The sequence below is a fragment of the Enterobacter sp. K510 genome, from assembly GCF_055804875.1.
In genome coordinates this window covers 1-56,525 of record NZ_JBNRLQ010000003.1, presented here as the reverse complement: position 1 = coordinate 56,525, position 56,525 = coordinate 1, and the positions used below count along the sequence as shown (strand labels likewise).

Here is a 56,525-nt window from a genome sequence, read left to right as displayed (position 1 = left end):
GATATTCAGCCATGGCGTTTCCGCAAGGAAAATCTTCCCGGCGGGCAGGGCGTGCAGATCGTCGATGCGGTGGGTGAGGTGCTGCTCCAGCCACTGCTGGCTGGCCTCGTCACTCATCTGTTGTGGATAACCGGGACGGCGGCAGACCAGCAAATGACAGTGATCAAGAATGGTTTCATAGCGGTGCCAGGTGGGGAAGGAGAGCAAAGAGTCCTGGCCGATAATAAAGGCCAGCGGCCGGGTCGGGCCTTGCTCTTCCCGCCATGCCTGAATAGTTTGCGATGACCATGAGGGCGTATCGCGTTGCAGTTCCCGCTCATCCAGCCTGAACAGCGGTTTATCGGCAATTGCCCGCTGGATCATGGTTTTACGTTGTAGCGAACTGGCTTCCGGCTGCGGACGATGCGGCGGCACGTTATTGGGCATGATGATCACCTGCGACAGGCCGATCAGATTCGCCAGCGCTTCCACGGGTTTAAGGTGCCCGTAATGAACCGGATCGAAAGTGCCGCCAAACAGTGCCTGTAACTGATTCATCTCATCCATCAATAAAAATATCTGCCAGTGCCTTATGACAGAGTAGCAGAGAAAGCCCTTCCAGCTCCGCCCATACCGATTGCCCGTAGTCCTGCTTTACCGTTAATTCAGTGCGGGAGAGCAGGTGTACCGCATGACGTAACTGTTCGTTACTGAGCCGGTTCAGCGCCTCGCTGGTCACCGCGCGGCGGTTCTGCCAGACGCGATGCTTATCAAACAGCGTGCGCAGCGGCGTGCTGGCGGACTGACGTTTTAAGGTCACCAGCAGCAGCAGTTCCCGCTGCAGGGTGCGCAGCAGGATCACCGGCTCGCAGCCTTCAAGACGCAGCTGTTGCAGGATATGCAGCGCGCGTTTGCTTTTCCCGGCGAGCAGCGTATCCACCCAGTGAAAAGGGGTAAAGTGCGCCGCGTCGTTAACGGCCTGCTCCACGCGGGGGAGCGTCAGCTTGCCGTCCGGCCACAGCAGCGCCAGCCGATCCAGCGCCTGCGCCAGCGCCAGCAGGTTGCCTTCATAGCAATAGCACAGCAACTGGCTGGCCGCTTCATCAAGCTGAAGGTTGTTCTGTTTTGCGCGGTTCGCCACCCAGCGGGGCAGCTGCGCCTGTTCCGGCGTCTGACAGGTGACCATCACGGAGCGCTCTGCCAGCGCGGTAAACCAGGCGGCATTTTCCTGCGCTTTGGTGAGTTTGTTACCCCGTACCATCAGCAGCAGATCGTCGTGCAGCAGGCTGACCAGCGTGGCGAGCTGTTCATTGATGGCGGCATTCGGGCCGTTGTCAGGGAGCTGTAATAACAGCGTCTGACGGCTGGCAAACAGGCTCATGGCCTGACACAGTGAAAAGAGGGCGGACCAGTCGATGCTGGCATCAATGGTCACGCTGTGATGCTCATCAAAACCCTGCGCGATCGCCGCGGCGCGCACCAGATCCTGACTTTCCTGCAATAACAGCGGATCATTACCCAGTAGCAGATACGCCGCGCGCAGCTCTTCATTGAGTTGCGCGCGGAGTTGTTCAGGGTACAGCTTCAGCATCAGTTACCTAATGATGTTGGGGCGCTGGGCGCAACATCAGGCGTGGCCACTGGCACATCGGCATCCTTACTTGCGGTTTGCACGCTTGGCAGCAGACGGATCAGCTGTTCCGCCGCTTTGTCATACATTTCCTGGATGATCATCGTCTGTTCTGCATCTTTTGCCAGCGCGTTTTGCGGGTTATCGAAGAAGGAACGATAAACTTTGGTATCCAGAGGATAAATGCCCTGGCCAGGTATCAGGACTGCAGCCGACACGTTCATGACCATCTGATATTCCGCAGTACGTCCGTTCTGGAAAATGGACGCAGTATCTTTTGTAAGCGTGGCATTTCCCAGACGTAGCGATGGTATATCCTGACGAGTGGTGTCTTTATCGACCACCTGTACACCGTTCAGGCGCAACTGGGTGCGTACCGCACGGCTTAACGGGCCATTTGGATCCCGGGAATCGAAAATGATGGTTTTCATTTCGGCAGGAACCTGGGTGGTATTCCGTAAATGCCAGCCGCACCCGGCGGTGACCAGCACCGCCAGTGATAGTAAAACTGTTGCCAGATATCGCACGCTTCCTCCCGCGCTTAGCCAACGACCAGATTGAGCAGTTTGCCCGGGACATAAATCACTTTACGCACGGTAACGCCCTCAAGATATTTCGCGACCAGATGTTCCTGACCCGCACGTTCGCGAACCTGTTGTTCGGTAGCATCGACAGGCACGGTAATTTTACCGCGTACTTTGCCGTTCACCTGCACAACCACTAAGGTGGAATCTTCCACCATCGCGTTTTCGTCAGCCTGCGGCCATGGCGCGTTGTCGATATCGCCTTCGCCATGCAGTTCCTGCCACAGCGTGAAGCAGGCGTGCGGCGTGAACGGGTTGAGCATACGCACTACCGCCAGCAGCGCTTCCTGCATCAGCGCGCGATCCTGCTCGCCGTCCTGCGGCGCTTTCGCCAGCTTATTCATCAGTTCCATAATAGCCGCAATCGCGGTGTTAAAGGTCTGACGACGACCGATATCATCGGTCACTTTGGCGATGGTTTTATGCACATCACGGCGCAGCGCTTTCTGATCTTCGCTCAGGCTCGCCACGTTCAGCGCGGCAACCTCGCCCTGAGAGGTATGTTCATACACCAGTTTCCAGACGCGTTTCAGGAAGCGGTTCGCGCCTTCCACGCCGGATTCCTGCCATTCCAGCGTCATGTCTGCCGGTGAGGCGAACATCATAAACAGACGCACAGTGTCCGCGCCGTAACGTTCAACCATTTCCTGCGGGTCGATACCGTTGTTTTTCGACTTGGACATTTTGCTCATGCCGGTATACACCAGCTCATGGCCGTCGGCGTCTTTCGCTTTCACGATGCGGCCTTTCTCGTCGCGCTCAACGATGGCGTCTTTGGGGGACACCCAGTTACGCTCGCCGTTAGCACCCACATAGTAGAAGGCGTCTGCCAGCACCATGCCCTGGCACAGCAGCTGCTTCGCCGGTTCGCTGGAGGTAACCATGCCCGCGTCGCGCATCAGTTTATGGAAGAAGCGGAAATAGAGCAGGTGCATGATGGCGTGTTCAATACCGCCAATGTAAATGTCCACCGGCAGCCAGTAGTTGGCGGCTTTCGGATCCAGCATGCCGTCGGTGTGCTGTGGACAGGTGTAACGCGCGTAATACCAGGAGGACTCCATAAAGGTGTCGAAGGTATCGGTTTCACGCAGCGCAGGCTGACCGTTGACGGTAGTTTTCGCCCACTCCGGATCGGCCTTGATCGGGCTGGTAATGCCGTCCATGACGACATCTTCCGGCAGGATCACCGGCAGCTGATCGGCAGGGGTCGGGATCACCGTACCGTCTTCCAGGGTCACCATCGGGATCGGCGCGCCCCAGTAACGCTGACGGGAAACGCCCCAGTCGCGCAGGCGGTAGTTCACTTTACGCTCGCCGACGCCCAGCGCCGCCAGCTTGTCAGCAATGGCGTTAAAGCCCTCTTCAAAGCTCAGGCCGTTGAATTCGCCGGAGTTAAACAGGGTGCCTTTTTCCGTCAGCGCCTGTTCAGACAGATCCGGCTCCGCGCCATCTGCCGTCAGAATAACCGGCTTGATGGTCAGGCCGTATTTGCTGGCAAACTCATAGTCACGCTGATCGTGGCCCGGAACGGCCATCACTGCGCCCGTACCGTACTCCATCAGCACGAAGTTTGCTGCCCATACCGGGATCGCTTCGCCCGTCAGCGGATGAATGGCTTTAAAGCCGGTATCAACGCCTTTTTTCTCCATCGTCGCCATGTCAGCTTCCGCCACTTTGGTGTTGCGGCATTCGTCGATGAAGGTGGCCAGTTCTGGATTGCTTTCCGCCGCCGCCTGCGCCAGCGGATGACCCGCAGCTACCGCCAGGTAGGTCGCGCCCATAAAGGTATCCGGGCGGGTGGTGTAGACGGTCAGCTTGCTGTCATGGCCCTGCACGTCAAAGGTGATTTCCACGCCTTCGGAACGGCCAATCCAGTTACGCTGCATGGTTTTAACGGTGTCCGGCCAGTGGTCCAGCGTATCCAGATCGTTTAACAGCTCTTCAGCGTAGGCGGTGATTTTAATAAACCACTGCGGGATCTCTTTACGCTCAACTTTGGTATCGCAGCGCCAGCAGCAGCCGTCGATAACCTGCTCGTTCGCCAGCACGGTCTGGTCGTTCGGGCACCAGTTCACTGCGGAGGTTTTCTTGTACACCAGGCCTTTTTTATACAGTTCGGTGAAGAACAGCTGTTCCCAGCGATAGTATTCCGGCGTACAGGTCGCCAGCTCGCGGCTCCAGTCGTAACCGAAGCCCAGCATTTTGAGCTGGTTTTTCATGTAATTGATGTTGTCGTACGTCCACGGGGCCGGAGCGGTTTTGTTTTTCACCGCCGCGCCTTCAGCCGGCAGGCCGAACGCATCCCAGCCAATCGGCTGCAGAACGTTTTTGCCCAGCATACGCTGATAACGGGCAATAACGTCGCCGATGGTGTAGTTACGGACGTGGCCCATGTGTAGTCGTCCAGAAGGATAGGGAAGCATCGACAGGCAGTAATACTTCTCTTTGCTCTCGTCTTCGGTTACTTCAAATGTGCGCTTCTCGTCCCAGTGTTGCTGGACTTTTGATTCTATCTCTTCCGGGCGGTATTGCTCTTGCATGGCAGCCAGTGATCCTGTTTTCAATACAGCTACAAGCGTAGCATTAGATGTGATGTCTCAGATCCGCATAGCATAGCCCAAACGCCCGCCTCAAAACAGCCTTTCGCACAAAAGGAGGGATGCCGATCCTTGCAGGAATTTACACACTCTGTGGGGCGGCTGGCAAAGTACGCCGGAAATAACGTCTATTATTAGAAGGTGTTACTAAGCCCGGAGGCGAAAGGATGAACAAGGTTGCTCAATACTACCGTGAACTGGTCGGCACGCTGACCGAACGCCTGCAAAACGGCGAGCGCGACATCGACGCGCTTGTGGAACAGGCCAGACTGCGCGCCACCCAGACCGGGGAGTTAACGCGAACCGAAATTGATGAACTGCTGCGCGCCATTCGCCGCGATCTGGAGGAGTTTGCCCGCAGCTATGGGGAAAGCCAGGGCGAACTGACCGACAGCGTTTTTATGCGGGTGATCAAAGAGAGCGTCTGGCAGCAGCTGGCGGACATTACCGATAAAACTCAGCTGGAGTGGCGGGAAGTCTTTTCCGATCTCAATCACCACGGGGTCTATCACAGCGGGGAAGTGGTGGGGCTGGGTAACCTGGTCTGTGAAAAGTGCCATTTCCATCTTGCGGTTTACACGCCGGATGCGCTGCCGTTATGTCCGAAGTGCGGTCATGACCAGTTCCAGCGTCGTCCTTTCGAGCCGTAAATTTTAAGGCCGGAGCGCCTTCAGGCGTTTCCGGCCATCACGCTTTATTCTCCGTAGAACGCCAGTCGTTCGGCCAGTAAATCCACAAAAGCCCCGCGATCGACATCCATCATCACCGTCGTATTCGGCGTATTGCCGGTCAGGAAATAGTAATCCACCACCGTCATACCCTGGGTGTACTGCCCGCGGGTTTCCACGCCGACCCAGCGCTCCACCGTGGTGAAAATTTCCGGTTTCAGCAGCCAGGCGATGGTGCAGGGATCGTGCAGCGGCGCGCCCACAAAGCCCCATTTTTCCTGTTTGTGATACTCCATAAAGAAGTCGAGCAGTTCGGCCACAATCACAGCCACCGGATTGCCGATGGCGCGAAAACGCTCCACATCCGCGGCATGGATCTGTGCTTTGTGCGTCACATCCAGCCCCGCCATCACCATCGGAATGCCGGAGCGGAAGACGATTTCCGCCGCTTCCGGATCGACATAAATATTGAATTCGGCGGCGGGCGTCCAGTTACCCGGTGCCATTGCGCCGCCCATGATCACAATACGCGCGATTTTGTCATGCAGTTCCGGATGGCTGTTTAGCAGCAGCGCCACGTTGGTTTGTGGCCCGGTAGCCACCAGCGTGACTGGCTCCGCGCTCTCGCGCAGGGTTTTTGCCATCAGCTCAACGGCGGTGCAGGGCTGCGCTGCAAAGCCCGGCTCCGGTAATGCCGGGCCATCAAGCCCGCTTTCGCCGTGCACGTTATCGGCGATGATAAGCTCGCGCATCAGCGGTTTTACCGCGCCGCCCGCCACCGGAATGTCGCTGCGCTTAAGCAGCGTCAGCATCCGCAGCACGTTATTCAGGGTTTTGTCCGGCGTCTGGTTTCCGGCGGAAGAGGTGACGGCTTTGACGTCCAGTTCCGGGGAGGCAAGAGCGAGTACGAGGGCGATGGCGTCATCATGACCTGGATCGCAATCAATTATTACGGGCAGTGCCATTGGTATTCCTTATCCGTGTTGTTTTGTGACAAGGGTAACGCGTCACTGAAAGGCAGACGATAAAGGCGGGTAGAAAACGTGAAGCGGCGCGCAGATATGCCCTGCGCGCCGGGAAGATTAATGCAGGATTTTGGCGAGGAAATCTTTTGCGCGATCGGAGGCCGGATTCGCAAAGAACTCCTCTTTCGGCGAATCTTCAACGATTTTGCCTTCATCCATAAAGATCACGCGGCTGGCGACTTTACGCGCAAAGCCCATTTCGTGCGTCACCACCATCATGGTCATGCCTTCCTGCGCCAGCTCGACCATTACGTCCAGCACTTCGTTGATCATCTCCGGATCCAGCGCGGACGTGGGTTCGTCAAACAGCATCGCTACCGGATCCATGCAAAGCGCGCGGGCAATAGCCACACGCTGCTGCTGGCCGCCGGAGAGCTGAGCCGGGAATTTATTAGCATGCGCCGCAAGACCCACGCGCTCCAGCAGTTTGCTGGCTTTTTCACGGGCGGCGGCTTTGTCGCGCTTAAGCACTTTGATCTGCGCCAGCGTCAGGTTTTCGATAATCGACAGATGCGGGAACAGCTCGAAATGCTGGAACACCATGCCGACGTGTGAGCGCAGCTCCGCCAGGTTGGTTTTCTTGTCGGTCACGGTGGTGCCGTTCACAACGATCTCGCCTTTCTGCACCGGCTCAAGGCCGTTGACGGTTTTGATCAGCGTCGACTTTCCGGATCCGGACGGGCCGCACACCACCACCACTTCACCTTTTTTAACCGTGGTAGAGCAGTCGGTCAGCACCTGAAAGTGACCATACCATTTTGAAACGTTTTTCAGGGAAATCATTAAACTGTCCTTTTCTTCAGATAGCTGACCAACAGTGAAGCACTGAGACTGATAACAAAATAGACGAAGCCGGCAAAGAGGATCATCTCAACCTGGGTACCGTCGCGCTCGCCGATGGTGGAGGCGGTGCGGAAGAAGTCCGCCAGGCTTAACACGTACACCAGCGAGGTATCCTGGAACAGCACGATGCCCTGGGTTAACAGCAGCGGCACCATCGCCCGGAACGCCTGCGGCAGAATAATCAGCTTCATCGACTGCCAGTGGGTCATGCCCAGCGCCAGCGCAGCGCTTGACTGGCCGCGTGAAATACTCTGAATACCCGCGCGGATAATTTCCGAATAATAGGCGGCCTCAAACATCGAGAAGGCGACCATCGCGGAGATGAGGCGAATATCCGATTTGGGCGACAGCCCCAGCACATCCTGCAACAGACCCGGCACAATCAGATAGAACCACAGCAGCACCATCACCAGTGGGATGGAGCGGAAAACGTTCACATAGGCAGTAGCGAACCACGCCAGCGGCTTGAACGTCGACATGCGCAGCACCGCCAGAATGGTGCCCCAGACGATACCGACAATTACCGCCGTGACGGTAATTTTCAGCGTCACCCAGAGTCCGTCAAGCAGATAGGGCATCGCCGGAATAATGGAACTCCAGTCAAACTCGTACATTATTTGCCTCCCATATTGCCAGGCAGGCGGACTTTACGTTCTACCAGGTTCATTACCAGCATAATCACGGCGTTAATCAGGACGTAGGCGAGGGTGATGGCGGTAAAGGATTCCCACGCGTGAGCAGAGTAATCCAGCAGCTTACCGGCCTGTGCCGCCATATCTACCAGACCGATGGTCGAGGCGATGGCGGAGTTTTTTACCAGGTTCATCATCTCAGACGTCATTGGCGGCACGATCACCCGATAGGCGTTCGGCAGCAGCACGTAGCGGTAGGTTTGCGGCAGCGTCAGGCCCATCGCCAGCCCGGCGTTTTTCTGGCCGCGCGGCAGCGACTCGATTGCCGCACGCACCTGCTCGCACACACGGGCGGCGGTAAACAGCCCGAGACAGATCATCGATGACAGGAAGAACTGAATATTGGGATCGAGCTCGGACTTAAACCACATGCCAAGATCTTCCGGCAGCAGTTCAGGGACCACCAGATACCAGGTAAAGAACTGCACGATGAGCGGCACATTACGGAATAATTCGACGTAAAGGGTACCAATTCCCGACAAAAACCGGTTAGGCACGGTTCTGAGGATGCCAAACAGGGAGCCAACCAGGAAAGCGAGGATCCAGGCGGTGATCGACAGCGCGACCGTGACCTGAAAACCGCTCCACAGCCAGCCAAGATAGGTGGTGTTGCCGAACGGGGCTTGTTGCAGGAAAATTCCCCAGTTCCAGTCTATTGACATAATCTACCTCTGAAAAAAAAGGGTAGCAGCGCTACCCCCGAAGATTAATAAGAAGCTGTAATATTCGTGCTGAATGGGGAACGACCCTTCAACGTATAGTCTGTCCGTGCTTCATATCAATCGAGAGGGCAGGAGGACCCGCCCCTAATGGTTGTAATTAGTTAAGAGCTTTGTCGTTAGGTTCTTTGAACAGCGCTTTCATCTCATCCGAGAGTTCAAAGTTCATGTTCAGATTTTTTGGCGGGATCGGGTTTTTGAACCACTTATCAAACCACTTAGCCGCTTCGCCAGAGGTCTGCGCCTGGGCGATGGTGTCATCCATCAGCTTCTTGAACTCGGTATCGCCTTTACGCAGCATGCAGCCATAGGCTTCCTGCGACTGCGGCTTGCCGACGATTTCCCAGTTATCCGGTTTCTTCGCCTTCGCACGTTCGCCCGCCAGCAGGGCATCGTCCATCATAAAGGCCACGGCACGACCACTTTCCAGGGTGCGGAAGGAGTCGCCATGATCTTTCGCGCTGATGATGCGCATATCCATTTTCTGCTCTTCGTTCAGCTTGTGCAGCAGCACTTCAGAGGTGGTGCCTGACGTCACCACGACCGCTTTACCTTTCAGATCGGCGAAGTCTTTCACGTTGCCGCCTTTTTTCGCCAGCAGACGGGTGCCCACGACGAAAATGGTGTCAGAGAAAGCGGCCTGCTTCTGGCGCTCCAGGTTATTGGTGGTGGAGCCGCACTCAAAATCAAAGGTGCCGTTCTGCAACAGCGGAATACGGTTTTGCGAAGTGATAGGGATCAGTTTTACCTGCAGGTCCGGCTTGTTGAGCTTTTTCTTCACCGCTTCAACAATGGCGTTGGAGTAAGCCTGCGAATAACCCACCACTTTTTGCTGGTTATCGTAGTAGGAGAACGGTACGGAAGATTCACGGTGTCCGACCACGATCACGCCGTTTTTGGCGATTTTTTCCAGCGTGCTTTGCCCGGCCGCAGGGGCTGCATCTTCAGCCTGCGCTACGCCGGCGGACATTCCCATCACCAGCATTGCTGTGGCCAGTTTACGTAATTGCATATCCAACTCCTTCATCGTCAGCGCCAGAGACGCATTGATACCCAGTGTGAGTGATTGTGTTGTTATATCCTGCTGCTTAAGCGTGCAGTGTTATGCGTGTTTGTTAACATTTAGTCTGGCTTAATGTAAAGATTTTGCTGCGATATTGTTTATTTTTGCGAGGCGCACCGCACCGTTTAGAGGCATAAATCGCTGGTTGCACCAAATTAGTGCCGCCGCCGATCCGTGCTGGTGCATCAAGGTTGCAGAGCCGCAAAAAATCGCTGTTCCCTGCTAATGGGTAGCAAGAGGTGTGCCAGTTTTGAAGGAGTGCAGGCCCGGTGCACTGTGTGCGACCGGTCCTGGAGGAGAGGGATTAGTGACGACGCTGGCGCAGACTCATCACCAGCGCGCCGAAACCGGCGAGCGCGGTGAGGATCCACAGCGGCCAGTTGCCGGTGCGGGCATAAGGCGTAAGGCCACGTGCCGGCGTGACCTCTGCCGTCAGCACCTGACGGGTAAACTGCGGGATCATAGCCTGAATGTCGCCCTGCGGACCAATCACGGCGGTAATGCCATTGTTGGTGCTGCGCAGCAGCGGACGTGCCAGCTCCAGCGAACGCATACGCGCCATCTGGAAGTGCTGCCACGGGCCGATGGATTTACCGAACCAGGCATCGTTGGAAATGGTCAGCAGGAAGTCCGTATCCGGACGGAAGTTATCCCGTACCTGTTCGCCGAGAATGATTTCATAGCAGATGGCGGGCGTCAGATTAAACCCGTGCGCATGCAGCTGCGGCTGCACATAAGGCCCGCGGCTGAATGACGACATCGGCAGGTCAAAGAACGGCGCCAGCGGACGCAGGATCGACTCCAGCGGCACGAACTCGCCAAACGGCACCAGATGGTTTTTGTTGTAGCGATTGGTGGAGTCATAACGATACGGACTGTCTTTACCCAGCGTAATGATAGTGTTGTAGGTATCGTAGCGATTCTGCTGATTCAGACGCGCATCCACAATGCCGGTGATAAGCGTTGTGTCTCTGTCACGCAGCTGCGCGTCCAGCGAGCTCAAAAAGCGCTGCTGGTTGATTTCCAGATCCGGAATGGCGGACTCCGGCCAGATGATCAGCTGCGATTTGCCCATCTCCCGCTCGCTGTTGTTAAGGTAGATCTCCAGCGTATTCACCAGCTGATTTTCATCCCATTTCAGCGACTGCGGAATATCGCCCTGCACCAGCGACACCTGCGTGGCTTTTTCCGGCAGCAACGTATACCACTGAACATAGCGCAGCGGGAAGGGCAGCGCGAACAGCACCACGCCCGCCGCCAGCGGACGCCAGTTGCGCGTCACCAGCGCCAGTACCAGCAGACCGCTGACTATCATCAGCAGGGCGTTGATCGCTTCCACGCCCATCACCGGCGCCAGCCCTTTCAGCGGGCCGTCGATCTGGCTGTAGCCAAACTGCAACCACGGGAAGCCGGTCAGCACCCAGCCGCGCAGGAATTCCGTCAGTTGCCAGACGACAGGCGCGGCAATCGCCACGCGGAGCCAGTTTGTTTTCGGCCACAGGCGCGAGAGGATCCCGGCAAACAGACCGGTATAGAGCGACAGATAGGCGGCTAACAACACCACGAGGAAGATATTGATCGGGCCCGGCATGCCGCCGAATTGCGCGATGCTGACGTAAACCCAGTTGATGCCGGAACCAAACAGTCCCAGCCCCCAGAAATAACCTATCCAGGCGGCCTGCAGGGGGCGGCGGTTGAGGGTCAGCCCCTGCAGCCCCATCAGAGACAGCAGCGCGGCAGGCCAGATATCATAAGGGGAAAAAGCCAGCGTTCCGCTGGCTCCGAGTATCAGCGCCAGCAGCAGGCGATAGCGCTGGCGTTCCATCAATGGGGCAAAAACCATTTATTCATCCAGTAGTGGTTTTATTCGTCCAGTTTTGGCTGGGGAGAATCATCCGGTATTCTGACATGAACCTGAATAATACGGCGGCTGTCGGCCATCGCAACTTTAAACTGGTAACCATCAATGTCGATGGATTCGCCGCGTGCAGGCAGATGCCCGAACGCCTGCATCACCAGGCCGCCGATGGTATCCACTTCTTCATCGCTGAAGTTGGTACCGAAGGTTTCGTTGAAGTCTTCAATGGAGGCCAGCGCGCGCACCGTCCAGGTATGACGGCTGAGCTGGCGGAATTCGATATCCTCTTCTTCATCGTATTCGTCTTCAATTTCGCCGACGATCAACTCAAGAATATCTTCAATGGTCACCAGACCTGAAACGCCACCAAATTCATCAATGACGATCGCCATGTGGTAACGTTGTGAACGGAACTCTTTCAGCATGCGGTCCACCCGCTTGCTTTCCGGCACAACCACCACCTGGCGTAACACTTTCTCCATGCTAAAGGCTTCGGCATCGCTGCGCATAAACGGCAGCAGATCTTTGGCCATCAGAATCCCTTCAATGTGATCTCTGTCTTCGCTGATCACCGGAAAACGCGAGTGGGCAGACTCGATGATAACGTCGAGACATTCATCCAGCGTTTGATTGCGTTTGAGGGTGATCATTTGCGAGCGGGGGATCATGATGTCGCGGACGCGCTGGTCTGCAATATCCATTACCCCTTCGAGCATGTCACGCGTATCTTCATCGATAAGATCGTTCTGCCCGGAATCACGGATTAGCGCCAGTAATTCGTCGCGGTTTTTAGGTTCACCGTGGAAAAGCTGGCTCAGTAAGAGGGAAAAAAATCCCTTTTTGCTGTTAAGTGTATCGTTACTGTGGGAATTGTCGTCGCTCATGGCGTCGTGTGGGATCTCATGTTAATCAAAATGTCGCACGTCACGCGTAAACTCAGCGCCAGACGGCATGAAAAGCAGCCGCGCCGGTAAACCGGCGCACAGACTACTCCTTCTCGGCAATGTACGGATCCTCATAGCCCAGAGCAAGCATTATCTCTGTTTCGATGCCTTCCATTTCTTCTGCTTCGTCATCTTCAATATGATCATAACCCAGCAGGTGCAAACTGCCGTGAATAACCATGTGCGCCCAGTGCGCGTCCAGCGGTTTCCCCTGTTCGCGGGCTTCCTGTTCCACCACCTGACGGCAGATAATCAAATCCCCCAGCAGCGGCATTTCAATCCCCGGCGGCGCTTCAAACGGGAACGACAGCACGTTGGTGGATTTATCTTTACCGCGGTAGGTCAGATTCAGTTCATGACTTTCGGCGTCGTCCACCACGCGGATGGTAACTTCTGATTCTTCCTGAAACTGCGGGATCACCGCATTCAGCCAGTCCTGGAACTGGGCTTCAGTCGGCAGGCCTGCGGTATCCTCGCAGGCCAGTTGTAAATCGAGTATCACAGAACTCATTTTTGCTCCTGCTGCTGGGCTTCGCGTTTGCGCTCGGCGGCCAGTTCAGCTTTACGTTTTTGGTCGGCCTCTTCCCAGGCCTCGTAAGCGTTAACGATACGGGCAACCACCGGGTGGCGCACCACGTCTTCGCTGTGGAAGAAGTTAAAGCTAATCTCATCCACCTCAGCCAGCACCTCAATAGCGTGGCGCAGGCCGGATTTCAGGTTACGCGGCAGGTCAATCTGCGTCACGTCACCGGTGATCACCGCTTTCGAGTTAAAGCCGATACGCGTCAGGAACATTTTCATCTGTTCGATGGTGGTGTTCTGACTCTCATCCAGGATGATGAACGCATCGTTTAACGTACGGCCGCGCATATACGCCAGCGGTGCCACTTCGATCACGTTGCGCTCCATCAGCTTTTCAACTTTCTCAAAGCCGAGCATCTCGAACAGCGCGTCATACAGCGGGCGCAGATAAGGATCCACTTTCTGGCTTAAATCACCGGGCAGGAAGCCGAGTTTTTCACCGGCTTCCACCGCCGGGCGGGTCAGCAGAATGCGGCGCACGTCCTGGCGCTCTAAGGCGTCGACGGCGGCAGCCACCGCGAGATAGGTCTTACCGGTACCGGCAGGCCCTACGCCAAAGGTGATGTCGTGATCGAGAATATTAGCCACGTACTGCGCCTGATTCGGCGTACGGGGTTTGATCACCCCGCGCTTGGTTTTGATGTGGATCGCCTTGCCGTATTCCGGCACGCTTTCCGCACTCTGTTCCAGTACGCGGGCTTCTTTGATCGCCAGATGGATCTGTTCAGGCTCGATCTCCTGCGTCTGACCGCGCATCGGGGCGGTATCGACGTACAGGCTACGCAGAATATCGGCAGCCGCGTTCACGCTGATCGGGCGACCGGTCAGTTTGAAGTGGTTATCTCGGCGGTTAATTTCGATACCCAGACGGCGCTCAAGCTGTTTCACGTTGTCATCAAACGGGCCGCACAGGCTTAACAGACGTTCATTATCGGCGGGTTCAAGGCTGATTTCGCGGGTTTCTGTATTCAAATTAATCCTCTTATACCTTTAAGCCTGCCAGCAAAAGGCTGACGGGCGTGATGTCATCATTACCGAAAGTATTTACGGCATGGGGAAAAGGCGCAAGCATGGTACTGGATATGGGGGCTGGAGGGGGCAAAACAAGGCCTGCCAGCGACGGCAGGCCGCAATGATTATGGCTGGAAAAGACCGACGCCAAGCTCATTTTCTTTACGGGTGCGGGCGATCACCGACTCCGGCGTTTCGCTGATGCGCAGGCCCATCTCATCTTCCGTGCGTACCACTACGCCGCGCAGGGAGTTGGTCAGAACATCCGTGATTTCCACGTCGACGAATTTGCCGATCATCTCCGGCGTGCCCTCGAAGTTCACCACGCGGTTATTTTCAGTACGGCCGGAAAGCTCCATCACGCTCTTACGGGAGGTGCCTTCCACCAGAATACGCTGGGTGGTGCCCAGCATACGGCGGCTCCAGGCCATTGCCTGCTGGGTGATGCGCTCCTGCAAAATGTACAGCCGCTGCTTTTTGTCCTCTTCCGGCACATCGTCCACCATATCGGCAGCGGGCGTACCCGGGCGGGCGGAAAAGATAAAGCTATAGCTCATGTCGAAGTTTACATCGGCAATCAGCTTCATCGTCTGCTCGAAATCCTGGGTGGTTTCACCGGGGAAGCCGACGATAAAGTCAGAGCTTATCTGAATGTCCGGACGCGCCGCGCGCAGCTTACGGATAATCGCCTTGTACTCCAGCGCCGTATGGGTACGGCCCATCAGGTTAAGCACGCGATCGGAGCCGGTTTGTACCGGCAGGTGCAGGAAGCTCACCAGCTCCGGCGTATCGCGGTAGACTTCAATAATGTCATCGGTAAATTCGATGGGATGGCTGGTGGTAAAACGCACGCGGTCAATACCGTCGATGGCGGCCACCAGGCGCAGCAGCTCGGCAAAGGAGCCGGTGGTGCCGTCATAGTTTTCACCGCGCCAGGCGTTGACATTCTGCCCCAGCAGGTTCACTTCACGCACGCCCTGGGCGGCCAGCTGGGCGATTTCAAACAGAATATCATCGCACGGACGGCTGACTTCTTCGCCACGGGTATAAGGCACCACGCAGTAGGTGCAGTATTTATTGCAGCCTTCCATGATGGAGACAAAGGCGGTCGGACCATCGGCGCGGGGTTCCGGCAGACGGTCGAATTTTTCAATTTCCGGGAAGCTGATGTCCACCACCGGGCTGCGATTGCCGCGCACGGAATTGATCATCTCCGGCAGGCGGTGCAGGGTCTGTGGCCCGAAAACGATGTCGACATAGTGGGCGCGCTGACGAATAAGATCGCCTTCCTGGGACGCCACACAGCCGCCGACGCCAATGATCAGGTCAGGATTTTTCTCTTTTAATAATTTCCAGCGACCTAACTGATGGAAGACTTTTTCCTGCGCCTTTTCGCGAATCGAACAGGTGTTAAGCAGCAGCACATCGGCTTCTTCCGCCACCTCGGTGAGTTGATACCCGTGGGTGGCATCCAGCAGATCGGCCATCTTTGATGAATCGTATTCGTTCATCTGACAGCCCCAGGTTTTAATATGGAGTTTTTTTGTCATCGACTTGCTCTGTTAATCGCCAGGAATGCAGGCCGCGTATTGTAATGCTTTGACCCGGCGCTGACCATAGTTCATGTCCCGCCCCACGAAAATGAAAAATCCGGTAAACTTAAGGGAATTAAAAATAAGGAAAAAAGACCATGATGAATCAACCAACGGAAGTGGCCGTGGTCGGCGGCGGGATGGTCGGCAGCGCGCTGGCGCTGGGGCTGGCGCAGCACGGTTTTCAGGTAACGGTGATCGAGCAGACGACGCCGCCCGCCTTTGATAGCGCGGCCGCGCCGGATGTACGCATATCGGCCATCAGCGCCGCCTCTGTCTCTCTGCTGCGCAGTCTTGGCGTCTGGGAGACGATCGAGGGGATGCGCTGTCATCCTTACCGGCAGCTGGAAACCTGGGAATGGGAGAGCGCGCACGTTCTGTTCGACGCCGCTGAACTCAAACTGCCGCTGCTGGGTTACATGGTGGAAAACAACGTGCTGCAACGCGCGCTGTGGGAGGCGCTGGAGCGCCAGCCGAATATCACCCTGCGCGCGCCCGCCTGTCTGCGCGCCATGCACCGCGAAGGCGATCATCATGTGCTGGAGTTTGTCGATGGCGATACCCTGTGCGCCAGGCTGGTAACAGGCGCAGACGGGGCGAATTCACAGGTACGCCAGTGGGCCGGGATCGGTATCCACGCCTGGCAATATGAACAATCCTGCATGCTGATCACCGTTCAGTGCGAAAACCCGCCGGGCGACGCCACCTGGCAGCAGTTCACCCCTGACGGGCCGCATGCCTTTTTGCCGCTGTTTGATAACTGGGCGTCGCTGGTCTGGTACGACCGCCCGGCACGCATTCGCCAGCTGAAGTCCCTCAATATGATGCAGCTGCAGCGGGAGATTGAAAAAACCTTCCCGGCACGGCTGGGGAAAGTCATACCGGTGCAGGCGGGCGCTTTCCCGCTTACCCGCCGTCATGCGCGGCACTATGTGCAGCCGGGTCTGGCGCTGGTGGGCGATGCGGCGCATACCATTCATCCGCTGGCGGGGCAGGGCGTCAACCTGGGCTACCGCGATGTGGATGCGCTGCTGGACGTGCTGGCAGAGGCGCGCAGCGTCGGCGAGCCCTGGGCCAGCCACAGCGTTCTGCAACGCTACCAGCGCCGTCGCATGGCGGATAACTTCATTATGCAGAGCGGCATGGATCTGTTCTATGCCGGATTCAGCAATAATCTGGGGCCGCTACGGGTGGTGCGAAACCTGGGCCTGATGGCGGCGCAGCGCGCAGGCGTGCTGAAAACGAAGGCGCTGAAGTACGCGTTAGGCTTGTAAGTTTCAGCCCGGCGACAGGACGTTGCCGGGGACGTTTATGAAAGGACAAAAACAAAAAAGCCCGCCGAAGCGAGCTTTTTTGTTTTTTATGGCTGGGGTACGAGGATTCGAACCTCGGAATGCTGGTATCAGAAACCAGAGCCTTACCGCTTGGCGATACCCCAACAGGGTGTTGCTATAAATTGGCTGGGGTACGAGGATTCGAACCTCGGAATGGTGGAATCAGAATCCACTGCCTTACCGCTTGGCGATACCCCAACAATTTTTTACTGCTAAAGCCTCTTTATAAGACGCTTCCAGAATATGGTGGCTACTACGGGAATCGAACCTGTGACCCCAGCATTATGAGTGCTGTGCTCTAACCAGCTGAGCTAAGTAGCCAAATTTTACTGCTTTACCAGCCATCGACTGGCTGGGGTACCTGGATTCGAACCAGGGAATGCCGGTATCAAAAACCGGTGCCTTACCGCTTGGCGATACCCCAACGACTGACGTGTTAATACACAGGAGTCGAAGAAAAGTGGCTGGGGTACCTGGATTCGAACCAGGGAATGCCGGTATCAAAAACCGGTGCCTTACCGCTTGGCGATACCCCATCCGTGCAACGCTTACTGGGAATGGTGCGGGAGGCGAGACTTGAACTCGCACACCTTGCGGCGCCAGAACCTAAATCTGGTGCGTCTACCAATTTCGCCACTCCCGCAAAAAAAGATGGTGGCTACGACGGGATTCGAACCTGTGACCCCATCATTATGAGTGATGTGCTCTAACCAACTGAGCTACGTAGCCATCTTTTTTTCGCGTTACCTTATCGGCGTTGCGGGGCGCATTATGCGTATTGGGTCGATGATGGTCAACACCTTTTTCATCGAAAATTGCCGGATTGTGACTGTTTGGTTGGGTTGTGAACAGCCTGGCGCATTATTCAGCAACCAAAGCAAACAGGCCCCGCAGGGCCTGTAATAATAACACGGACTTATTTGTAAGCGGACTGGTGAACGCCCACCGCGCGGCCTGATGGATCGTTCATGGTTTTGAAGGCTTCATCCCATTCAATGGCTTTGGCCGACGAACAGGCCACTGACGGACCGCCAGGTACGCATTCTGCGGCACTTGGCACCGGGAACAGCTCTTCAAAAATCTCGCGGTACAGGTAGCCTTCTTTTGACGACGGCGTGTTGTACGGGAAACGGTAGCTTGCGGTGGCCAGTTGCTGATCGGTCACCTGCTGCGCCGCCACTTCTTTCAGCGAGTCGATCCAGCTGTAGCCTACACCATCAGAGAACTGCTCTTTCTGACGCCATGCCACGCTGGCCGGTAAATAGGACTCGAAGCATTCGCGCAGCACATGTTTTTCCATCTTGCCGTTGCCGCACATTTTATCCTGCGGGTTGATACGCATCGCCACATCGAGGAATTTTTTATCCAGGAAGGGTACACGCGCTTCCACGCCCCAGGCGGACATCGCTTTGTTGGCGCGGGCGCAGTCGAACATATGCAGCGCCTGCAATTTACGCACAGTTTCTTCGTGCAGCTCTTTGGCATCCGGCGCTTTATGGAAATAGAGGTAGCCGCCGAACACTTCGTCAGACCCTTCGCCGGAGAGCACCATTTTAATGCCCATCGCTTTGATTTTACGCGACATCAAATACATCGGCGTCGAGGCGCGAATGGTAGTCACATCATAGGTTTCAATGTGATAGATCACGTCGCGGATCGCGTCCAGCCCTTCCTGCACGGTGAAATGAATTTCATGGTGCACAGTGCCCAGATGGTTCGCCACTTCCTGCGCGGCCTTCAGGTCCGGCGAACCGACGAGGCCCACGGCGAAGGAGTGCAGCTGCGGCCACCAGGCTTCTGAACGCTCCTGATCTTCCACGCGGCGCGCGGCGTATTTTTTGGTGATAGCCGAGATCACCGATGAATCCAGGCCGCCGGAGAGCAGCACGCCGTAAGGCACGTCAGACATCAGGTGGCTTTTCACCGCCTCTTCCAGCGCATTGCGCAGCTGTTCTTTATTGGTGACGTTGTCTTTCACCGCGTCATAGTCGAACCAGTCACGCTGGTAGTAGCTGCGGATCTCACCATCTTTGCTCCACAGGTAGCTGCCTGCCGGGAACTCTTTGATGGTGCGGCACACCGGCACCAGCGCTTTCATTTCTGAGGCGATAAACATGTTGCCGTGTTCGTCGTAGCCCATATACAGCGGGATAATACCGATATGGTCGCGGCCAATCAGGTAAGCGTCTTTTTCGCTGTCATAGAGGGCGAAGGCAAACATCCCCTGCAAATCGTCGAGGAATTCCGGGCCTTTTTCCTGATACAGCGCGAGGATCACTTCGCAGTCAGAGCCGGTCTGGAAGGCATAACGTTCGCTGTATTCAGCGCGCAGCGCTTGATGGTTGTAGATTTCACCGTTAACGGCCAGCGCATGGGTTTTTTGTTCGTTATACAGCGGCTGGGCGCCAGCGTTGACGTCAACAATCGACAGACGCTCATGGGCAAGGATGGCTTTATCGCTGGCATAGACGCCGGACCAGTCCGGGCCGCGATGACGCATCAGACGAGACAGCTCCAGTGCTTTTTTGCGCAGCTCAACCGCGTCAGTTTTAATATCCAGTACGCCAAAAATCGAACACATAACCTTCTCCGTTAACCCTGTAATGGTGCGTTGTCTTATCGCCTGTTAATGAAAATGCCGCAAAGGAGCAGGGGGCGCAAGCCTTTTAGCGGGTCTGCAATAAATAGTGCAATGAGCGTTGTCGATTCATGAAAATTGCACAGGAGAAGACCGCAATAATTAACGGATTGGCAATTTTTGACGGGTTTTATTGAATGGGATGATTTACCCGGGAACGAAATAACGCCCGGCAGTTCGCAGGCCCGGCAAGCATACGCCGCCGGGCAGGAGCACGATCAGATGACGTCAATTTCCGCAACAGACGGGTAAATCCAGCTCGGACGGAACGGCATATCATCAATGTCATCAATCTGCGAGACGCCGGAGAGCACCAGAATGGTGTCCAGCCCGGCCTGGAAACCGGCCAGAATATCGGTGCGCAGGTTATCGCCGACGATCACCGTATGTTCAGAGTGCGCCTGCATGGTGTTCAGCGCCGCGCGGATGATCCACGGGCTGGGCTTGCCGACCACGAACGGCTTGCGGCCAGAGATTTTCTCAATGCCCGCGCACAGCGCGCCGCAGGCCGGATAGAAGCCGCGACCGTGCGTATCCGGGTTGGTGGCGATAAAGCGCGCGCCGTTGGCTACAAAGAAGGACGCCTTATGCATCATCTCCCAGTTGTAAGAGCGGGTCTCCCCGACAATCACAAAATCAGGATTGATATCGGTGATAGTAAATCCGGCTTTATACAGCTCATGGATCAGCGCGCCTTCGCCCACCACGTAGGCTTTTTTTCCTTCCTGACGCTTAAGAAAATCAGCGGTCGCCATGGCGGATGTGTAAAACACGCTGTCCGGCACGTCAATGCCCGCCGAGGCAAAGCGGTTCGCCAGATCCTGGCCGGTTTGCGACGGGTAATTGGTTAACAGCACCAGCGGCATGCCTTTTTCCATCACCCGCGTCAGGAACTCAGCGGCGCCCGGTACAGCAACGTTGTCATGCATCAGCACGCCGTCAATATCACAAATTACATTCTTAATGGTCATGGACTACCCGGATAAAAAATGAAGGCCCGACTATATGATCGCCTCAGCTTTCCAGCAACCGTTGCAGCAGAATGCCGTTAAGCATGGCACGTTTAACCAGCGCAAAGGCGCCGATCGCCGAGCGGTGATCGAGGGTCGAGCGCACCACCGGCAGGTTTTTACGGAACGCTTTTAACGCCTGGGTATTAATGCAGCCTTCAATGGCCGGCAGCAGCACTTTTTCCGCCTCAACGATCTCACCGGCAATCACCACTTTCTGCGGATTAAACAGGTTAATGGCGATGGCGATGGTTTTCCCGAGGTGACGGCCAACATATTCAACCACTTCGCAGGCGAGGGGATCGCCTTTGTTGGCGGCTTTACAGATGGCTTTGATGGAGCAGTCTTCCCGCGTCACGCGGCTCTGATAGCCCTGTTCCAGCAGATGACGCACGCGCTGTTCGATAGCGGCGTTGGCGGCGACGGTTTCCAGGCAGCCAAAGTTACCGCAGTGGCAGCGCTCCCCCAGCGGTTCCACCTGGATGTGCCCGATCTCGCCGACATTACCATTACGGCCAATAAAAATTCGCCCGTTGGAGATGATCCCCGCCCCGGTGCCACGGTGCACGCGCACCAGAATGGAGTCTTCACAGTCCTGGCTTGCGCCAAAATAGTGCTCCGCCAGCGCCAGACTACGAATATCGTGACCGACAAAACAGGTGACGTTAAAACGTTTTTGCAGCGCCTCCACCAGCGCCCAGTTTTCCACCTGAATGTGCGGCATATAGCGGATCACGCCGCTTTCCGGATCCACCAGCCCCGGCAGGATCACCGAGATGGCGATCAGTTCGCGGATTTTGCGCTGACAGCTCTCTATAAAGGAAGCGATGGTATTCAGCAACGCATGTTCCAGCGTTTCCTGGGTGCGTTCCGGCAGCGGGTAGTGCTCTTCCGCCAGCGTTTTGCTGCTCAAATCATACAGCGTTAGGGTGGTGTCATGACGGCCCAGACGGACGCCGATGGCGTGAAAATTGCGGGTTTCGGTGACGATGGAAATCGCCCGGCGGCCCCCGGTGGAGGCCTGCTGGTCGACTTCTTTGATAAGCCCGCGCTCAATGAGCTGGCGGGTGATTTTGGTGACGCTGGCGGGCGCAAGCTGGCTGTGATCGGCGATCTGAATACGCGAGATAGGCCCGTGCTGGTCGATCAGGCGGTAAACGGCCGCACTGTTAAGTTGTTTAACGAGGTCAACGTTACCAATTTGAGCTTGTCCGCCTGATGTCATTCTTTTACTTACCCGGTGACGACCTCGTTACCATTAACGATGGTCTTGATTACTTTATAATCGCGGGTGAAGGCGGTCAGGTTAGCGACCATCCCCGGCGCGATACTGCCTAACTGCTTGTCAACGCCAATGGCGCGAGCCGGGTAGAGCGTGGCCATACGCAGGGCTTCATCCAGCGCGATATTCACATGCTCCACCAGATTCTTAACCCCCTCGATCATCGTCAGGGCAGAACCGCTCAGCGTGCCGTTTTCGTCAACGCAGAGTCCATTCCGGTAGTATATTGTTTTACCAGCAAAAATGAACTGTTCAATGTTTGCGCCTGCCGGGGCAGTGGCATCCGTCACCAGGCAAAGTTTCTCGCCTTTCAGACGCTTAGCGAGACGCACATTACTGTAATCAACATGTAAACCATCAACAATAATACCGCAATAAATATCTGCATCGTCGAGGATAGCACCCGTCAGACCCGGTTCGCGTCCGGTGATGTACGGCATGGCGTTGAATAAATGCGTCGCAAAGCGAATACCTGCGCGGAAGCCCGCTTTGGCTTCTTTCAGGGTCGCGTTGGAATGTCCGGCGGATACCACAATACCGGCGGCCGCCAGTTTGCTGATGGTGTCGCTGCCCGCCATTTCCGGCGCGAGAGTGATTTTGGTGATGACATCGGCGTTCTGGCAGAGGAAATCCACCAGCGCGGGATCCGGCTTACGCACGAATTCCGGATTGTGCGTGCCTTTCTTCACCATATTCAGCCAGGGCCCTTCCAGATGCAGACCCAGCGCCTGATGCGGATGCTTCGCCAGATACTCGCGCATCACGCGCACACCCTGTTTCATCAGATCGTCGCTGGTGGTGATCAGCGTCGGCAGGTAGCTGGTGCAGCCCGATTTTTCATTCGCGCGCTGCATGATTTCCAGGGTTTCGATGCTGACGGCTTCCGCAGTATCGTTAAACTGCACGCCGCCGCAGCCGTTGAGCTGCACGTCAATAAAACCGGGGGCCAGTATGGCGCCTGCCAGTGAACGCTGCTCAATATCAGGCGGCAGATCCGCCAGCGGGCAGAGACGGTCGATCAGGCCATTGGCGACAATAAGCGCATGGTCATCCAGAATTTCATGGCCGGTAAAAATCCGACATTGGGTTAAAGCATACATAACGACCCCCGGTAAAAATGGCGTTCCGTCCTTCACAGATCGTAGAGGAAGGACGGAAACGTAATTACAGACCTTTAATATTTTCAGCTTCTAATTCGTTGAAATATTTCAGCGTTTTAACTTTCAGCTCCATGGTGGACGGCTCATCGCATACCACCACCGCTTTCGGGTGCAGTTGCAGACAGCTGATGGTCCACATGTGGTTGACGTTGCCTTCCACCGCCGCCTGCAGCGCCTGTGCTTTCACGCTGCCGAGCACCAGGATCATCACTTCTTCCGCATCCAGCAGCGTACCCACGCCCACGGTCAGCGCATATTTTGGCACCTGATCCACATCGCCATCAAAGAAGCGGGAATTCGCCACGCGGGTATCGTGGGTCAGCGTTTTAATACGGGTACGGGAAGCCAGTGAGGACGCCGGTTCGTTGAACGCGATGTGCCCATCGTTGCCCACGCCGCCCATAAACAGGTGAATTTTGCCGTACGCGCGGATTTTTTCTTCATACTGACGGCATTCTGCGTCAATATCTGGCGCATTGCCATTCAGCAGATTGATATTTTCTGCGGGAATATCAACGTGATCAAAAAAGTTGCGGTGCATAAAGCTGTGATAGCTTTCCGGATGCTCTTTCGGCAGGCCGACATATTCATCCATATTAAAGGTGACCACGTGCTTAAAGCTAACCTGGCCCGCTTTATGCATTTCTACCAGAGCTTTATACGCGGTGAGGGGAGTGCCCCCGGTTGGCAGACCCAGCACGAACGGACGATCCGCCGTTGGTTTGAAGGCATTGATGCGATTAACGATATGACGGGCAGCCCATTTTCCGACTTGTTCGGCGGTTGCCAGGGGGATCAGTCTCATGTTTCACCTCTACAATTTAGATAAATAAATGGACGGGTTGGGCATTCTGCCTGCTCTTGTAAGGGTAACGCAGTATAGCCGTCGAGTGGCAACAATCCGTCTTGATTTTTTGAATCATAAAATAAGTTTTGTTTGTTAGCCAGCGGAAGGGAGGGTCAATAACGATATTTGGTGATTTTAATCACAAAAAAAGGGTGTTTAATTTGCGGGGCGAATTAATTTTTTACACACTCATTCAGTAAGTGAAAAATAGCCTTTGCTTCAGGCTGGTCGGACTATAAAAAAAACTGCTTGTGATGAAGCCTGACAGGGTTTCATAGGGGGAATAAAAGTGAGTATTTTAGGCTATCTGCAAAAGGTTGGCCGCGCGCTTATGGTGCCGGTCGCCACGCTGCCTGCCGCAGCAATTTTAATGGGTGTCGGCTACTGGATTGACCCCGTGGGTTGGGGTGGTGATAACGCACTGGCGGCGTTCTTCATTAAATCCGGGTCGGCCATTATCGACAACATGTCCGTACTCTTTGCCATTGGCGTGGCGTATGGCATGTCAAAAGACAAAGACGGCGCGGCGGCGTTAACCGGCTTTGTTGGTTTCCTGGTATTAACCACGCTCTGCTCGCCCGCTGCGGTTTCCATGATCCAGAAAATCCCTCTGGACCAGGTACCGGCGGCATTCGGCAAAATCAGCAACCAGTTTGTGGGCATCCTGGTGGGTATTATCTCCGCTGAGCTGTACAACCGTTTCAGCAGCGTAGAACTGCCGAAGGCGCTCTCCTTCTTCAGCGGTCGCCGTCTGGTGCCGATCCTCACTTCCTTTGTGATGATCATCGTCGCTTTCATTCTGATGTACATCTGGCCGGTGATTTTTGATGGCCTGGTGAACTTCGGTGAACAGATCCAGAAACTCGGCTCCGTGGGCGCGGGCGTTTACGCCTTCTTTAACCGCTTGCTGATCCCGGTGGGTCTGCACCACGCGCTGAACTCCGTGTTCTGGTTCGACGTGGCGGGCATCAACGACATCCCTAACTTCCTCGGCGGCGCACAGTCTATCGAAGCAGGTAAAGCGGTTGTCGGTATCACCGGTCGTTATCAGGCGGGCTTCTTCCCGATCATGATGTTCGGTCTGCCGGGGGCGGCGCTGGCGATTTATCACTGCGCGCGTCCGGAGAACAAAGCGAAAGTGCTGGGTATCATGATGGCTGGCGCCTTTGCCGCCTTCTTTACCGGCATCACTGAACCGCTGGAATTCTCCTTCATGTTCGTGGCGCCGGTGCTGTACGTTATTCACGCCGTGCTGACCGGTATCTCCGTATTCATCGCCGCCAGCATGCAGTGGATTGCCGGTTTCGGCTTCAGCGCCGGTCTGGTGGATATGGTGCTCTCGTCCCGCAACCCGCTGGCCACGCACTGGTACATGCTGATCCTGCAGGGTCTGGTGTTCTTCGTTATCTACTATGTGGTGTTCCGCTTCACGATCACCAAATTCAACCTGATGACCCCGGGTCGTGAACTGGCGGTTGCCGGTGATGAATCCGATGGTCAGGACGTGAATATCAGCACCAATGGTAAAGATCAGGACATTAACGGCCTGGCGCGTCAGTACATCGCGGCGGTCGGCGGCTCTGCCAACCTGACCGGTATCGATGCCTGTATCACCCGTCTGCGTCTTAACGTGAAAGACTCCTCGCAGGTCAACGAAGCGCTGGCAAAACGCCTCGGCGCAACCGGCGTGATCCGTCTGAACAAAACCAGCGTGCAGATTATCGTCGGGTTTGTGGCGGAAAAAATTGCCAACGCCATGAAAACCACCGGCGATGTTCCGGCAGCACCGGCAACCGGTGCCGCTGCCAGCACCGCCCCTGCTGCCGCCGCGCCGGTCGCCGCAGCCCAGGCCGTGCCGAATGCCGCGACTATCGCGCAGCTGGTATCGCCGGTAACGGGTGAAGTCGTGGCGCTGGATCAGGTGCCGGACGAAGCCTTTGCCAGCAAAGCGGTGGGCGACGGTGTGGCGGTGAAACCAACCGATAAACTGGTGGTCTCTCCGGCGGCCGGAACCATTGTGAAAATCTTCAACACCAACCATGCGTTCTGCCTCGAAACGGACAAAGGCGCTGAGATCGTGGTGCACATGGGTATTGATACCGTGGCGCTGGGCGGTCAGGGCTTTACCCGTCTGGTGGAAGAGGGCGCAACGGTCACGGCTGGTCAGCCGGTGCTGGAAATGGATCTGGACTATCTGAACGCTAACGCGCGCTCCATGATTAGCCCGGTCGTGTGCAGCAACATCGACGATTTCCGTGGTCTGGTGATCAACGCCGAAGGTCATGTGGTGGCGGGTCAAACGCCGCTGTTTGAAATCAAAGGCTAATCACACCACGCAGTGATAAAGGCGGCGGGATCATCCCGCCGCTTTTTTTTGCCTGTCATTCCCGTAATCGCGCTTTTTGTGCAACTTAAAGGTTGTCTCGGCGTCCGGCTTATAAGATCATATCCCGTTATACGTTATTGACGCTTTGAGGAATCCGCGATGAGTGAGGCAGAAGCCCGCCCGAGTAACTTTATCCGCCAGATTATTGATGAAGATCTGGCCAGTGGTAAGCACAGCACCGTGCACACCCGTTTTCCGCCGGAGCCGAACGGTTATCTGCATATCGGCCACGCGAAATCCATCTGCCTGAACTTTGGCATCGCCCAGGATTATCAGGGCCAGTGCAACCTGCGTTTCGATGACACCAACCCGGTAAAAGAAGACATCGAATACGTAGACTCGATCAAAAATGACGTGCAGTGGCTCGGTTTTCACTGGTCCGGCGACGTGCGCTACTCCTCTGATTATTTCGATCAACTGCATCAGTATGCGGTTGAGCTGATCAACAAAGGCCTTGCCTACGTTGACGAACTGACCCCCGATCAGATCCGCGAATACCGCGGCACCCTGACCGCGCCGGGCAAAAACAGCCCGTTCCGCGATCGCAGCGTGGAAGAGAACCTGGCGCTGTTCGAAAAAATGCGTACCGGCGGCTTCGCAGAAGGCACCGCCTGCCTGCGCGCCAAAATCGACATGGCCTCGCCGTTCATCGTGATGCGCGATCCGGTGCTGTACCGCATTAAGTTTGCCGAACACCACCAGACCGGCAACAAGTGGTGCATCTACCCGATGTACGATTTCACCCACTGCATCAGCGATGCGCTGGAAGGGATCACCCACTCGCTCTGTACGCTGGAGTTCCAGGACAACCGTCGCCTGTACGACTGGGTGCTGGATAACATCACCATTCCGGTTCACCCGCGTCAGTACGAGTTCTCGCGTCTGAATCTGGAATACGCCGTGATGTCCAAGCGTAAGCTGAACCTGCTGGTCACCGACAAGCACGTGGAAGGCTGGGACGATCCGCGTATGCCGACCATCTCCGGTCTGCGTCGTCGCGGCTACACCGCTGCGGCCATTCGCGAGTTCTGCAAACGTATCGGCGTCACCAAACAGGACAACACCATTGAAATGGCGTCGCTGGAGTCCTGCATTCGTGAAGATCTGAACGAAAACGCGCCGCGCGCGATGGCGGTTATCGACCCGGTTAAACTGGTTATCGAAAACTACCCGCAGAATGAAAGCGAAATGGTCACCATGCCGAATCATCCGAACAAACCGGAAATGGGCAGCCGTGAGGTGCCGTTCAGCGGTGAAATCTGGATCGATCGCGCTGACTTCCGCGAAGAAGCCAACAAACAGTACAAGCGCCTGGTGCTGGGTAAAGAAGTGCGTCTGCGTAACGCCTATGTGATCAAAGCCGAGCGCGTGGAAAAAGACGCGGAAGGCAACATCACCACCATCTTCTGCTCTTACGATGCGGAGACGCTGAGTAAAGATCCGGCGGACGGCCGCAAGGTGAAAGGGGTGATCCACTGGGTGAGCGCCGCCCATGCGCTGCCGGTTGAGATCCGCCTCTACGATCGTCTGTTCAGCGTGCCGAACCCGGGCGCGGCGGAAGATTTCCTCGCCACTCTCAACCCGGAATCGCTGGTGATCAAACAGGGCTTTGCGGAGCTAGGTCTGAAGGCTGCGCAGCCAGAAAAAGCGTACCAGTTCGAGCGCGAAGGCTATTTCTGCCTCGATGGTCGCCACAGCACCGCCGACAAAATGGTGTTTAACCGCACCGTAGGTCTGCGCGATACCTGGGCGAAAGTCGGCGAGTAATCGCGTCAATCTCAGGCTATCAGAATGCCGGTCAGTGAACGCTGACCGGCATTTTTTATGGCCATGATCTCCTCACTATCTTCCATTCGCGCTGCAAATTAAACTCAGCGCTTCGTTTCAGCGCGGGCTTATTTTCCGTCTGAACATCCCCCGTACAGTGTACTGCTCAGCCGCCTGTTGCCAGATGTAACTTTTTATGTGCACTGCGTCATAGTCTCATCTTTTCCCCGGTAAATTGTGTTGATAATTCGCGACGCGAAAAATAATCTTTATGGCACCGGAACGGCGAGTTTATGACTCATAAGCGACGGTTATATTTAACTTTTTTTATTTATCGCTTCTGCGCTTGCAGGCGAATTTTATTATGTCAAAGAGGAACCATTATGCGTACGTTCAGTGGCAAACGTAGTACGCTGGCGCTGGCTGTTGCCGGCGTCACCGCAATGTCGGGCTGGGGGCTATCCGGGCAGGCGAGCGCCGCCGGATTTATTGACGACTCCACCCTTACCGGCGGCGTCTATTACTGGCAGCGTGAGCGCGACCGGAAAGACGTTAACGAAGACAAATACAAAACCAACCTTTCGCACTCCACCTGGAACGCCAACCTCGATTTCCAGTCGGGCTATGCCGCCGATATGTTTGGTATCGACGTTGCGGCCTTTACCGCCATCGAAATGGCGGAAAACGGCGACAGCGGCCACCCGAACGAAATCGCGTTCTCCTCCAGCAACAAAGCCTACGACGAAGACTGGTCCGGCGATAAGAGCGGGGTCAGCCTGTACAAAGCCGCCGCCAAGTTTAAATACGGCCCGGTCTGGGCGCGGGCGGGCTACATTCAGCCTACCGGCCAAACGCTGCTGGCTCCGCACTGGAGCTTTATGCCGGGCACCTATAAAGGCGCGGAAGCGGGCGCTAACTTCGACTATGGCGACGCGGGCGCGCTGAGCTTCTCGTACATGTGGACCAACGAGTACAAAGCGCCCTGGCATCTGGAGATGGACGATTTCTACCAGAACGATCAGAAAACCAAAGTGGATTATCTGCACTCGCTGGGCGCGAAGTATGACTTTAAAAACGATCTGCTGCTGGAGGCCGCCTTCGGGCAGGCCGAAGGTTATATCGATCAGTATTTCGCGAAAGCCAGCTACAAGTTTGATATTGCCGGCAGCCCGCTCTCCACCTCATATCAGTTTTACGGTACCCGCGATAAGGTCAGCGACGGCAGCGTCAACGACATCTACGACAGCACAGCCTGGCTACAGGCGCTGACCTTCGGCTATAAAATAGGGGATGTCGATCTGCGTCTCGAAGGCACCTGGGTGAAAGCGGAAGGGCAGCAGGGCTACTTCCTGCAACGTATGACGCCGACCTACGCCTCCTCGAACGGACGACTGGACGTGTGGTGGGATAACCGCTCCGACTTCAACGCCGACGGTGAAAAAGCGGTGTTCTTCGGTGCGATGTACGATCTGAAAAACTTCAATCTGCCGGGCTGGCAGGTGGGCGCGTCTTATGTTTATGCCTGGGACGCGAAACCGGCAGAGATGGCGACGCCGGATGCATACTACGATCCGAATTATCGCCTGAAAGAGTCGGCCTACAGCCTGGATGCGGTCTATACCCTGCAGGACGGTCGCGCCAAAGGCACGATGTTTAAACTGCACTTCACCCAGTACGACAATCACTCCGACATCCCCAGCTACAGCGGTGGCTATGGCAACATCTTCCAGGATGAGCGTGACGTGAAGTTTATCGTTATCGCGCCATTCACCATTTTCTGACCCCGGCAGTTGCCGGATTTCCTCACCCGCTCCGCTGAGCGGGTTTTTTTTAAATTTTTTTTCCCGCCATTTAATTTTTGCTCCCGGTGGTCGCTTTACCACTACATCTCGACTGAGACCCATAAAATTCAAGGAGCAGGAAAATGTTATCTATTAATACCAACGCCGCCTCTATGGCCGCTGTCAACGCCATCAACAAAAGCAATGCCTCTCTGAGCCAGTCCATGGAACGCCTGGCCACCGGTAACCGTATCAACTCCTCTGCGGATGATGCGGCAGGCAAACAGATTGCTAACCGCCTGACTGCACAGTCTGACGGCATGGCGGTTGCCCAGCGCAACATCGCCGATGCAACCGCGATGCTGCAAACCGCTGACGGCACCTTTGACGAGATGAATGACATTCTGGGTCGCATGAAAGACCTCGCAACACAGGCAGCGAACGGAACCTACAGCGATGATGACCGTGCAGCCATGCAGTCCGAGTTCGACGAACTGGGACAGGAAATGTCTGACATGATGCAGAACACCACCTACGGCGGCACCAACCTGTTCAACAAATCCGCCAGCGGTCTGTTCACCCAGGCATCCGGCGTGACTTTCCAGGTGGGTTCTGAAGCCACTGACCAGATGACCGTCAACATCTCTTCCCAGGTTGACGCGCTGACCACGTCCCTGAGCGCCCTGAGCGCCTCCTTTGCGGATGACTTCGGTACTGACGGCGCAGGCGGCGGCACCGGCGTAAGCGGCACTGAGCTGATGTCTTCTGCTTCCGCGACCGCCGCGATCGACAGCATTCAGAACGTGATGAGCGCGGTTGGCAAAATCCAGTCCACCCTGGGTGCGTCCATCAACCGTCTGAACGACACCGCGAACAACCTGCAAAGCATGCAGGACAACACCAACGTGGCGATCGGTAACATCATGGATACCGACTACGCGGCGGAAGCGTCCAACATGTCCAAAGAGCAGGTGCTGATGCAGACCAGCATCACCATGCTGAAACAGTCCAACAGCATGTCCGGCATGGTTTCCAGCCTGCTGCAGTAATCGGCCTGACGTCCAGTCAAAGCACCGCCTTCGGGCGGTGTTTTTTTTTGCCGCCCGCTGCCGCACAGAGGGAAAAAACCTTCCGCGCGAAGCGGAAAACGCCTTTCCGCCTGTAATTATCTTATTGATTTTAATGGATAAAATTATTGGCACGGCAATTGCTAATTATGAGCCATGAAATCTGAACGGAGCAAAAAATGATTAACCCGCAGCAGATTGCGAAAAAATTCGCCCTGATGGATATCTCCACCAAAGCGTCGTCGCTGGTGCGCCAGCAAAACGACATCGATACCCAGACCAGCGCGCTGGAGAGTCTGGACAGCGCCCTGACCGCCTTCCAGAGCGCGGTGGATGCGCTGAACAGCGAGACGGGCGGCCCGGTGGTTAACACCGTTACCGCCAACAACGACTCGGCGACCATCACCGCCGACTCCACCGCCGCGGAAGGCTCTTACACCTTCTTCGTCGACCAGCTGGCCACCGCGCAGCAGTCCACGCTGGCCTTTGCCGACGGCGATATTCCGAATAGCGGCACTTTCACCATCACCATGGGTGACAGTGAAATGGACATCGATCTCAGCACGGTCGATTCCAGTGGCGATGGCAGCGTATCGGTGGCAGAGCTGGCGGATGCCATTAACGATTCGCCGGACAATCCGGGCGTCACCGCCACCATCGTCAACACCGATGGCAGCACCACCCTGATGCTTACCGCCGATGAAACCGGGGCGGAAAACGCCTTTACCGTCTCCGCCAGCGGCGTCGATCCGGCGTCGGCGTTCGCCACCGACATCAGCAACCAGAAAGATCTGGCGGTGGCGCAGGACTCGGTGGTGTATCTCGGCAGCTCGCCGGAAACCGGCGTGATGATCACCAGCAGCAGCAACACCTACACCGATCTTATTCCCGGCGTCAGCATCACCTTCGCCGAAGAATCCGCCGAGGGTGAACCCCTGACTTTCAACGTCAAAAACGATTCCGGCGCCTCGCAGGAAAAGGTGCAGACCTTTGTCGATGCCTATAACACGCTGGTGGATACCCTGGACGCGCTGACCACCAACGGCGGCGGCACCGGATCGGCCGGGCCGCTGGCGGGGGACGCGGGGATCTCCTCGCTGGAGCGGCAAATCGAGGACATCACCCACGCCAGCTATAACGGCGTATCTATCGTCGATTACGGCATCACGCTGGATTCCGAAGGCCATCTGCAAATCGACAGCGAAAAATTCGATGACGCGATGGAAGAAAATCCGGACGGCCTGACCGCGCTCTTTGTCGGCCCGGACAGCATGACCGCCCAGCTCGACAGCCTGATGGAGACCTGGCTTGACGACACCGACGGCATTATCTCGCAGCGGCAGAGCAACCTCGACGACAAACAGGAAAAAGTCACCAACAGCGTGGATGACCTGAAGACCCGCTACAACACCTCTTACGAACGCTATCTGGAGGAGTTCACCTCCACGCTGGTTGAAATTGAAAGCATGAAAATGAGCATGGCGGCATTCATGTAAGCCGCCGTCCGAAAAGGTCAAAACAACGATGTACGCTTCAGATAATGGTTACACCCAATACAAAGAGATGGATCTGGCCGCCCGCACCGCGTCAGCTTCGCCGCTGGATCTGGTGCTGGTGCTCTACGCCGGGCTGATGGACGAGCTGGAACGGGCAAAGAGCCATATCGAAAACAAACGCTACGAGCGCAAAGCGCAAAGCATCAACAAATGCATCGACATTCTCAATGCCCTGACCAGCTCGCTGGAGTTTGAAAACGGCGGCGATCTAGTGCTCAACCTCGCGCGGCTTTATGACCACTGCGTCTACCGCCTGTATGAAGCCAGCGGCCAGATGTTGACGGCGAAAGTGGACGAAGTGGTGCTGATCCTTTCTAACCTGCGCGAAGGCTGGGAAGGCCTGGCGCAAAAACTGGGCTGATCTATGACAAGCAACGCACTACGCCTGCAAATAGAGAGCCTGCTTGCGGCAATGAACGAGAGCCTCGAAAAACAGCGCTGGCGACGTCTGCCCGCGCTGCGCCAGCGGCTGATGATGCTGTTTGCGCAGTACCGCGACGCCGCGCCTTCCCCTGACGAACTGGCGCAGGTGAAAGCCCGCCTGCGCGACGGCTTCGCGCAGATGATCGCCCGCCGCGAGGCGCGTGCCGCTCAGCTTGCGGCGCGGATGGAAAAGCACCGTCAGCAGCAGGAGGGGCGGCTGGCCTATTCGATGGTCAATCTGGTGGCGGAGCAAAAATCATGAAAACCCTGTCATTACTTTCCGAAGCCATGGGGCAACTGCTTTCCGCGTTGCCTGTGAAGCCGCAAGGGGAGGGCAGCGCGGCGGGCTTTTCGCTGCCTGACGATCATCATCGCAAGCACGCTGAAAAGCCGCATCCGGCGGAGAAAATCATTGCCGATCCGCGCGAACAGCTGGATCTGCTGCTGGCGCACTTCCTGACGCCCTCTGCCACAGATCCCAGGCCCGACGCCGTTGCGCCGCTGATGCAGATGGCCGCCCGCGCGGGAGAGCAGAGCAAAACCGACGCGCAGCCGATGATCGATCCGCTCGCCGCTCTGCTGACCGACTCGCCAAAACTCCAGGCGGTGATGGCGACGCTGCTTGCCGCGCAACCGCTCACCGGCGACACCCCGCAGCAGCAGGCCACGCTGGCGCGCAGCGCGGCGGAAAATTTGCAGGCTATCGCCCCGCGCCAGACGGCTGCGCCGCAGGCCGACGCGAAGCCCCGCGTCATGCGCAGCGCTCCCCGCGTGGAGACTGCCGCGCCGCCACGCCAAGACAAGCTCACGCCGTCCGTGCTGGCGAGCGCCACCTTTGCCAGTGAGATGCGTCCGCCGCAGGAATTCGATGCGCGGACGCAGCCGCTGAACCTGTCAACCGACAGCGCGGAGTGGGGCGATAAGCTCACCAGCCTGTTGAAAGATCGCATCCACTTTCAGATCGGTCAGCAGCAGCAAAGCTCAACCATTCGTCTGGATCCGCCGTCGCTCGGCAAGCTTGAGATCGCCATCCATATGGAGGCGGGCAAGCTGGTGGTGCACATCGGCGCCAGCCAGGCGGATGTCTGCCGCTCGCTGCAACAGCTCAGCGACAACCTGCGCCAGCAGCTCACCGGGCAGAACTTTGTCGGCGTTGAGGTGCACGTCTCGCAGGATGGGCAGTCGCAACAGCAGCAGGAAAGACAGTCACAGCAGCAGTCGGCGCAGATCCGCTCTGCCGTCGAACTGGAAGAAGAAGATACCCCCACCCGACAGAATGATTCTGTCCTGATCAAAGTGTAGAGGCCCATGAAAAAAACGCTTATGGTCGGCATGTTTGCCGCCACTCTCGCGATCCTCGTCGGCGGCGGCGCTGCCGTCGGCGCGATTTATTATATGAAAGACCAGGCCCCCCAGGCGTCAGGTGACGCGGCGGCTGCCAGCGCAACGAAACAGAAAGCGAAAAAAGAGGGTGATGACGTCTTTGTCACCCTGCCGGAATCGCTGATCACGCTGCACGATAATAGCGGCAACGATCGTTATATGTTGCTGGAAGTGGCGATGGTGGCCGACGATGAAAAAGCCTCGAAAAAAATCCTCGCCGACGAGCCGTTATATCAGAGCATCATTGTGTCCACCTTATCGGATATGGAATACGACGAGGTGCGCAAATTAAAAGTCAGCGAAATAAAACAAACCCTGCTCACCGCCCTGAAAGCGCAGTTAAAAGCCCGGGATATTTCCGCGCCCTATAGCGATGTCTTACTGAAAAAAGTCGTTTATCAGTGATCGCCGGAAAATAACGGAAATAACACCATGACACTTGCCTGGGAAATGCAGGACTTCCAGACCCTGCCTTCATTAACGCCCGCGGAGGAGAGCCACTATTTACAGGCTTACCTGCCGCTGGTGCGCAAAGTGGTTCGCCAGCTCGCGCCGCAATGCAGCGCGGTGATGGACCGGCAGGATATGGAACAGATCGCGCTGATGGGCCTGCTGGAAGCGATCCGGCGCTACGGCGCGCCGGATACGGGATTTGGCGGCTATGCGGTGCAGCGCATACGCGGCGCAGTGCTGGATGAACTGCGCAGTCTGGACTGGCGTCCGCGCTCGCTGCGACAAAAATTCCATCAGGTCAATGACGCCATCCGCGCGGTGCGTAAAACCCTCGGGCGCGAACCTGAGGCGCACGAGCTGGCGGCCGAAGGCATCACGGCGGAGGATTACCGGGAATACCTGAGTCTGGAAGGGGCCGGCAGCCTCGCAAGCCTGGATGAATTGCTGGATGCCGATCAGAGCGCCGTACCGCTGGAAAGCCGTCGGCTGGAAGAGCAGGTGATCACCCAGCATATGCTCGGTAAAGCGCTCGGCGGCCTTAGCGAAAAAGAGCAGCAGATCCTGTTTCTTTATTACCAGCAGGATATGAATTTTAAAGAGATCGCCTTAGTGCTCGGGCTGACGGAAGCGCGCATTTGCCAGTTAAATAAAAAAATCGCGCAAAAACTTAAAGATTATTTCGCCACACATTAATTCTTCTTTACGTAATAAGAGCCTGCCGCGCAGGTTCGCAGAGGTGTTATGCAAAAGTTATTTGGTTTACTCATCGTTTTAGGTTGCGTATTTGGCGGTTATTTCGAAGCGGGCGGGCAGTTAATTGCCATCTGGCAGCCCGCGGAAATCGTCATTATTTTAGGGGCCGGTTTTGGCGCCATGATCATCGGTAATCCGCTGCACGTCTTAAAAGAGATCGTCCATCAGATTAAGGGCGTGATCAGCAAAAAAAATATGGGCGCGGAATTTCAGCGCCAGCTGCTGATGTGCCTGTATGAACTGCTGGAAGCGGTACAGACCGGCGGCCTGCGCACCCTCGATCAGCATATCGAACAGCCGGACGAGAGCACTATTTTTCAAAAATTCCCGCTGGTGCTTAAGCAAAAACGGCTGGTGATGTTTATCGCCGATAACTTCCGCCTGATGGCGATGGGTAAAATCGACGCCCACGAGCTGGAAAACATTCTCGACCAGGAACTGGTGACCATTGAAGGCGAGCTGATGGCGCCGTCCCGCTCCCTGCAACGTACCGCAGAGGCCATGCCAGGCTTCGGCATCTGCGCGGCGGTACTCGGCATTATCATCACCATGCAGTCCATTGACGGCTCCATTGCGCTGATCGGCCTGAAAGTGGCGGCGGCGCTGGTGGGGACTTTCCTCGGCGTCTTCTTCTGCTACTGCTTTATGGATCCGCTGGCAAACGCCATGGAGCAGCAGGCGCGCGCCGAACACTCGCTGCTGGAATGCGTGCGTACCGTGCTGGTGGCGCAGGCGGGCGGCAAACCGACCCTGCTGGCGGTGGATGCCGGCCGTAAATTGCTGCACCTGGCGTCAAAACCGACGTTCGCCAATCTGGATGCGTGGGTCAACGCCATGCTGGAGCAGGAGGAGTAATGCGTCCTGCCAACCGCCGCAACCGTGGCACGCAAACCACCATTATTCGTCGTCAGATCAAAAAGAGTCACGCCGGACACCACGGCGGCGCATGGAAAGTGGCCTTTGCCGACTTCACGCTGGCGATGATGGCGCTGTTTATGACGCTGTGGATCGTCAACAGCGTCAGCCAGACCGATCGCGAAAATATCGTCGCTGCGCTGCATGGTCACTCGATTTTTAACGGCAACGGTATTTCGCCGTTGAGCAGTCTGGCGAAGAAAATCAACAGCAAACCCATTCCGCATCCGGGCGAGAACAAAAACGCCGCCATCGACAAAGAGAGCGAAGAAAAAGCGCGGGAAACCAGCAAAAAGATGGCGGAGATGAAGCAAAAATCCGCCAGCGAACTGGGCGAGCTGGCGAACAGCATCAATGAGATCGCCCTGAAGGCGCACATGGAGAGCAACCTGGAGATGGAGATCGTCCCCCAGGGGCTGCGCATTCTGATCAAGGACAACCAGAACCGCAATATGTTTGAGCGCGGCAGCGCGAAGATCATGCCGTTCTTCCGCGTACTGCTCAGCGAGCTGACGCCGGTGTTTGACTCGCTGGATAACAAAATCATTATCACCGGCCATACCGACGCCATGCCTTATAAAGGCGATGCCCGGCAGTACAACAACTGGAATCTTTCCGGCGATCGGGCGCTGTCGGCACGACGGGTGATGGAGCAGGCGGGTATGCCCGCCGGTAAAGTGATGCAGGTCAGCGCCATGGCGGATCAGATGCTGCTTAACGCGGCAGATCCTGCCGGGGCCGATAACCGCCGCATCGAAATCATGGTGCTGACCCACTCCGCCGCCGACACCCTGTACCAGTATTTCGGCTCGCAGGGAGAAAAGATCGTTAAACCCCTGGCGGCGAAGCTTGACCAGCAACTTCCCAAAGATCCCTGAGTTATCACCTTAAACGCTTATGTTCGCATTCAGAGTGAAAACCCTCGTGCTGCTGACGACGCTCGTCGCCAGCGGCAACGCCTTTTCCGCCCCTCACGCGCCGCCGGTGAAGAAAACCCTCAGCTATGCCGCGCGCCAGCGCCAGCATAACCGCGAATGGTTACGCACAAGGCAGCAACTGAAAATCGCCCATACCACGCCGGTGGTGCGCGGTAATGCGCAGGCAAAAGCGGCCCTGCGCGCGCAAAACCGCCGCAGGCTGGAGCAGCATCCGGAATGGTTTACCCCGATGCGCGCCCATTTGCAGGACGGCACCGGACAGGTGAGCAACAGCTACCTGCTGCACGTGACCGATACCATTATCAACCGTCTGCAACAGCAGCTGGGCAAGCCTTATGTCTGGGGCGGCGAGACGCCGGAGGAGGGATTCGACTGTAGCGGGCTGGTCTATTACGCCTATAACAGCATGCTGGCGACCAGACTGCCGCGCACCGCCGATCAGATGTACCACTTCCCGCAGGCGCGAAATATCGCCGACCGGGATTTACAACGCGGCGATTTACTCTTTTTCCGCATTCACAGCGATCGTAAAGCGGATCATATGGGCGTCTATCTGGGGGACGGGCGCTTTATTGAATCGCCGCGTACCGGGGAGCGGATCCGCATCAGCGATCTCAATACCGAATACTGGCAGCGGCATTTTCTGGGCGGCCGCCGGGTGATAATGAATAACACCGTGCGCTGATCAATTAAACGTCGACAAGGGGAAGCAGGCAGACGAATAACAGTAAGATGAGGATAATCACCACCACGTCGACCAGACTTACCACGCCGCCCGCGGCGGCCTGCGCCGCTTCTTCCGCACGGGCTTTTTCCCGCAGGCGTTTCACTTCCTGCTCGCGGACAAATTCTTCCATCGATTTATAGTATCGATCGGTCGGAATGCGGTGCGGGTCCTTATTTTTCTCTGACATTATCCTCATCCCTGGATGATATTACTGAGATCCTTTTCCCTGGATTGTCTCAGATTTACCTTCAGGGCCATAGCGATGGCCCGATTAATGATAACGAATTGATAATTAATTCAGGTGGCCGAGGATAGTCAGTTCCAGCTCATCCGGCACTTCGTTATAGGAAAGCACATGCAGTCCCGGCGCGAACAGTCGGGCGTAGCGGGCCAGCAACGGTCGCAGTTGCGGCGCGACCAGCAGCACCGGCTCTTTTCCGGCGGCTTTCATCTGCTCCTGCACCTGCGGCATATTTTCCTGGAACTGGGTGAGCATATTCGGCTCGATGGGCACGCTGTCCAGCATCACCTTGCCGCCCTGTTGCGCCTGATTGACCACGTTTTGCAGCAGATTTTCCAGTTCACCGGCGAGGGTATAGACCGCCAGCGCCCCATTACGCACCAGGTTATGGGTAATACTGCGCCGCAGCGCCAGACGCACATCGGATACCAGCAAAATCGGATCCTTCGTCACCGCGCCGCTCGCCACCAGCACGGTGGCAATGGTGACAATATCCCGCAGCGACACGCGCTCCATCAGCAGACTGCGGTAGACCTTCAGCAACTGGCTGTAATTCAGCACGCCGCTGAGATCTTCCGCCAGCTTCGGGGCCTGCGCCGCCAGCCGGTTATGCAGCTGGGTGACATCGTCATAGTTAAACAGATCGGGAATATGGCTCAGCAGCACTTTATTAAGGTGGGTGGCGATCACGCTGGCGCTGTCGATCACCTGATACCCCAGATTCAGCGCCTTCGCTTTCTGCGCCGGGGTGATCCAAGTGACCGGCAGCCCGTAGGCCGGATCGTTGCCCAGCACGCCGTCGATTTCGCCCCAGGTTTCGCCGGAGGGCAGGGCCATCAGCCGATCGGCGACAATATCGCCGCCGTCGGCTTTAATATCGTTAATGTAAATGGCGTACTGGGTGGGCTTGAGGCGAAAGTTTTCCCGCACGCGGATCTCCGGCAGCAGTATGCCGTTGCTCTCGGAGATCACCTGCCGCACGCCGCGAATGCGCTGTGTCAGCGGGCTGCCTTTGCTTTTATCCACCAGCGCCACCAGCTTATAGCCGAGGCTGATACTCACCGGCTCAATGGTGGGGATGGTTTCCCAGCTAACCTGCTGCTCCGGCGCTTCCGTCAGGGTTTTACTGAGCGTGGTAAGGCTTTGTACTTCGGCTTCTGAGGCTTTGGGCTGCTTGCTCTGACGCCAAGCGGCGAAGGCCAGCAGCGCTGAAAACGCCAGGAAGGGCAGGTGCGGCATCCCCGGCACGATGGCGAGAATAAACATCACGCCGCTGGCGGTGTAGATCACCGATGGCGTAGCCAGCAGCTGCTTTTTGATCTCGCCTGCGATCTCGCCGCTGTCGCTGACGCGGGTGACGATGATCGCCGCTGCCGTCGATAACAGCAGCGACGGGATCTGCGCCACCAGGCCGTCGCCGATGGTCATCAGCACGTACTGGGAGAAGGCCGCGTCGGCGCTTAAATTATATTTAAAGATGCCGATGCACACGCCGCCGATCAGGTTGATGGCGAGGATCATCATCCCGGCAATGGCGTCGCCGCGCACAAACTTCGAGGCCCCGTCCATCGCACCATAGAAATCCGCTTCGCTGGTCACCTCTTTACGGCGGGCCTGCGCCTGCGCCTGATTGATAAGGCCAGCGTTCAGATCGGCATCAATCGCCATCTGTTTACCGGGCATGGCGTCGAGGGTAAAGCGCGCGGACACTTCAGAAATACGCTCCGCGCCCTTGGTCACCACGATAAAGTTGATGATCATCAGGATGATGAACACCACAAAACCGACCACAAAGTTACCGCCGATCACCACTTGTCCGAAGGATTCGATCACCTTACCGGCCGCGCCTATCCCTTCATGACCGAACAGCAGCACCACGCGGGTGGAGGCGACGTTCAGCGTCAGGCGCATCAGGGTGGTGATCAGCAATACCGTCGGGAACAGGCTGAACTCCAGCGGGCGTTTTGTCGAGACGCTCACCAGCAGCACCAGCACCGCCAGCACGATGTTAAAGGTGAAAAGAATATCCAGCAGCATCGGCGGCAGCGGCAAAATCACCATCGCCAGAATAGACAACAGCACCAGCGGCACGCCGAGATGCCCGGCCCGCACGGTCGTCAGAAGTTGCTTAATGTTTTTCTGCATCCTGTTTCAGAACCTCTTTAGGGATGGAAATATGTCGGTTAAGTTGCGGCTTGTCCTGCATTCCGGCGCGCCAGGATTTAAGTTGCAGAACATAGGTCAGTACATGGGCGATGGCGCGGAAAAGCTGATGCGGGATCTGCTGATTAAGCTGGGTGGTGAAGTACACCGAGCGCGCCAGCGTGGGGAATTCGACAATCTCAATCTTGTGCTCCTGCGCCACCTCGCGGATAAAGCGCGCGATGTCGTCGGTGCCTTTCGCCACCACAAAAGGGGCGGCGGCGCGGGCGGTGTCGTATTTCAGCGCCACGGCGTAATGGGTCGGGTTGGTGATCACCACGTCCGCGCCCGGCACCGTGCGGCGGATCTGCCCCATGGCGATCTGGCGCTGCATGCGACGTACTTTGGCTTTGATCTCCGGATTCCCTTCCTGGTTTTTGTACTCCTCTTTGACTTCCTGTTTGGTCATCTTCAGCCCGCGGGTAAACATATGTTTCGCCAGCGGAATATCCAGCACCGCAAAGAGCACGAACAGCATCACCAGGTTCTGCATCACGCTGGCGTATAACGACAGCCCGTGGTGCACGGCGCTGGCAAAATGCTGTGATTGCAGCGCCATAAAGGCGGCAAAATTGTGCCGTACGCTGAACCACAGCAGCGCCAGCACCACCAGGCTTTTCAGCACCATCTTGCCGGTTTCAATCAGGTGATCTTTGGAAAACAGCCGCCCGACGCCTTTGATCGGGTTGATCTTATTGAAGTCCGGTAAGATCTTTTTCGGCACGAACAGCCAGCCGCCGGGCACCAGCGACGCCGCCAGCGCTGCCAGCGGCATCGGCGTCAGCGTCAGAATGAACTTCATCAGGATCAGCAGGTTATGCTGCAAAAACTGCCCCAGCACGTCCGGGTTATTGATCTCCTGCGCGTACTGATGAACGGTAATAAAACCTTCGCGTACAAAGTCGCAGTACCAGGGAAAGCTGTTCACCAGCACGATGAACGCCGCCAGCAGGCTGGCCGCCAGCCCCATATCTCTGGAGCGCGGCAGCTGGCCGTCCTGTCGCGCCTTACGGCGTTTCTGCGCCGAGGGCTTTTCTGTTTTTTCATCCTGCGGGGCGTCAGCCATGGGCTACCCTCAGGGCGTCGAACTGGCTTAAGACAAAATTCACCAGATGCAGATAGTGATCCGGCAGGGTGTAGAGCAGTGCGCCAAAGCACACCAGTCCCGCCAGCATGTTGATGGGAAAACCAAGGGAGTACAGGTTCAGCGCCGGGGACACGCGGTTGAGCAGGCCAAACCCGCCCTGTACTACCAGCATGATAAAGGTGGTCGGCAGCGCCAGCAGGGTGGCGGAGGCAAACGCCCAGCCCAGGCCCAGCGCCACGCTGCGCAGTGTCTGCGGCGTCAGCGCGTTGCCAATCGGCCAGTAGAGAAAGCCTTTATAAAGAATGCTGACCAGCAGCAGATGCCCGTCCATGGCGAAAAACAGGATCGCGGCATAGATGTAGATAAACTCCGCCAGCACGGTGGTGGACGCCCCACTGTTGGGATCGTTCATCACCGCCATGCTCATCCCCATGTTAAAGGAGAGGATCTGCCCGCCGAGCTGTAGCGCCAGAAAGATAAACTGCATCATCAGGCCGAACAGCAGCCCCCAGAGGATCTGCTCCACCGTCAGGATCAGCATCGACATCGTCAGCAATCCCTCCGGCACCGGATGCGGCACCAGCGGGGTGATCATCAACGCCAGCGCCAGCGAGATAACAATGCGGATACGCACGCTGAAGGCTTTGCTGTCGAACACCGGGCCATAGTGGAAAAAGGCCATAATGCGCACAAAGGGATACCACAGCCCCAGCACCAGGTTCATCAGTTGCGTGATATCGAAGGTGGTCATCTCAGTTCACCAGCAGCGCGGCCTGGGCAAACAGGTGGGTACAGAGATCGCTCAGCTGGACGATCATCCATTTACCGCAGACGCCGAGTACGATCAGCGTGACAATCAGGCGCGGCAGAAAGCTCAGCGTCTGCTCGTTGATCTGCGTGACCGCCTGGAAAATACTTACGCACAGCCCGACCAGCAGGCTCGGCACCACCAGCACCGAAACCAGAACGATCACCACCTTAATACCGCTGGCGACGAGATCCGCCGCCACATCAACAGTTATCATGATCAGCCCAGCCCCAGTCCGCGAATACTGCTGGTGAGCGTGCCGACGGTCAGCGCCCAGCCGTCAATCAGCACAAACAGCATCAGCTTAAAGGGCAGCGAGACGATCAGCGGCGACAGCATCATCATGCCCATCGCCATCAGCACGCTGGCGACGATGAGATCGATGACCAGGAAGGGGATGTAAATCATAAAGCCGATCTGGAAAGCGGTTTTCAGCTCGCTCAGCACAAAAGCAGGCACCACAATCGACAGATCCTGATCCGCCGCTTCACCCTTCGCGCCGCCGATAGTCATGATCTGCGCCATCGCCTTTTTATTGGTCTGCGCCAGCATAAAGCGCTTCAGGGGCGCGGCGGCGGTGGAGAGCGCCTGCGGCAGGGTGATCTGGTCGTTTTCAAAGGGCACCACCGCATGATCGTAAATATTCAGCCATACCGGGCGCATCACCAGCAGCGTCAGGGACAGGGCAATGCCGATGAGAATACGGTTCGGCGGCGTCTGTTGCAGGCCCAGCGCCTGGCGCAGCAGCGACAGCACGATGATAAAACGCGTAAAGCAGGTCATCATCAACAGCAGGGTCGGCAGCAGCCCAACCAGCGTCATCAGGATCAGCACCTGCATCTTGACGGTCAGATCCTGGGTCGCGCCGTGCGTCGCCACCTGCAGCAGCGTAATGTCTCCCCCCTGCGCGAAGACGGCCGGAGAGAGCAGCAGCGCGCTGCCGGAAAGCCAGATCAGCGAGCGTTTCATGGCGTCAGTTCGTTGATGTCCCGGGTATTAAACTCCAGCACCCGCAGACCATATTTCTCGTTGACCACCACCACTTCTGCTTTTCCCAGCAGAATATTATTCACTTTGATGTCCAGCGGCTCGCCCGCCAGCTTGTTCAGTTCGATGACAGTGTCATCATCAATGTTCAGCAGATCCGCCAGCATCACCTCGACAGAGGACACTTCCAGCGTCAGGGTGACGGGGATGCGTTTCAGCAGGCCCATGGAATCGGTGAGCGGCGCGGCGGCAAGCGGGGCAGGGGCGGCTTCAGCGGCGTCGTCGGCCAGCTCGAAGCCTTGTTCAAGTAAATCGATCTCGTTAGTCATAGGATTTTCCGGCGAGGGTTTCGCGAAGGTCAGATAACAGAAGCTTGTCGTGATCTTCGACAATCAGCGCCTTAAACAGCTCCGACTGACCGATGAACACGGGGAATTTGTCAGGTAAAGCCACCGGGAAGATATCGCCGGCTTTAATGGTCGTCAGATCCGCGACGCTCAGGGTTAACTCCGCCACCCGCACGTTCAGGCACAGCGGCAGGGTATCGATCACCTGGCGCACCAGCGCTTTTTGCGCCGCCTGCCGTTCGGCATGGGTGTCGGTGTGCTGCGGTTTTTCGGTTTTGCGCAGCATATTGAGGATGTAATCGGTGTGGGCGTTATCCAGCAGCAGATAAAAGTTGCGCTTGCCGTCGTCATCCAGCTGGAAGGTGATTTGCCACGCCCACTGGCTGCAAATATTGCTGTTATCGGCTTTGATGGCCAGCGGCAGCCCGAGGGCGTCCTCGCTGAACAGCATCTGGCAGATATCCAGCGCCAGCCGATTGCGCAGGCGGATCTCCGTTTTGGTCGGCAGCCGCTCGCCGCTGGCGGCGTTTTCCAGCTGCGTCTCCAGGCCATAAAAATTATTCAGCAGGGTGAGCAGCAGCGGGCGATCGATATCAAAGGCCAGGTTACCCACCGGCGAGGCCAGCAGGTCCGCCTGTTTATTTCTGACATCCATTTTGCAGCCGATTTTTTTCAGGCTGACGCTGGAGCGGTGTTTTTTCAGGAAATAGCTACCGATACGCGACTCAATAATGTCAAAGCGGCGGGTGAACATATTCGGCAAACGATGCCAGGGGCGACCGAGACGGTTTCCCTCCAGCGTGAATATTCCACGGGTTTGGCTGTACTTCAACATTGGTGTAATATCTCTTGGTGAATACCGGCGCAAAAGAAAACTGTTATGAGAACAAAATCACATTCTGATAATTAAAACAGTCTGACCTTTAATTTTCTCTTTATCATTGTCGCCTGTACTTATCAGGTCGCACATAAAAGAGAAGTCGCATTTAACCGGAATAAGGTAAAAATCACAATAGCGCCTGCGGTCAATATTATTATTAATCTGTTATTAATCAGCGTGGCTTATTATTGCTGCGCCTTTGCCATGCCCGCCACTCTGGTGGCTTATTAATTAATTTATTGATTTTTAAACGTTAATTGTTTTTTGATTTATTAATTTACACTGTTTTCTTCCGCTTAATGATATTGTTCTCTCGTGATTTATATTCCATCCGCTATCACCTTTATCCATAACTGTGAGAGAAAAAATGCCGACTCTTATTGCTGAAGCCTCCGCCAGCAGGAAAGCTTTTTCATTAGCAAAACGCGTTGCCAGTTTTAATATCCCGGTATTAATCCAGGGCGAAACTGGCGCAGGTAAAGAGTGCGTGGCGAAATATATTCACGCTCATGCCTTTGGCGAAGATAAAGATGCGCCCTTTATTGGCATTAACTGCGCCGCCATCCCGGAAACCATGCTCGAATCGACGTTATTCGGTTATGAAAAAGGCGCTTTTACCGGCGCGGTTAATGCCGTGCCGGGCAAACTGGAAATGGCCAATAACGGCACGCTGCTGTTAGATGAAATTGGCGATATGCCGCTGGCGTTGCAGGCCAAACTCTTGCGCGTATTACAGGAGCATCAGGTGGAACGCCTGGGCAGCAATCGCGCCATCAAACTCAATTTCCGGCTGATCGCCTGCACCAATAAAAGCCTCGAAGCGGAAGTGGCCGCCGGGCGTTTTCGCGAAGATCTGTTTTACCGCATTTCGGTGGTGCCGATCAGCGTGCCCGCCTTACGTGAACGGGTGGGCGACATTCTGCCGCTGGCGCAGGCCTTTATCGAAAAATATTCCCGCATGGTGGGCAAATCCATCCGCCTGTCCGAAGGGGCGAAAACCGCCCTGTTGCAGTACCGCTGGCCGGGTAACGTGCGCCAGCTGGAAAACACCATTCAGCGGGGGATGATTTTAAGCCAGGACGGGGTGATCCACGCCAGCACGCTGGGCATTCCGCTGGCGCAGGACCACGGGCAGGCGCCGGCGCGCAACCTCAGCAACGTCCTCTGCCTGAATCAGGACAACCTGCAACAGCATGGCCGTCACGCGCAATATCAGTACATCGCCGATCTGATGCGCCAGTATCAGGGCAACCGCAGCAAAATCGCTGACTTCCTCGGCATTACCCCCAGGGCATTACGTTACCGGCTGGCCTCAATGCGTAAGCAGGGCATCGACCTCTGCTTTTAACTGCCGCTATCCATCCCTATTTTTCAACAAGAGTGTGCAATGAATACGATCACCCGCCTCACCCCGAACGCCCCGCAGCTCCACATGATGCAGGAGATGAACCGGATGCAGGATCTTGCGAATGGCGTTCCCGTTGCCGCAGGCGAGATGCGGCCGGGCAGCGAAGTTTCCTTCCATCAGATTTTCAGCCAGGCCCTATCCCGCGTGGACGGCCTGCAACAGGACGCCGAAATGCAGCAGAACGCGGTGGAAATGGGCGACAGCGACGATCTGGTCGGCGCGATGATCGCCAGCCAGCAGGCGGCGCTCTCTTTTTCCGCGCTGGTGCAGGTACGCAATAAAGTGGCGAGCGGCGTTAACGATCTGATGAACATGTCCGTATAAGCCCATGAAACTCTCACTCTCTGAACGCTTTTCCGCCCCGTTGTCCGCCCTTACGACGCTGATGGGCGGCAATAAAAAATGGCCGCTGCTTGGCGGCGCGGCGGTACTGCTGACCGCGGTGATCGTCGGCAGCCTGTGGCACAGCCAGGCGGGTTATACCGCGCTGTACGGCGCGCAGGAACATCTGCCGCTGTCGCAGATCATCACGGTGCTCGACGGCGAAAAAGTGGATTACCGCATTGATCCCGGTTCCGGACAAATTCTGGTGCAGGAAACCCAGCTCTCTAAGATCCGCATGACGCTGGCCGGGAAGGGCGTGCAGGCGCTGAGTCCCACCGGCTATGAGCTGATGGACAAAGACGAAGTGCTGGGCAGCAGCCAGTTTGTACAGAACATCCGCTACAAGCGCAGCCTCGAAGGGGAAATGGCGCAGAGCATCATGACCCTCGACGCGGTGGAAACCGCCCGCGTCCATCTGGCGCTGAACGAAAGCAGCTCGTTCGTGGTCAGCGCCGAACCGCAAAACAGCGCCTCGGTGGTGCTGCGTCTGCATTATGGCAGCACGCTGACCCCTGAGCAGGTGAACGCTATTCTGCATCTGGTGAGCGGCAGCGTGCCGGGACTGAAAACCTCACAGGTGAGCGTGGTGGATCAGGCGGGAAATCTGCTGTCGGAAGAGGTCGGCGAAGACTCGCGCACCGGCGCCATGACGCGCAAAAACAACGAACTGCTAAAAAATATTCAGGATAAAACCCACGCCAGCCTCGCCAATGTGCTGACCTCGCTGGTGGGTAAAGACAACTTCCGCATCAGCGTGATGCCGGAGCTGGACCTGAGCGCCATTGATGAAACCCAGGAGCGGCTGGGGGATGCGCCGAAAGTCAGCCACGAACGGCTGGAATCCGACAAGACTATCGATCCGCAGGCGGCAGGTATTCCCGGTTCGCTGAGCAACCGCCCGCCGCTGGCTGAACCCCGGACCGACAGCGCAAAAAATGACAGCGCCCGATCCGAGCGCAGCGAAAGCGATCGCGATTACGGCTGGGATCGCACCATCCAGCACATTCAGCATCCGGGCTTTGCCATTAAACATCTCAATGTGGCGGTGGTGCTCAACCAGAGCGCCGCCAGCATCAAAAGCTGGACGCCGGAACAGATAGCCCAGGTCACCACCATGCTGAATAACGCCGCCGGTATCGACCCGGCGCGTGGGGACAAACTCTCGCTGTCGATGCTGAGCTTTATCCCCCAGGCCGCGCCGGTCATCACGCCGGAAAAATGGTGGCAGAACGACAGCATTCTTGGCTGGGCAAAACTTGGCGGTCTGATACTGCTCGGCCTGTTACTGCTGCTGATGGTAGTGCGCCCGCTGGTGCGTCAGACCATCGCCAGCCAGAAACGCCGTGCGGAACTGGCGACGCACCCGGTCAGCGAACCGGACGACGCCACGCTGCCCGCGATCGCCGCCACCGGCGAAGACGAGCGTAAAAGTATCGAGCTGCCGACCTTCAGCGGGGACGACGCGTTACCGGCCCAGAGTTCCGGCCTGGAAATCAAGCTGGAGTTCCTCCAGAAACTGGCGATCAGCGATACCGATCGCGTTGCCGAAGTGATCAGACAATGGATTACCAGTAATGAGCGAATTGATAATAAATAAGCCCGGCAGCGCGGGCAGCTATCTGGAGCAGGCGGCGATTTTGCTGCTGTGCCTCGGTGAAGAAGCCGCCGCCACCGTGATGCAAAAGCTCAGCCGCGAAGAAGTGGTGCGCTTAAGTGAAAACATGGCGCGCCTGTCCGGCGTAAAAACCAGTCACGCCCGGCGGGTGATCAACAACTTTTTCGACGAATTCCGCGAGCAGAGCGGCATCAACGGCGCGTCCCGCAGCCTGTTGCAGGGCATTCTGAATAAAGCGCTGGGGGGCGAAATCGCCAGCAGCGTCATTAACGGTATCTACGGTGATGAGATCCGTTCGCGGATGGCGCGCCTGCAATGGGTGGAGCCGCGGCAGCTGGCGGCGCTGATCGCCGAAGAACATCTGCAATTGCAGGCGGTATTCCTCGCCTTTCTGACGCCGGAAATCGCCGCCACCGTGCTGGCCTTTATGCCTGACGCGGTGCAGAACGAGATCCTCTACCGCATCGCCCGCTTAAGCGACGTGAACCGCGACGTGGTGGACGAGCTGGATCGGCTGATCGAGCGCGGGCTGTCGGTGCTGGCGGAGCACGGTTCGAAGGTGAAAGGCATCAAGCAGGCCGCCGACATCGTCAACCGTATTCAGGGCAACCAGCAGCAGATCCTCGAACAGCTTCGCGATCTGGATGAGGAGGTGCTGGAGCAGTTGCAGGATGAGATGTACGACTTCTTTATCCTCAGCCGCCAGAGCGAAGAAGTACGCCGTCGCCTGCTGGATGAGATCCCGATGGAAGACTGGGCGGTGGCGCTCAAGGGCACCGAAGCGGCGCTGCGGCGTTCAATTTTCGCCGTCATGCCCAAACGCCAGGCGCAGCAGCTGGAAACCATCACTTCCCGCCTCGGGCCGGTGCCGGTCAGCCGTATCGATCAGGTGCGCCGTGAGATCATGGCGGTGGCGCGGGAAATGGAAGAAGCGGGCGACATTCAGCTTCAGCTGTTTGCCGAACAGACCGCAGAATAGGAGACACGCCAATGGATACGCTTCGCGGCCGCTACCGGGTACACCGTTTCCCGCCGCGCCACGCCATTTCTGCCACTGCGCCCGCCGCCGCAGGGCTTTCTGCGGCTGACTTTCAGCGTCAGTTGATGGACGGCTTTCAGGAAGGGCTGCAAAAAGGCTTTGCCCAGGGCCTCAGCGAAGGCCAGGCGCAGGGACATGCAGAAGGGCTGCAACAGGGTCAGGAAGAAGGCTATCGTCAGGGTTTCGCGGAGGGCAGTCTCGCCGGTCAGCAGGAAGGGCGGAGCCAGTTTAATCAGGCCGCCGCGCCGCTGGAGGCGATTGCCGCCCGCCTGAACGACTATCTGGCGCACTGCGAACGCAAACAACGGGACGACCTGCTGCAACTGGTGGAAAAAGTCACCCGCCAGGTGATCCGCTGTGAACTGGCGCTGCAACCGACGCAACTGCTGGCGCTGGTGGAGGAGGCGATCACCGCGCTGCCCGCCGTGCCGGAGTCGCTACAGGTTTATTTAAGCAGCGAGGAGTTCGCCCGCATTCAGAGCGTCGCCCCGGCGAAAGTGAAAGAGTGGGGGCTGGCCCCCTCCGCCGATCTCCAGCTAGGGGAGTGCCGCGTGGTGACGCCCACCTCCGAACTGGACGTCGGCTGTGAACACCGCCTCGAACAATGCATGAGCGTGTTAACCGACACGCTGGTGCCGGACGCGCCGGATGCGTGACGATCCGCTGTTTGACAGCGCCCTGCGCTCCATTGAATCCATTTCATTCGCCCGCGTCGCCGGGCGGCTGGTTCGCATGAACGGCCTGCTGCTGGAGAGCGTTGGCTGCCCGCTGGCCACCGGACAACTCTGTCGGGTGGAAAGCGCTAATCGCGAGCTGATCGAGGCTCAGGCCGTCGGCTTTAACCGCGATATCACCTATCTGATGCCCTTTAAAACGCCCACCGGGCTGATGGCCGGGGCGCGCGTTTTCCCCGAAGAGAAAGCGCAGGAGATCCTCATCGGCGAAAGCTGGCTCGGCAGGGTGGTGAATGGGCTGGGCGAGCCGATCGACGGCAAAGGCAAAACCGGCGGCAGCCATCTGTTAGCGCCGCTCGCGCCCGCCATCAACCCCCTGACGCGCCAGCCGGTGGCGGAACCGCTGGATGTGGGCGTGAAAGCCATCAACGGTATGCTGACCATCGGCAAAGGCCAGCGCGTCGGCCTGATGGCAGGCAGCGGCGTCGGCAAAAGCGTGCTGCTCGGCATGATCACCCGTCAGACACGGGCGCAAATCGTGGTGGTCGGGCTTATCGGCGAGCGCGGACGCGAAGTTAACGAGTTTATCGAACACTCGCTGGGCGACGAGGGCCTGGCAAAATCCATCGTGGTGGCGGCGCCTGCGGATGCCTCGCCGCTGATGCGCCTCAAGGCCACCGAACTGTGCCACGCCATCGCCGCGTTTTTTCGCGACCAGGGTTATGACGTGCTGCTGCTGGTGGATTCGCTCACCCGTTACGCCATGGCGCAGCGGGAAATTGCCCTCTCGCTCGGCGAGCCCCCCGCCACCAAAGGCTATCCGCCGTCGGCCTTTGGCATTATTCCCCGGCTGGTGGAGAGCGCGGGCAACAGTGACAGTCACGGCTCGATGACGGCGATCTACACCGTGCTGGCGGAAGGGGATGACCAGCAGGATCCCATCGTTGACTGCGCCCGCGCGGTGCTCGACGGGCATATCGTGCTGACGCGCAAACTGGCGGAAGCGGGGCACTATCCGGCGATTGATATCAGCCAGTCCATCAGCCGCTGTATGACGCAGATTATTCCCGCCGCCCATCAGCGCGCCGCCCGACTGGTTAAACAGCATTACGCCGCCTATATGGAAATCAAACCGCTGATCCCGCTCGGCGGCTATGTCGCCGGAGCCGACGCCACCGTGGATAAAGCGGTAAAACTCTTTCCGGCCATTGAACGGTTTTTGCGTCAGGAGATGCACGAGGCGGCGCCTCTCGACGCCGTGCAGGCGCAGCTCAGCGCGCTCTTTCCCGCCGCTAAAGCGGCAGAGGTGAAAAAATGAAGCCGATGATCGCCACCCTCGCGCAGCTTCAGCGGTTGCGCGATCGTAAAGTAAAAGACATCACCGTGCAGCTCGCCGAACAGCAGCAGCTGTGCGCCCGTTACGACAGCAATATCAAAGCGCTCGGCTACCTGTTTGATAAAACGCAGGTTAACGGCAGCGACGCGCCCTCAGTGGAGGTTCTCAAAAACGTCACCGGCTACAAAGGCAGCCTGCAACGGGTGATCGCCTGGCAGGAGCAGGAAAAAACCCTGGCGAAAATCAAAGCCAACCGCATACAGAAAAACCTCGTCCGCGCCGCCTGCGAAGAAAAAATCGTCGCCCTGACCCTCGACGACCAGCGCCATGCGCTGAGGCACGAACAGCAAACCCACGCCCAGAAATCGCTCGATGAGATCGCCAGCCAGTGCTGGCTGCGCCAGCGTAAGCGGTCGGAGTAAAGGCATGCGCACCGTCATTACTTTTGGCACCTTCGATGTCTTTCACATCGGCCACCTGCATATTCTTAACCGGGCAAGAAAGCTCGGGGATCGGCTGGTGGTCGGCGTGTCGTCCGATCAACTGAACCGGCAAAAAAAGTCGCGCACCCCGCTCTATGATGAGCAGGCGCGGCTGCAAATCATCAGCGCGTTAAAATGCGTCGATGCGGTCTTTCTTGAACAGTCTCTGGAATTAAAACGCGCTTACATTCGCCAGCATCAGGCCAGCGTTCTGGTGATGGGCGATGACTGGCAGGGGCGCTTTGATGATCTCAGGGATATGTGTCAGGTGATTTACCTGCCACGCACCCCTTCGGTTTCCACCACGTCCATAATTGAACTGGCCGGACGCGTCCACAGCCATCCTTAAAACAGTTTCTGCCGCAGGCTATGCAGCAGGCTGAAGGCCTGCGGATCGGCTGGCGTATCCACGGCGGCCATCAGGCACGCAGCGGCGCGTTGCCCGGCGTTACCATCCCGGAAGGCGTCGCAATAATGATGGCGAATGTCCGTAAGCGCAGCCTCCCGCGAGGCCCAGTCAAACTCAGCGGACAGCCGCTGGCGAAGCTGGATCATATCGCCGGCAACCGGCAGCAGCGCGCGGATCTTTTGCTCGGCGCTGTGCGGAGTGCTGTAAGTCACATCCTTAGCCAGCAGATCGTCCATCCCCGCCCAGTCGAGCAAAATAACCCGTTTCCCGGCGTGGATGGCGTCGAAAATAAATCCGCTGTTATCAGTCAGCACATAGTCGGCGCACGCCAGCAGCGGCAGGGTTAAATCGTGGCGGGTGACGCATTTTTTGAAAAGACGTTTGATCAACGCCAGGTCATCCGCCTCTTCGACACGGTGCAGCGTACCGTGGTGCAATTTCACCACCAGGTTATATTCGCGGCTCAGACGTGACAACGATTCCGCCCAGTGCGGTATGGAGCTTAATGCGCCGAAAGTGGGGGCATACAGCAGCGTCGGTTTTTTTGTATCCAGCCGCAGGCCCGCCAGCGCCGACAGATCCACGTCACCCCGATGCCATTTATCGAAACGCGGATTGCCCACCACCCGTGCATTGCCATTGATGTCCAGCGCCTGCTGGCTGTAGTGGCTGAAGCAGAGAATATGGTCATAAAAGGCGTTCCACCAGGCATGATTCCAGGATTCTTTTGCCAGACCATACATCGCCCGAACCTGCACCTTTGCCAGCGATTTCAGCATCGGCGTGTAATAGGGGCTGACCAGGCAGGCATACTGCTGGCGGCGATTGATCGCCTCGCTAAGGCGGCTGCCGCTGAGGCGCGGCTCATCCAGCGCCGCCAGCAACTGCTGCAGTTCATGACGCAATCCCTGCGGCACCTGATCGCTTATCAACAGATCGCAGGGATAACCGGCCGCAAGCAGTGGGGCGATCATCGGCTGATAAAGCTGATAATGAAAGGCGGTTTCCAGATAAAAACCGATGGTTTTCCCCAGCCGGTTTGCCACCGGCGGCTGTTGCGCTTTACGTTTTTCCGCCAGGTGGTTCGCGCCCATTTTGCTGAAATAGAAATGGATATGGTCAGTATCTTTTTGCTCGATATCGCTGAAGCCAGGCCGCTGATAGCTGATGCACGGGTAGAAGGAAAGCCACTTTCCGCGCGCCTGTAACGGCTGCCAGCGCGCTTCCAGCTGCATGGCCGGATCTTCCTGCAGCTGTTTGAGCAGCGCCGGGTAATAAGGCCGGTTGACCAGATACGCGCAGACTTTTTCGCTGTCGCTGGCGCGTACCATCCCCGGCAGGCTTTTCATCGGCTGGCCCTTTGTCACCTGCGCGCCGAGCAGCACCACTTCCCACGCAAGATGCGGCAGCGCCGCCAGCAGCGTGTTCAGTCCGCTGATGTGTTTTTCCTGCCTGAGCAGCAGGGCGTCATCCTCCAGCACCAGCACGCTGGCAAAGCCTTCATCCTGCGCCATCTGCAACGCCTGCTGATGCGAGCGCGTGCGGCCCAGCGCTGGCTGCGGATGCTCGCAGGCGCTCACGCGCCGCACTTTATCTGCCGGAACCTGAAGCGCCGCCAGCGTTTGCTGCATCTGTTGCCAGCGGTCGGTGCGGGCATCGCGGTTGATGACGAGGATTTTGTCGATACGCGACCACTGCACCGGCTGCCCGCCGGTGGCATTGTGCAGGCTCTGATACCAGGCCCGCAGCAGCGGATCCGTCACCACCTCTTCCAGCGTCTGGCTGACGGGCTGGCTGCTGCCGAGGATAAAATCTTTATCGAAGGTGTTCTGGCTGTGAGAGATGCACAAAATAGTGCGCTCGCACGGCAGCTGTAAGGGTTTGACGGTGAAATTATCGGTAAAGGCCTGCTCCTCGCCGAGGTTACAGTTATCGTCGTAACGGTGCTTTTTCAGGTAGTTACGGTGATAAGCGAAGGTGCCATTAAGAATATGCTGCTCGCCGAAGGCGTGGGTTTTAAAGATGCGGTTAATATGGCTGTACCAGATGGGGATCCGATCGGAGCCGGAAATCAGCGCGCCGTGGCGCTGCATCATACTGACGGTATACGACAGCTTATCCGACGGATAAAAATCGTCGTCGTCCATGCAGACAATGTATTCCCCGCGCGCCAGCTCGTTAAGCATATTGCGTTTTTTGCCCAGCGCCAGCCGCTCAGGGTGATGGATATAGCGAATATTAAAGCGCGCCGGATCGCTGTTCGTCAGGGCATTAATAGTGTCGATCTGGCTGGTGTCGGAGTCATCCAGAATAATCAGCTCGCGCCGATCCGCCGGATAATCCTGATAGCGGAACATATACAGCAGATAAGGCAGAAAGGCGGCGCGGTTCCAGGTGGGCGTCACCACGCTGACAAAGGGTAGCGGGCGAGCGCCGCGCGGCGCGGCGTTGTCCAGCAGCGTGGCGATCAGACTGGGTTTTGGCGAGAGATGTGACATAGCGGTATCACCTGACCAGCAGGGAGATTGCCGTCAGCAGCGGATCCTGTTGATCCGCCAGCAGCGCCTCGCGTTCAGCGGTGGATTTTTCATCCAGACGCCAGGCTTCGAAAACGCTGAACAGGCTGATGGCCTGCGCATGGCTGATGGTCGAGCCATCCATCAGCCACAGGCTGAACAGCGAACGCAGCAGAAAATAGTCGCTCACCAGGTGCAGATAGCTGGTCAGTATGTCGTGATGATCCTGGCCTGGAAACGTCTCATGATAGAGGCGGTACACCAGATAGTTGGTCCAGATCCACGGCCTGTCCGCAAAGGCTTTTTGACCTTCACGCGCCCACACGTCCAGCAGCTGTTGCTGCATCAGGGCTTCGCTGTTGCTATCGGCCAGCGCCAGCAGGCTGAGCTGCAACGGTAAGCTCATTTTGCGCGTGCAGTCCACCAGGCGATCCCAGTCAAAAGGCAGACGCCCCAGGCTGCCGATCAGCAGACGCTGCGGCCCGGCGATCACCGGCAACTGCGCGAACATCTCCGCCAGCGTGCCGCGGGCGGCATAACCGGCCAGCCTCTGCGGCAGCGATTTCAGCGTTTCCAGCGCATCATCACTCCCGGCAGGTAATTTTTGCGCGTAAGAGAGCATCACGCCAAGCGCGTACAGGCGCAGGTCAATGCTCAGATCGGGCAGGGTGACGATGTCGAGCGCCGCCTGATTCAGCACCTGTAAATGTTGCGGCAGCGCCGCCACGCCAGGCACCGACTCGGTCATTTTGACCTGCAAAACGAACGCCTCCGGCGAGCCGAGCACCGCCTCGCAGCAGTCGGGATCGTCTAACAGCAGGCTACAACGCGCTTCATGCTGCCAGTTGATCACCAGCGGCTGGCGGATGGCGGCGGGATGCTGCGCCCGGTAGTGGCGGATAAACGCCGGTTCGTAACACTCAATCTGGTTCATAGGATTCTCATACGCGCCGGGACTAGCCCCGGTAGATAAAATCGGGCCCCGTGCCGAGGAAGGTCTGCACAAATTCGTACTGCATGGTCAGCAGTTCGCCGTTTTTTTCGTTACAGCTCTGACAGGACGCCGCCTGGCGCTCCAGCTGTTGCCAGTTCTGTTGTGCCGCGTGTTTTTGTGCCGCAGGCAGCCAGCTGAACACCTGCGCGATGCCGTCGCGGTCAGCGCTGACGCCAAGGTTTAGCAGCGTCTCGCGGCGGGCGCGGGCGCTGTCGCTCAGACGCTGATAGCGCTGGTGGATGGCGTCGTTGACGGCGAGCAGGGCGTCGCTGTCGCGGCGGATCATGCACAGGCGCTGTTCGTCGAGCTGCGCGCGCAGCTGACGGTAATCTTCTTCATCCTGACGGATGCCGCGCAGCAGGCTTTTTACCTGTTCAAGTCGGGTGCTCATGGGCATGTCTCTTACGACTGGAAAAAGGCCAGCATCGAGGCGGCCAGCGCGTCGGTGTCGACGGAAAAATCGTCTGAGGCCAGCAGCGCCTGCATTTCTGCAACGCGTGTCGTGTCGACGTTTTCGCTGTCGTCGCCGTCAAGGCTGGACTGCGCGGTGTGCAGCCCCTGCTGGGTGATGTCCTCTGCGCCCGGCAGGGTGGTGATCGTTTGCGCCGCCGCGTCCGCAGATTTTTTTTGCGACGACGTGGTCGTCGGGCGCGAGGCCAGCGGCAGCTGTCTGATTTTAATACCTGACTCGTTAGTGATGGCCATGGTGTTTACTCGTTGATTAAGCAGGGTTTGTCCTGGCGGCGGGCGGTGATATGCCCTGTATGCTGGTGTAAAGCGGCGCGGAGCGAGGAAAACTTAAACGGGGGAGGGGATTTTTTGTTTTTTTCTGGGGGAGGTTGCGCTCTTATTGAGGGTGGTAAGTTGCGCTCTTATTAAGATTGCATAACAACAGGACTTCCGCTGACG

General features: G+C 57.1%; 54 protein-coding genes and 7 tRNA genes (1 of these 61 running past the window's edge). 23 read left to right on the top strand and 38 right to left on the bottom strand.

Going from position 1 to position 56,525, the window contains the following annotated elements:
* The 4 genes in view from nadD to leuS are tightly spaced (at most 14 nt apart) and all read right to left on the bottom strand, a layout consistent with a single transcriptional unit that may run on beyond the window.
* Positions 1-537 carry the 5' portion of a nicotinate-nucleotide adenylyltransferase gene (gene nadD, locus ACQUTD_RS05550; RefSeq protein ID WP_318364844.1) on the bottom strand. 105 nt of this gene lie to the left of the window's left edge, so the window shows 537 of its 642 coding nt (coding positions 1-537); it begins with the start codon at positions 535-537; the stop codon falls past the left edge of the window.
* Between the two features lies 1 nt (position 538).
* Entirely contained in the window at positions 539-1,570 is a 1,032-nt protein-coding gene (holA, locus tag ACQUTD_RS05545) for a DNA polymerase III subunit delta (RefSeq protein WP_473274326.1), read from the bottom strand.
* Positions 1,570-2,136 (bottom strand): LPS assembly lipoprotein LptE, encoded by a 567-nt coding sequence (gene lptE / locus ACQUTD_RS05540; RefSeq protein ID WP_473274327.1) that lies wholly within the window; start codon positions 2,134-2,136, stop codon positions 1,570-1,572. The genes holA and lptE overlap by 1 nt, the downstream gene beginning before the upstream one ends.
* A gap of 14 nt (positions 2,137-2,150) precedes the next feature.
* The gene (gene leuS, locus ACQUTD_RS05535; RefSeq protein ID WP_158684887.1) at positions 2,151-4,733 is read right to left on the bottom strand and encodes a leucine--tRNA ligase; all 2,583 of its coding nucleotides are present in this window, start codon (positions 4,731-4,733) and stop codon (positions 2,151-2,153) included.
* A 224-nt stretch (positions 4,734-4,957) separates the two neighbouring features.
* Here leuS and ACQUTD_RS05530 point away from each other — a divergent pair, with 224 nt between their 5' ends.
* Positions 4,958-5,440: a zinc ribbon-containing protein gene (locus ACQUTD_RS05530; protein ID WP_072567748.1), complete on the top strand. Its 483-nt coding sequence runs from the start codon at positions 4,958-4,960 to the stop codon at positions 5,438-5,440.
* Between the two features lie 44 nt (positions 5,441-5,484).
* Here ACQUTD_RS05530 and rihA read toward each other — a convergent pair whose 3' ends face one another.
* The 10 genes from rihA to miaB form a co-directional block, all read right to left on the bottom strand.
* On the bottom strand, positions 5,485-6,423 hold the full coding sequence (gene rihA, locus ACQUTD_RS05525) for a pyrimidine-specific ribonucleoside hydrolase RihA (protein WP_473274328.1): 939 nt from the start codon (positions 6,421-6,423) through the stop codon (positions 5,485-5,487).
* Positions 6,424-6,540: 117 nt separating this feature from the next.
* Positions 6,541-7,266, bottom strand: a complete 726-nt coding sequence (locus tag ACQUTD_RS05520) for an amino acid ABC transporter ATP-binding protein (protein WP_072567750.1) — start codon at positions 7,264-7,266, stop codon at positions 6,541-6,543.
* Complete coding sequence (gltK, locus tag ACQUTD_RS05515; protein WP_072567751.1) at positions 7,266-7,940, bottom strand: glutamate/aspartate ABC transporter permease GltK; 675 nt, start codon at positions 7,938-7,940, stop codon at positions 7,266-7,268. The genes ACQUTD_RS05520 and gltK overlap by 1 nt, the downstream gene beginning before the upstream one ends.
* Positions 7,940-8,680 carry an amino acid ABC transporter permease gene (locus tag ACQUTD_RS05510; protein ID WP_088220031.1) on the bottom strand — a complete coding sequence of 247 codons (741 nt, stop codon included), beginning with the start codon at positions 8,678-8,680 and terminating at the stop codon, positions 7,940-7,942. The genes gltK and ACQUTD_RS05510 overlap by 1 nt, the downstream gene beginning before the upstream one ends.
* Before the next feature lie 157 nt (positions 8,681-8,837).
* Positions 8,838-9,749, bottom strand: a complete 912-nt coding sequence (locus tag ACQUTD_RS05505; protein WP_072567753.1) for an amino acid ABC transporter substrate-binding protein — start codon at positions 9,747-9,749, stop codon at positions 8,838-8,840.
* Between the two features lie 355 nt (positions 9,750-10,104).
* A complete protein-coding gene (gene lnt / locus ACQUTD_RS05500) occupies positions 10,105-11,643 on the bottom strand; it encodes an apolipoprotein N-acyltransferase (RefSeq protein ID WP_473274329.1) in 1,539 nt (512 codons plus the stop codon).
* A 20-nt stretch (positions 11,644-11,663) separates the two neighbouring features.
* Positions 11,664-12,542, bottom strand: coding sequence for a CNNM family magnesium/cobalt transport protein CorC (corC, locus tag ACQUTD_RS05495; protein WP_072567755.1), 879 nt, complete (start codon positions 12,540-12,542; stop codon positions 11,664-11,666).
* 103 nt (positions 12,543-12,645) lie between these two features.
* Entirely contained in the window at positions 12,646-13,113 is a 468-nt protein-coding gene (gene ybeY, locus ACQUTD_RS05490) for an rRNA maturation RNase YbeY (RefSeq protein ID WP_072567756.1), read from the bottom strand.
* Complete coding sequence (locus tag ACQUTD_RS05485) at positions 13,110-14,156, bottom strand: PhoH family protein (RefSeq protein WP_072567757.1); 1,047 nt, start codon at positions 14,154-14,156, stop codon at positions 13,110-13,112. Before ACQUTD_RS05485 ends, ybeY begins: the two co-directional genes overlap by 4 nt.
* A 164-nt stretch (positions 14,157-14,320) precedes the next feature.
* Positions 14,321-15,745 (bottom strand): tRNA (N6-isopentenyl adenosine(37)-C2)-methylthiotransferase MiaB, encoded by a 1,425-nt coding sequence (miaB, locus tag ACQUTD_RS05480; protein WP_473274331.1) that lies wholly within the window; start codon positions 15,743-15,745, stop codon positions 14,321-14,323.
* 140 nt (positions 15,746-15,885) lie between these two features.
* On the opposite strand from miaB, the gene ubiF reads away from it, so the two are divergent.
* The gene (ubiF, locus tag ACQUTD_RS05475; protein WP_473274332.1) at positions 15,886-17,061 is read left to right on the top strand and encodes a 3-demethoxyubiquinol 3-hydroxylase; all 1,176 of its coding nucleotides are present in this window, start codon (positions 15,886-15,888) and stop codon (positions 17,059-17,061) included.
* 89 nt (positions 17,062-17,150) lie between these two features.
* Here ubiF and ACQUTD_RS05470 read toward each other — a convergent pair.
* The 12 genes from ACQUTD_RS05470 to nagB all read right to left on the bottom strand — a co-directional run bounded on the left by ACQUTD_RS05470 (position 17,151) and on the right by nagB (position 24,016).
* Positions 17,151-17,225, bottom strand: a tRNA-Gln gene (locus ACQUTD_RS05470).
* Positions 17,226-17,244: 19 nt separating this feature from the next.
* A tRNA-Gln gene (locus tag ACQUTD_RS05465) sits at positions 17,245-17,319 on the bottom strand.
* Between the two features lie 46 nt (positions 17,320-17,365).
* Positions 17,366-17,442, bottom strand: a tRNA-Met gene (locus tag ACQUTD_RS05460).
* Between the two features lie 28 nt (positions 17,443-17,470).
* Positions 17,471-17,545, bottom strand: a tRNA-Gln gene (locus ACQUTD_RS05455).
* Positions 17,546-17,582: 37 nt separating this feature from the next.
* Positions 17,583-17,657 (bottom strand) — tRNA-Gln (locus ACQUTD_RS05450).
* Positions 17,658-17,679: 22 nt separating this feature from the next.
* A tRNA-Leu gene (locus tag ACQUTD_RS05445) sits at positions 17,680-17,764 on the bottom strand.
* Positions 17,765-17,773: 9 nt separating this feature from the next.
* Positions 17,774-17,850 (bottom strand) — tRNA-Met (locus ACQUTD_RS05440).
* A 187-nt stretch (positions 17,851-18,037) separates the two neighbouring features.
* Positions 18,038-19,702, bottom strand: a complete 1,665-nt coding sequence (gene asnB / locus ACQUTD_RS05435) for an asparagine synthase B (protein WP_072567760.1) — start codon at positions 19,700-19,702, stop codon at positions 18,038-18,040.
* A gap of 275 nt (positions 19,703-19,977) precedes the next feature.
* On the bottom strand, positions 19,978-20,730 hold the full coding sequence (locus ACQUTD_RS05430) for an HAD-IIA family hydrolase (RefSeq protein ID WP_072567761.1): 753 nt from the start codon (positions 20,728-20,730) through the stop codon (positions 19,978-19,980).
* Between the two features lie 43 nt (positions 20,731-20,773).
* Complete coding sequence (nagC, locus tag ACQUTD_RS05425; protein ID WP_473274334.1) at positions 20,774-21,994, bottom strand: DNA-binding transcriptional regulator NagC; 1,221 nt, start codon at positions 21,992-21,994, stop codon at positions 20,774-20,776.
* Positions 21,995-22,002: 8 nt separating this feature from the next.
* Positions 22,003-23,151: an N-acetylglucosamine-6-phosphate deacetylase gene (gene nagA, locus ACQUTD_RS05420; protein WP_072567763.1), complete on the bottom strand. Its 1,149-nt coding sequence runs from the start codon at positions 23,149-23,151 to the stop codon at positions 22,003-22,005.
* Positions 23,152-23,215: 64 nt separating this feature from the next.
* A complete protein-coding gene (nagB, locus tag ACQUTD_RS05415; protein ID WP_318364779.1) occupies positions 23,216-24,016 on the bottom strand; it encodes a glucosamine-6-phosphate deaminase in 801 nt (266 codons plus the stop codon).
* A gap of 331 nt (positions 24,017-24,347) precedes the next feature.
* Between nagB and nagE the strand changes: the two genes are divergently transcribed.
* From nagE to ACQUTD_RS05350, 13 genes are all read left to right on the top strand, one after another.
* Positions 24,348-26,384, top strand: coding sequence for an N-acetylglucosamine-specific PTS transporter subunit IIBC (gene nagE / locus ACQUTD_RS05410; RefSeq protein ID WP_072567765.1), 2,037 nt, complete (start codon positions 24,348-24,350; stop codon positions 26,382-26,384).
* A 159-nt stretch (positions 26,385-26,543) separates the two neighbouring features.
* The gene (glnS, locus tag ACQUTD_RS05405) at positions 26,544-28,211 is read left to right on the top strand and encodes a glutamine--tRNA ligase (protein WP_473274336.1); all 1,668 of its coding nucleotides are present in this window, start codon (positions 26,544-26,546) and stop codon (positions 28,209-28,211) included.
* A gap of 383 nt (positions 28,212-28,594) precedes the next feature.
* On the top strand, positions 28,595-29,992 hold the full coding sequence (chiP, locus tag ACQUTD_RS05400; RefSeq protein WP_318364781.1) for a chitoporin ChiP: 1,398 nt from the start codon (positions 28,595-28,597) through the stop codon (positions 29,990-29,992).
* A gap of 143 nt (positions 29,993-30,135) precedes the next feature.
* Entirely contained in the window at positions 30,136-31,041 is a 906-nt protein-coding gene (gene lafA, locus ACQUTD_RS05395; protein ID WP_072567768.1) for a lateral flagellin LafA, read from the top strand.
* A gap of 197 nt (positions 31,042-31,238) precedes the next feature.
* Positions 31,239-32,555 (top strand): flagellar filament capping protein FliD, encoded by a 1,317-nt coding sequence (fliD, locus tag ACQUTD_RS05390; RefSeq protein ID WP_473274338.1) that lies wholly within the window; start codon positions 31,239-31,241, stop codon positions 32,553-32,555.
* 28 nt (positions 32,556-32,583) lie between these two features.
* Positions 32,584-32,976: a flagellar export chaperone FliS gene (fliS, locus tag ACQUTD_RS05385; protein WP_473274339.1), complete on the top strand. Its 393-nt coding sequence runs from the start codon at positions 32,584-32,586 to the stop codon at positions 32,974-32,976.
* A 3-nt stretch (positions 32,977-32,979) separates the two neighbouring features.
* A complete protein-coding gene (locus ACQUTD_RS05380) occupies positions 32,980-33,300 on the top strand; it encodes a flagellar protein FliT (RefSeq protein WP_473274340.1) in 321 nt (106 codons plus the stop codon).
* Complete coding sequence (locus ACQUTD_RS05375) at positions 33,297-34,340, top strand: flagellar hook-length control protein FliK (protein ID WP_473274341.1); 1,044 nt, start codon at positions 33,297-33,299, stop codon at positions 34,338-34,340. The genes ACQUTD_RS05380 and ACQUTD_RS05375 overlap by 4 nt, the downstream gene beginning before the upstream one ends.
* 6 nt (positions 34,341-34,346) lie before the next feature.
* Complete coding sequence (locus ACQUTD_RS05370; RefSeq protein ID WP_473274342.1) at positions 34,347-34,826, top strand: flagellar basal body-associated FliL family protein; 480 nt, start codon at positions 34,347-34,349, stop codon at positions 34,824-34,826.
* A 27-nt stretch (positions 34,827-34,853) separates the two neighbouring features.
* Complete coding sequence (locus ACQUTD_RS05365; RefSeq protein ID WP_473274343.1) at positions 34,854-35,567, top strand: FliA/WhiG family RNA polymerase sigma factor; 714 nt, start codon at positions 34,854-34,856, stop codon at positions 35,565-35,567.
* Between the two features lie 48 nt (positions 35,568-35,615).
* Positions 35,616-36,482: a flagellar motor stator protein MotA gene (gene motA / locus ACQUTD_RS05360; protein WP_072567775.1), complete on the top strand. Its 867-nt coding sequence runs from the start codon at positions 35,616-35,618 to the stop codon at positions 36,480-36,482.
* Positions 36,482-37,420 carry a putative lateral flagellar export/assembly protein LafU gene (gene lafU, locus ACQUTD_RS05355; protein ID WP_473274344.1) on the top strand — a complete coding sequence of 313 codons (939 nt, stop codon included), beginning with the start codon at positions 36,482-36,484 and terminating at the stop codon, positions 37,418-37,420. The genes motA and lafU overlap by 1 nt, the downstream gene beginning before the upstream one ends.
* Before the next feature lie 19 nt (positions 37,421-37,439).
* On the top strand, positions 37,440-38,165 hold the full coding sequence (locus tag ACQUTD_RS05350; RefSeq protein ID WP_473274345.1) for an NlpC/P60 family protein: 726 nt from the start codon (positions 37,440-37,442) through the stop codon (positions 38,163-38,165).
* Positions 38,166-38,169: 4 nt separating this feature from the next.
* On the opposite strand, the gene ACQUTD_RS05345 is transcribed toward ACQUTD_RS05350, so the two are convergent.
* From ACQUTD_RS05345 to ACQUTD_RS05310, 8 genes are all read right to left on the bottom strand, one after another.
* Positions 38,170-38,394, bottom strand: a complete 225-nt coding sequence (locus ACQUTD_RS05345) for a hypothetical protein (protein ID WP_321987095.1) — start codon at positions 38,392-38,394, stop codon at positions 38,170-38,172.
* Positions 38,395-38,499: 105 nt separating this feature from the next.
* The gene (locus ACQUTD_RS05340) at positions 38,500-40,593 is read right to left on the bottom strand and encodes an FHIPEP family type III secretion protein (RefSeq protein ID WP_473274346.1); all 2,094 of its coding nucleotides are present in this window, start codon (positions 40,591-40,593) and stop codon (positions 38,500-38,502) included.
* A complete protein-coding gene (gene flhB / locus ACQUTD_RS05335; protein WP_473274348.1) occupies positions 40,577-41,716 on the bottom strand; it encodes a flagellar biosynthesis protein FlhB in 1,140 nt (379 codons plus the stop codon). The genes ACQUTD_RS05340 and flhB overlap by 17 nt, the downstream gene beginning before the upstream one ends.
* Entirely contained in the window at positions 41,709-42,488 is a 780-nt protein-coding gene (locus tag ACQUTD_RS05330; protein ID WP_473274349.1) for a flagellar biosynthetic protein FliR, read from the bottom strand. The genes flhB and ACQUTD_RS05330 overlap by 8 nt, the downstream gene beginning before the upstream one ends.
* Before the next feature lies 1 nt (position 42,489).
* Entirely contained in the window at positions 42,490-42,762 is a 273-nt protein-coding gene (locus tag ACQUTD_RS05325) for a flagellar biosynthetic protein FliQ (protein ID WP_072567782.1), read from the bottom strand.
* Between the two features lie 2 nt (positions 42,763-42,764).
* Complete coding sequence (gene fliP, locus ACQUTD_RS05320) at positions 42,765-43,514, bottom strand: flagellar type III secretion system pore protein FliP (RefSeq protein ID WP_473274351.1); 750 nt, start codon at positions 43,512-43,514, stop codon at positions 42,765-42,767.
* Positions 43,511-43,861, bottom strand: a complete 351-nt coding sequence (locus tag ACQUTD_RS05315; RefSeq protein ID WP_318364794.1) for a FliM/FliN family flagellar motor switch protein — start codon at positions 43,859-43,861, stop codon at positions 43,511-43,513. Before ACQUTD_RS05315 ends, fliP begins: the two co-directional genes overlap by 4 nt.
* Positions 43,854-44,714: a FliM/FliN family flagellar motor switch protein gene (locus ACQUTD_RS05310; RefSeq protein ID WP_473274352.1), complete on the bottom strand. Its 861-nt coding sequence runs from the start codon at positions 44,712-44,714 to the stop codon at positions 43,854-43,856. The genes ACQUTD_RS05315 and ACQUTD_RS05310 overlap by 8 nt, the downstream gene beginning before the upstream one ends.
* Positions 44,715-45,126: 412 nt before the next feature.
* Between ACQUTD_RS05310 and ACQUTD_RS05305 the strand changes: the two genes are divergently transcribed.
* The 8 genes from ACQUTD_RS05305 to ACQUTD_RS05270 all read left to right on the top strand — a co-directional run bounded on the left by ACQUTD_RS05305 (position 45,127) and on the right by ACQUTD_RS05270 (position 52,046).
* The gene (locus tag ACQUTD_RS05305; RefSeq protein ID WP_473274354.1) at positions 45,127-46,107 is read left to right on the top strand and encodes a sigma 54-interacting transcriptional regulator; all 981 of its coding nucleotides are present in this window, start codon (positions 45,127-45,129) and stop codon (positions 46,105-46,107) included.
* Between the two features lie 39 nt (positions 46,108-46,146).
* A complete protein-coding gene (gene fliE / locus ACQUTD_RS05300) occupies positions 46,147-46,491 on the top strand; it encodes a flagellar hook-basal body complex protein FliE (RefSeq protein WP_412176417.1) in 345 nt (114 codons plus the stop codon).
* A 61-nt stretch (positions 46,492-46,552) separates the two neighbouring features.
* On the top strand, positions 46,553-48,148 hold the full coding sequence (fliF, locus tag ACQUTD_RS05295) for a flagellar basal-body MS-ring/collar protein FliF (protein WP_473274393.1): 1,596 nt from the start codon (positions 46,553-46,555) through the stop codon (positions 48,146-48,148).
* A complete protein-coding gene (locus ACQUTD_RS05290; protein ID WP_473274355.1) occupies positions 48,126-49,145 on the top strand; it encodes a FliG C-terminal domain-containing protein in 1,020 nt (339 codons plus the stop codon). Before fliF ends, ACQUTD_RS05290 begins: the two co-directional genes overlap by 23 nt.
* Positions 49,146-49,156: 11 nt before the next feature.
* Positions 49,157-49,861, top strand: a complete 705-nt coding sequence (gene fliH, locus ACQUTD_RS05285) for a flagellar assembly protein FliH (protein WP_473274358.1) — start codon at positions 49,157-49,159, stop codon at positions 49,859-49,861.
* Positions 49,854-51,197: a flagellar protein export ATPase FliI gene (gene fliI, locus ACQUTD_RS05280; RefSeq protein WP_473274360.1), complete on the top strand. Its 1,344-nt coding sequence runs from the start codon at positions 49,854-49,856 to the stop codon at positions 51,195-51,197. Before fliH ends, fliI begins: the two co-directional genes overlap by 8 nt.
* Complete coding sequence (gene fliJ, locus ACQUTD_RS05275) at positions 51,194-51,637, top strand: flagellar export protein FliJ (protein WP_473274363.1); 444 nt, start codon at positions 51,194-51,196, stop codon at positions 51,635-51,637. The genes fliI and fliJ overlap by 4 nt, the downstream gene beginning before the upstream one ends.
* A gap of 4 nt (positions 51,638-51,641) precedes the next feature.
* Positions 51,642-52,046 carry an FAD synthase family protein gene (locus tag ACQUTD_RS05270; protein ID WP_318364799.1) on the top strand — a complete coding sequence of 135 codons (405 nt, stop codon included), beginning with the start codon at positions 51,642-51,644 and terminating at the stop codon, positions 52,044-52,046.
* On the opposite strand, the gene ACQUTD_RS05265 is transcribed toward ACQUTD_RS05270, so the two are convergent.
* From ACQUTD_RS05265 to ACQUTD_RS05250, 4 genes are read right to left on the bottom strand one after another with little or no spacing between them, the layout of a single operon-like run.
* Entirely contained in the window at positions 52,043-54,604 is a 2,562-nt protein-coding gene (locus ACQUTD_RS05265; RefSeq protein WP_473274365.1) for a glycosyltransferase, read from the bottom strand. The genes ACQUTD_RS05270 and ACQUTD_RS05265 overlap by 4 nt on opposite strands.
* Before the next feature lie 7 nt (positions 54,605-54,611).
* Positions 54,612-55,556, bottom strand: a complete 945-nt coding sequence (locus ACQUTD_RS05260) for a lysine-N-methylase (RefSeq protein WP_473274366.1) — start codon at positions 55,554-55,556, stop codon at positions 54,612-54,614.
* Between the two features lie 22 nt (positions 55,557-55,578).
* Positions 55,579-56,007: a flagellar export chaperone FlgN gene (gene flgN, locus ACQUTD_RS05255; protein ID WP_473274368.1), complete on the bottom strand. Its 429-nt coding sequence runs from the start codon at positions 56,005-56,007 to the stop codon at positions 55,579-55,581.
* Between the two features lie 11 nt (positions 56,008-56,018).
* A complete protein-coding gene (locus tag ACQUTD_RS05250; protein ID WP_473274370.1) occupies positions 56,019-56,321 on the bottom strand; it encodes a flagellar biosynthesis anti-sigma factor FlgM in 303 nt (100 codons plus the stop codon).
* Positions 56,322-56,525: the final 204 nt, after the last annotated feature.

What these genes read in the sequence shown, in the direction of transcription:
- holA (WP_473274326.1), bottom strand. Translation starts at nt 1,570, where the DNA reads ATGCTGAAGCTGTACCCTGAACAACTCCGCGCGCAACTCAATGAAGAG.
- leuS (WP_158684887.1), bottom strand. Translation starts at nt 4,733, where the DNA reads ATGCAAGAGCAATACCGCCCGGAAGAGATAGAATCAAAAGTCCAGCAA.
- ACQUTD_RS05530 (WP_072567748.1), top strand. Translation starts at nt 4,958, where the DNA reads ATGAACAAGGTTGCTCAATACTACCGTGAACTGGTCGGCACGCTGACC.
- rihA (WP_473274328.1), bottom strand. Translation starts at nt 6,423, where the DNA reads ATGGCACTGCCCGTAATAATTGATTGCGATCCAGGTCATGATGACGCC.
- ACQUTD_RS05520 (WP_072567750.1), bottom strand. Translation starts at nt 7,266, where the DNA reads ATGATTTCCCTGAAAAACGTTTCAAAATGGTATGGTCACTTTCAGGTG.
- gltK (WP_072567751.1), bottom strand. Translation starts at nt 7,940, where the DNA reads ATGTACGAGTTTGACTGGAGTTCCATTATTCCGGCGATGCCCTATCTG.
- ACQUTD_RS05510 (WP_088220031.1), bottom strand. Translation starts at nt 8,680, where the DNA reads ATGTCAATAGACTGGAACTGGGGAATTTTCCTGCAACAAGCCCCGTTC.
- ACQUTD_RS05505 (WP_072567753.1), bottom strand. Translation starts at nt 9,749, where the DNA reads ATGCAATTACGTAAACTGGCCACAGCAATGCTGGTGATGGGAATGTCC.
- lnt (WP_473274329.1), bottom strand. Translation starts at nt 11,643, where the DNA reads ATGGTTTTTGCCCCATTGATGGAACGCCAGCGCTATCGCCTGCTGCTG.
- corC (WP_072567755.1), bottom strand. Translation starts at nt 12,542, where the DNA reads ATGAGCGACGACAATTCCCACAGTAACGATACACTTAACAGCAAAAAG.
- ybeY (WP_072567756.1), bottom strand. Translation starts at nt 13,113, where the DNA reads ATGAGTTCTGTGATACTCGATTTACAACTGGCCTGCGAGGATACCGCA.
- miaB (WP_473274331.1), bottom strand. Translation starts at nt 15,745, where the DNA reads ATGACAAAAAAACTCCATATTAAAACCTGGGGCTGTCAGATGAACGAA.
- ubiF (WP_473274332.1), top strand. Translation starts at nt 15,886, where the DNA reads ATGATGAATCAACCAACGGAAGTGGCCGTGGTCGGCGGCGGGATGGTC.
- asnB (WP_072567760.1), bottom strand. Translation starts at nt 19,702, where the DNA reads ATGTGTTCGATTTTTGGCGTACTGGATATTAAAACTGACGCGGTTGAG.
- ACQUTD_RS05430 (WP_072567761.1), bottom strand. Translation starts at nt 20,730, where the DNA reads ATGACCATTAAGAATGTAATTTGTGATATTGACGGCGTGCTGATGCAT.
- nagC (WP_473274334.1), bottom strand. Translation starts at nt 21,994, where the DNA reads ATGACATCAGGCGGACAAGCTCAAATTGGTAACGTTGACCTCGTTAAA.
- nagA (WP_072567763.1), bottom strand. Translation starts at nt 23,151, where the DNA reads ATGTATGCTTTAACCCAATGTCGGATTTTTACCGGCCATGAAATTCTG.
- nagB (WP_318364779.1), bottom strand. Translation starts at nt 24,016, where the DNA reads ATGAGACTGATCCCCCTGGCAACCGCCGAACAAGTCGGAAAATGGGCT.
- glnS (WP_473274336.1), top strand. Translation starts at nt 26,544, where the DNA reads ATGAGTGAGGCAGAAGCCCGCCCGAGTAACTTTATCCGCCAGATTATT.
- chiP (WP_318364781.1), top strand. Translation starts at nt 28,595, where the DNA reads ATGCGTACGTTCAGTGGCAAACGTAGTACGCTGGCGCTGGCTGTTGCC.
- lafA (WP_072567768.1), top strand. Translation starts at nt 30,136, where the DNA reads ATGTTATCTATTAATACCAACGCCGCCTCTATGGCCGCTGTCAACGCC.
- fliD (WP_473274338.1), top strand. Translation starts at nt 31,239, where the DNA reads ATGATTAACCCGCAGCAGATTGCGAAAAAATTCGCCCTGATGGATATC.
- fliS (WP_473274339.1), top strand. Translation starts at nt 32,584, where the DNA reads ATGTACGCTTCAGATAATGGTTACACCCAATACAAAGAGATGGATCTG.
- ACQUTD_RS05380 (WP_473274340.1), top strand. Translation starts at nt 32,980, where the DNA reads ATGACAAGCAACGCACTACGCCTGCAAATAGAGAGCCTGCTTGCGGCA.
- ACQUTD_RS05375 (WP_473274341.1), top strand. Translation starts at nt 33,297, where the DNA reads ATGAAAACCCTGTCATTACTTTCCGAAGCCATGGGGCAACTGCTTTCC.
- ACQUTD_RS05370 (WP_473274342.1), top strand. Translation starts at nt 34,347, where the DNA reads ATGAAAAAAACGCTTATGGTCGGCATGTTTGCCGCCACTCTCGCGATC.
- ACQUTD_RS05365 (WP_473274343.1), top strand. Translation starts at nt 34,854, where the DNA reads ATGACACTTGCCTGGGAAATGCAGGACTTCCAGACCCTGCCTTCATTA.
- motA (WP_072567775.1), top strand. Translation starts at nt 35,616, where the DNA reads ATGCAAAAGTTATTTGGTTTACTCATCGTTTTAGGTTGCGTATTTGGC.
- lafU (WP_473274344.1), top strand. Translation starts at nt 36,482, where the DNA reads ATGCGTCCTGCCAACCGCCGCAACCGTGGCACGCAAACCACCATTATT.
- ACQUTD_RS05350 (WP_473274345.1), top strand. Translation starts at nt 37,440, where the DNA reads ATGTTCGCATTCAGAGTGAAAACCCTCGTGCTGCTGACGACGCTCGTC.
- ACQUTD_RS05345 (WP_321987095.1), bottom strand. Translation starts at nt 38,394, where the DNA reads ATGTCAGAGAAAAATAAGGACCCGCACCGCATTCCGACCGATCGATAC.
- ACQUTD_RS05340 (WP_473274346.1), bottom strand. Translation starts at nt 40,593, where the DNA reads ATGCAGAAAAACATTAAGCAACTTCTGACGACCGTGCGGGCCGGGCAT.
- flhB (WP_473274348.1), bottom strand. Translation starts at nt 41,716, where the DNA reads ATGGCTGACGCCCCGCAGGATGAAAAAACAGAAAAGCCCTCGGCGCAG.
- ACQUTD_RS05330 (WP_473274349.1), bottom strand. Translation starts at nt 42,488, where the DNA reads ATGACCACCTTCGATATCACGCAACTGATGAACCTGGTGCTGGGGCTG.
- ACQUTD_RS05325 (WP_072567782.1), bottom strand. Translation starts at nt 42,762, where the DNA reads ATGATAACTGTTGATGTGGCGGCGGATCTCGTCGCCAGCGGTATTAAG.
- fliP (WP_473274351.1), bottom strand. Translation starts at nt 43,514, where the DNA reads ATGAAACGCTCGCTGATCTGGCTTTCCGGCAGCGCGCTGCTGCTCTCT.
- ACQUTD_RS05315 (WP_318364794.1), bottom strand. Translation starts at nt 43,861, where the DNA reads ATGACTAACGAGATCGATTTACTTGAACAAGGCTTCGAGCTGGCCGAC.
- ACQUTD_RS05310 (WP_473274352.1), bottom strand. Translation starts at nt 44,714, where the DNA reads ATGTTGAAGTACAGCCAAACCCGTGGAATATTCACGCTGGAGGGAAAC.
- ACQUTD_RS05305 (WP_473274354.1), top strand. Translation starts at nt 45,127, where the DNA reads ATGCCGACTCTTATTGCTGAAGCCTCCGCCAGCAGGAAAGCTTTTTCA.
- fliE (WP_412176417.1), top strand. Translation starts at nt 46,147, where the DNA reads ATGAATACGATCACCCGCCTCACCCCGAACGCCCCGCAGCTCCACATG.
- fliF (WP_473274393.1), top strand. Translation starts at nt 46,553, where the DNA reads ATGGGCGGCAATAAAAAATGGCCGCTGCTTGGCGGCGCGGCGGTACTG.
- ACQUTD_RS05290 (WP_473274355.1), top strand. Translation starts at nt 48,126, where the DNA reads ATGAGCGAATTGATAATAAATAAGCCCGGCAGCGCGGGCAGCTATCTG.
- fliH (WP_473274358.1), top strand. Translation starts at nt 49,157, where the DNA reads ATGGATACGCTTCGCGGCCGCTACCGGGTACACCGTTTCCCGCCGCGC.
- fliI (WP_473274360.1), top strand. Translation starts at nt 49,854, where the DNA reads ATGCGTGACGATCCGCTGTTTGACAGCGCCCTGCGCTCCATTGAATCC.
- fliJ (WP_473274363.1), top strand. Translation starts at nt 51,194, where the DNA reads ATGAAGCCGATGATCGCCACCCTCGCGCAGCTTCAGCGGTTGCGCGAT.
- ACQUTD_RS05270 (WP_318364799.1), top strand. Translation starts at nt 51,642, where the DNA reads ATGCGCACCGTCATTACTTTTGGCACCTTCGATGTCTTTCACATCGGC.
- ACQUTD_RS05265 (WP_473274365.1), bottom strand. Translation starts at nt 54,604, where the DNA reads ATGTCACATCTCTCGCCAAAACCCAGTCTGATCGCCACGCTGCTGGAC.
- ACQUTD_RS05260 (WP_473274366.1), bottom strand. Translation starts at nt 55,556, where the DNA reads ATGAACCAGATTGAGTGTTACGAACCGGCGTTTATCCGCCACTACCGG.
- flgN (WP_473274368.1), bottom strand. Translation starts at nt 56,007, where the DNA reads ATGAGCACCCGACTTGAACAGGTAAAAAGCCTGCTGCGCGGCATCCGT.
- ACQUTD_RS05250 (WP_473274370.1), bottom strand. Translation starts at nt 56,321, where the DNA reads ATGGCCATCACTAACGAGTCAGGTATTAAAATCAGACAGCTGCCGCTG.